Origin of the sequence: Nocardioides sp. CCNWLW239 (genome assembly GCF_037137035.1) — a bacterium.
Taxonomy (GTDB): Bacteria; Actinomycetota; Actinomycetes; order Propionibacteriales; family Nocardioidaceae; genus Nocardioides.
On sequence record NZ_JBBBNW010000006.1, the window covers coordinates 66,898 to 124,568 of the forward strand.

Genomic DNA, 57,671 nt, shown 5'->3' on the forward strand with positions numbered 1-57,671 from the left:
GAGCGACTCCATCCCGAAGATGCCCACCCACACGCAGCCGATGAACCCGGCGACGAGGTGGATGCCGACGACGTCGAGGGTGTCGTCGAAGCCGAGCTTGAACTTCAGCTCGACGGCAAGGGCGCAGATGGCACCGGCGACCAGGCCGAGGATGAGGGCCCAGACCGGGCTGACGAACGCGCACGCCGGCGTGATCGCGACCAGACCGGTGACGATGCCGGAGGCAGCGCCGACGGCGGTCGGCTTGCCGTCCTTGAACTGCTCGACGACGATCCAGCCGATCATGCCGGCGGCGGGGGTGAGCAGGGTGTTGAGGAAGATCAGCGAGGTCTGACCCTCGTCCGCACCGAAGACACCGGTGTTGAAGCCGAACCAGCCGAACCACAGGATCGCGGTGCCGATCAGCACGAGAGGTACGTTGTGCGCGACCGTCTCCTCCTTGGAGAAGCCGACCTTGCGCCGACCGAGCACGAGCGCCAGCGCCAGCGCCGCCGCACCAGCGGACTGGTGGATCACCGTACCGCCTGCCCAGTCGAGCGAGCCGCCGAGGCCGTAGACGTTGTTGGCGAGCCAGCCGTAGAAGTTGCCCTCGGCGTCCACGCCCCAGATCCACCGGAAGGTCGGGAAGACCACGAAGGTGGCGAAGAAGACCGCGAAGATCATCCAGGGCCAGAAGCGGGCACGGTCGGCGACCGCACCCGAGACCAGGGCGACGGTGATGATGCAGAAAGCGACCAGGAAGGCGTGCCCACCGAAGAGGTTGCCGGCGTCACCGCTGCCTGCGGAGGTGACCAGGTCGGTCATGCCGAAGTCCTCGAACGGGTTGCCGAAGAGCTTGGTGCCGCCGCTGGTGCCGTTGCCGGCGATACCGGTGCCGCCGTAGAGGACGTAGAGGATCGTGACGACGGCCATCGAGCCGAAGCTCAGCATCATCATCGAGACGACGGACTTGGCCTTCACCAGACCGCCATAGAAGAACGCGAGGCCGGGGGTCATGAAGATGACCAGGGCCGCGCACAGGAGTTGCCATGCTAGTTCGACAGACATTCAGTGCCTCATAGAAGTCTCGGGACCGGGCGGTGGCGTCACGCGAGCCACGTCGCTCGTCGTACGCATTGCCCGGAATCGTTGCGATGCTTCGTTTCAGAGACCGATGCCTGGTGTTACAGGAAAGTAACAGTGTGACGGGATGCCGATCGCGCTACCGTCGAGATCCTCGGTTCTTCGTCAGGATCACGGCACCCGGCGGGGCCTCGAGATCCCGGCGCAGGCGGAAGCCCGCCTTCTTGTAGATCCGCTGGTTGCGCTCGCTCTTGGCTCCGGTGAAGAGCTGATAGGTGCTGGCTCCTGCCGGGGCGACGGCCTGGATGTGGTCCAGCAGCTGGCGACCGATACCCCGACCCTGCATACCCGGAGCGGTCATCAGCCGTCCGATCTCCCAGACATCACCGATGAGCCGGGCACGGACCGAGCCGACCAGCCGCCCGGCGGAGCGGACGACGTAGACGTCGTGGGTCTCCAGTGCGCGCACCGTGTCGTCGAGGGACTCGTGCAGCGGAGGGATCGAGACACCGGGGTTGTCATGCATCTCCTGCACCCAGCAGGCGAGCTGCAGCGTGTGCAGCTCCGGGGCGTCGGCGCGTACGGCGGGAACGATCTCCCACGCCTCCCCCTCCGCGAGCCCGGCCGCCTGGGAGGCGTGGAGCAGGTCGGGGCGGCGTACGGAGGTTCTTTCGACCGCCTGCTGGTGGCGCCACTGCGCGATGCGCTTGTGGTCGCCGCTGAGCAGCACCTTCGGGACCTCGAGGTCACGCCAGGAGGCAGGCTTCGTGTAGACCGGGTATTCCAGCAGGCCGTCCTCGTGGGACTCCTCGACCAGCGACTCGGCGTTGCCCATGAACCCGGGGAGCAGGCGTACGACCGCCTCGGTGATCGCCATCGCTGCGACCTCTCCCCCGTTGAGCACATAGTCACCGAGAGAGATCTCGCGCACCTCGGCACGGGTGGCGGCGTGGTCGAGCACACGCTGGTCGATGCCCTCGTAGCGGCCCAGCAGGAAGACCAGCCGCTTCCGGCTGGAGAGCTCGCGGGCGAGGCTCTGGGTGAACGGCTCGCCGCTCGGGCTCGTCACGATGACGGTCGCACCGTCGATCGCCAGCTCGTCGAAGGCCTCACCGAACGGCTCCGGCTTCATCACCATCCCGGCGCCGCCGCCGTAAGGGGTGTCGTCGACGGTGCGATGCTTGTCATGCGCCCAGGCGCGCAGGTCGTGGACGTGCATGTCCAGCAGGCCGGACTCGATCGCCTTGCCCGGCAGGCTCAGCCGGAGCGGCGCAAGATAGTCGGGGAAGATGGTGAGGTAGTCGAGCCTCACTTCGTGCCGTCCTCGTCCCGGCCCTCGTCGTCGGCGAACGGCGTCACCAGTCCGGGCCGGTCAGCGATGACGACCTTCTTCTCCGCGAGGTCGACGACGGGGACCAGCGCCTTCACGAACGGCACCAGCGCGTCGCGGCGGTCCGGGGTGCGGATCGTCAGCAGGTCCTGGGCTCCCCCGTGGACCAGCGACTTCACCGTGCCCAGCTCGCGGCCCTCCTCGTCGAAGGCGGTCAGGCCGATGAGCTGGTGGTCGTAGTACTCGTCGGGGTCCTCGGGCGTCTCCTCGGCCGGCACGTCGGCGAAGAGCAGCGTCCCACGGGCGGCCTCGGCCTCGTTGCGGTCGGTGATCTCCTCGAAGGCGACCTGGAGCACCTGCCCGTGCCACCTGGCACCCTCCACGGTCAGCTGTTTGGCGGCGTACGCCGATCCCTTCGGTGGCTGCGCCCGCAGCACCGTGCCCTCGGCGAACCGCCGGTCAGGCTCGTCGGTGCGCACCTCGACGGTCACGAACCCTCGGATCCCGTGCGGCTTGCCGATCCGTCCGACCAGCACCTCGATCAACTCCACGAGGTGAGCCTAGAGGGTGGCGTACGTCGGGCTGAACTCCTCGGGGGCGGGCGGCCCAGCCAGCTGTAACACGCTGTTCGTAGCACTATCCGGTCGTTCACATAGGGCGAGTAGTACTACGAACGACGTGTTACACGGCGCTCGGCTCCCGAAATGAGCAACAGGCGCCACCCCCGCAACGGGGATGGCGCCTGTCGTGAGTTGGTGCAGCCGGTGCTCAGCGACCGCCGTCGACATCGACGAAGTCGATCCGCGCGCCGCCCTTGCCGGCCAGCGCGGAGATGACCGTGCGGAACGCGGTGGCGGTGCGGCCACCGCGGCCGATCACCTTGCCGAGATCGTCGGGGTGGACCCGGACCTCGAGGACGGAGCCGCGACGAAGCTGCTTGTCGCGCACGCTCACCTCGTCCGGGTTGTCGACGACTCCTCGGACGAGGTGCTCGAGAGCTTCGGCGAGCATGCTGCTCAGGCCTCGGCCTCAGCGGCGGCCGGAGTCTCCTCGGCCTTGGGCTCCTCGGCCGGAGCCTCAGCCTTGGGCTCCTCGGCCTTCTCTTCCTTCTTGGCCTTCTTGGTGACGGCCTCGGAACCAGCCGACGCGTGCGCCTCGGCCAGAGCCTTGTTGAAGAGCTCGAGCTTGTCGGGCTTCGGGGCGGCGTGACGCAGGGTGCCCTCGGCGCCCGGGAGGCCCTTGAACTTCTGCCAGTCGCCGGTCACCTTGAGGATCGCCTCGAGAGCCGGGGTCGGCTGGGCGCCGACGCCGAGCCAGTACTGGGCGCGCTCGGAGTCGACCTGGATGAAGCTCGGCTCCTCCTTGGGACGGTAGAGACCGATCTCCTCGATGACAGCGCCGTCGCGCTTCTTGCGCGAGTCGACGATGACGATGCGGTACTGCGGAACCCGGATCTTGCCCAGGCGCTTCAAGCGGATCTTGACAGCCACTGTTGGTGGTATTCCTTTGGAATCGAATATGGGTGAAGAGGCCCGTGTCGGTGTGGGGACACCCGTCAGGCAGCTTCGGCGGGCACTGTTGCGCTGGGTGAGAGGGTCCCTGCGCACAGGACACGCCCATCAGTTTGCCAGAGGTGGCCGGAAGCGGCGAAATCTCAGGCGTAGATCTTCCCACGGAGCACGACGGCCGCCGGACGACCGAGGACGGTGAGATCCTCGAGGGGGTTGGCGTCGTAGACGACGAAGTCGGCAGGGTCACCTTCGCCGAGGCCGGGGTTGTGACCGAGCCACTCCCGGGCACGCCAGGAGGCCGCCCCGAGGACGACCTCGGCGGGAAGCCCGAGCCGATGCATGGCGAGGACCTCCGTCGGGAGTACGCCGTGGAGCTGGTCGCCCGCGCCGTCGGAGCCGGCGTAGAGGGCGACGCCCGCCTCGTAGGCGTTCATGATCGTCTCGCGACGGCGCGCGTAGAGGTCCTCCATGGTGGCGGCGTACGTCGGGAACTTGGGTGCTGCGGCGGCGGCCAGGTCGGGGAAGATCTCCAGCTGGGCAACGGTCGGGACCAGCGCGGTGCCTCGCTCGGCCATCGCCTCGACGAGGTCGGGGGTCAGCCCGGTGCCGTGCTCGATGCAGTCGATCCCGGCCTCGATCAGGCCCGGCAGGACCTCCCGGCCGAAGCAGTGCGCGGTCACCCGGGCGTCGTTGTCGTGGGCGACCTTGATCGCCTCGGCGAACGACTCGGCCGGGAAGGACGGCTTCAGGTCTCCCTCGGCACGGTCGATCCAGTCGCCGACGAGCTTGACCCAGCCGTCGCCGGAGCGGGCCTGCCGCTCGACGGCTTCGGCCAGGCCGTCGGGCTCGACCTCGTCGGCGTAGTTGCGCATGTAGCGCTTCGTACGTCCGATGTGGCGTCCGGCGCGGATCAGCCGGGGCAGGTCGTCGCGGGACTGCACCCAGCGGGTGTCGGCAGCGGAACCGGCATCGCGCAGGAGCAGCGCACCGGCATCGCGGTCGGCGATCGCCTGGGCTTCGGCGGTCTCCTGGTCGACGGCGCCGTCGGGCCCGAGACCGATGTGACAGTGGGAGTCGACGAGGCCGGGGACGATCCAGCCCGAGGCGCCGGCCTCCGACCCCGACGGCCGCTCGTAGGTGATGCGGCCGTCGAGGACGTAGAGGTCCCGCACCTCTCCATCGGGAAGGACCGGACCGGAGAAGCGCAGAGCAGTCATGTGACGCAGGTTACCTAGTCGGCCCCGGAGCCCGAAGGCACCTTCACCCCGGCCGCCTCGAGGATCGGCACGTGCTGGGCGAGAGGGATCACCTGTCCGGTGACGACGTTGCTCTCGTCCCAACCGATCGAGGTCGGTACGCCGACGAGCTCGCCGTCGTCGTTGACCGCGGCGCCACCGGAGTTGCCGCTGGAGATCCGGGCGGTGACGTCGAAGACCGCCCGCTCCTCCCCCTCGAACGAGAGGATGGTCGCCACGTTGCCCTCGGCGACGGTCGGCGGCTGGAAGTAGACACCCTCCTTGTCGGCGAAGCTCTGCTTCGGCAGGGTCGGGAAGCCGATCGTGGCGATGAAGTCGCCGCGGTCGACCGCGTCGGAGTCGCCGAGCTTGATGGTCGGCAGGTCCAGCGACGAGGGGTCCACCGGGTCGCCGTTGCCGTCGGCGACGATCTGCACGACCGCGCTGTCGACCTCGCCGTCGGACTCGATGACCTTGGCGATGTAGTCGGGCTCGCCGACCTTGTAGCCCTCAGCAGGGTTGGTCATGTGGATGTTGACGGTCTCCGGCGAGACCTCGCCCTTGGCGGCGTACTCCGGGATCTTCGCCGGGTCGGCGACGTGGGCGTTGGTCAGGATCTTGCCGTCCTCGGAGACGATCGACCCCGACCCCATCGCGATGGTGTCCTCGGTCGGGAAGTAGGTGATCCAGACGGCGGCGCGCTGTGCGCTGTTGAGCTCGTCCTTGGTCAGGCCGGTGTCCTGGGCGGCAGGGTCGCTGCCGGGGACGACGAACATCGCCACCACCAGTCCGATGACCACCACTGAGGCGGCGGCCGCGATCCCGCCCCACAGCAGGAGCTTGTTGCGGCGCTTCGCGGCGGCCCGGGCGACCTCGACCTCGGCCGCGTAGATCGGGATGACCTTGAGGATCTCGCCGGCGACGGGGTGGCCGAGGCGGATCTCGGTCTCCTCGTCGATGTCTTCCCGGACCAGCGGCTTCCCCTTGAGGAACGAGCCGGTCTGGGAGGCGTTCTCGAAGGTCCAGCCGCCCGGCTTGGCGACCAGTCGGGCGTGCTGGCGGGAGACGCCCTGGTCCTCGAGCACGACCGAGTTGTCGGCGGCCCGGCCGATGGTCACCGTGACCGGGTGGCGGAAGCGGTGCTCCTTGCCCTCCGCCACCAGCAGCAGGTCGGGCCCGCTCGGCGGGGTCGGCGCCTGGCCGGGGGCGACCGGACGCGCCATGCCGGGCGCGATCGTCATCTCCGAGATGTCCTGGGTCGCCGACGACATCGGGGGCGGTGGCATGCTGCCGGCAGGTCGGGGTGGCGCGGCCGCTGCTCCCTGGGCCGGGAAGGTCCCGGTCGGTGGCGGAGGCGGCGCGGGTGCCTGAGCTCGCGGCGCATCGGCCGCCACCGCCGCATCGTCCAGGGTGACCTTGATCGTCGACCCGTCCGCCGCCGGGCCGAGCTGGACGTCGGTCGCACCGGTCAGCACCATCTCCGTGACCCGAGCTCCGGCCACGTAGGTCCCTCCGGCGGACCCCACGTCGACGAGCTTCCACCCGGACGGGTCCGGACGGAGCTCGGCATGAGCGCGGGAGACCGACGACGAGGAGAGCACCACGTCGGCGTCGATCGAGCGCCCGATCCGGACGATCTTGTCGGGCGGGAAGCTGAGCGCACGTCCCGATACGTCTACGCGAAGCGTCTGCATGGACGAATCATGCACTGAAATGGCCCGAACCACCTGTCGCGAATCGAAGATTCGCACAACTCGGCCGGACGATTCTCAGATCTGGTCGAGCAACCAGCTGGGACCCAGCGCGGTGGCGCCGCCGCAGCGCGCCTGCAGCATCCGGTCGGCGCTCACGAGCGTCACCCGGTCGCCCTTCTCCAGAGCCTCGCGGACGACATCGACGATCGCGGCGTCGCCGTCCTTGGGCGCGTGAACGGTGCGCACATGGGCGTCCTTCCCCGGACGTACGCCGCCCTTGGCCTGTCCTTCCAGGACCAGCACGATCCGGTCGTGCGGAAGGTCGGCGACCAGGAGCGCCTCGTGCAGGCGGCGCGCGGCACCGGCCCGGTCCTTCCACCAGCCGTCGGGGCGAGCCCCGACCACGTTGGCGCCGTCGACGACCAGGACCGTTGCCATGCAGCCCAGGATAAGGGGCCGTGTCGCCGCCAGGCGGCGCGGCTCAGCTCTCAGCGGCGATCCTGCTCAGCACCGTGGCGATGAACGGGGCCTTCCCAGCCCGGTACGCCACCCTGTCCTCGTCGTCCGTCGCCGCGAGCCGGCGCTTGATCGCCGCGTACGCCTCGCGATCCTCGGCATGCGTGCGCAGGTGGTCGCGGAAGGCCAGCCAGGTCGGCCAACCCGGCGAGGACTCCTCGACCACATGCAGATGGTGGGTGCGGTGAGCGACCGACGGCGAGCACCAGGACCACGTCCGTTGATCGACGTCGCCAGGCTCTGGAGCGGCGACCCAGCCGACCTCGGTCAGTCCCCGGAGGGAGCCCTGCACCGCCTCGTAGGAGTCCACCACCGCGAGCATGTCGATGATCGGCTTGGCAGGCAGGCCAGGCACCGACGTGCTTCCGATGTGCTCGACCGGGCGCGCCAGATGCTCGGTCAGCGGTGGCTCGACCAGCGACCGCGCCGACTCGAACGACCGTGCCCACTGTGGGGAGTGGTCGACGACAACGATGCGATCGCGGCGGGTCACTTCAAGAACTTGGAGAAGTCCGCCGGCAGGTTGAGGTCGGCGGCCGCCTTCTCGTAGTCGATCTGCTCGCCGCCCGGCATCCCGAACGGGTTGGCGGCGGCGGGCTTCTTCTCGGCCTCGGCCTTCGCCTGCTGAGCGGCCTTGGCGGGGTTGCCCGACTTGCGCGCGCCCTTGCCCTTCTTCTTCTGGGCCACCTGCTTGGCACCGGCCCGCTTGCCGAAGCCGGCACCGGGCGCGCCCGGCATCCCGGGCATACCGCCACCGGAGGCGAGCTGCTTCATCATCTTCGACGCCTCGGTGAAGCGCTGGATGAGCTGGTTGACGTCGGAGACCTGGCGGCCGGAGCCCTTCGCGATCCGGGCCCGTCGGGAGCCGTCGAGGATCTTCGGGTTGGCCCGCTCGGCCGGGGTCATCGACTGGATGATCGCCTGGATCCGGTCGATCTCGCGCTCGTCGAAGTTGTCGAGCTGGTCGCGGAACTGGCCCATCCCGGGCAGCATCCCCATCAGCTTCGACATCGAGCCGAGCTTGCGCAGCTGCTGCATCTGCTTGAGGAAGTCCTCGAGCGTGAACTCGCCGGTCGCGATCTTGGCCGCGTCCTGCTGGGCCTGCGCCTGGTCGAAGGTCTTCTCGGCCTGCTCGATCAGGGTGAGCATGTCACCCATGTCGAGGATGCGGCCGGCCATCCGGTCGGGGTGGAACAGGTCGAAGTCGGTCATCTTCTCGCCGTTGGAGGCGAACATGACCGGCTTGCCGGTGATCTGGACGATGGAGAGCGCCGCACCACCGCGGGCGTCACCGTCGAGCTTGGTGAGGACCACGCCGTCGTAGCCGACGCCGTCGAGGAATGCCTGCGCGGTGTTGACCGCGTCCTGACCGATCATTGCGTCGACGACGAAGAGGACCTCGTCGGGGTTGACCGCCGCCTTGATGTCGGCAGCCTGCTTCATCAGTTCCTCGTCGATGCCGAGGCGGCCGGCGGTGTCGACGATGACGACGTCGTGGAGCTTGCGCTTGGCCTCCTCGACAGCCTCGCGGGCGACCGCGACCGGGTCACCCACGCCGTTGCCCGGCTGCGGCGCGAAGACGGGGACGTTGACCCGCTCACCGTTGACCTGGAGCTGGTTGACCGCGTTGGGACGCTGCAGGTCGGCGGCCACCAGCAGCGGCGCCTTGCCCTGCTCCTTCAGCCACAGCGCGAGCTTCGCGGCCAGGGTGGTCTTACCGGCACCCTGCAGACCGGCGAGCATGATGACGGTCGGGCCGGTCTTCGCGTAGCGCAGCCGGCGGGTCTCGCCACCGAGGATCGTGACCAGCTCGTCGTTGACGATCTTGACGATCTGCTGGGCGGGGTTCAGCGCCTGGCTGACCTCCTCGCCGCGCGCCCGCTCCTTGACCCGGGCGACGAACTCGCGCACCACCGGCAGCGCGACGTCGGCCTCGAGCAGCGCGATCCGGATCTCGCGAGCGGTGGCGTCGATGTCGGCATCGGTGAGGCGGCCCTTGCCCCGGATGTTCTTGAACGTCGTGGCGAGCCGGTCGGAGAGCGTGGCGAACAAAGCGGTCCTTCAGCAGAGTGGTTGTCCTGCAAAGACTATCGAACGGTTGTCCGCGGGGCGCTATTCGAGGGCCGCGCGCACCGCATGAGCCGCCTCGGCCGCCCGCTGCTCGGCAAGGGCGCCGGCGGAGGCCTCCTGCAGGTAGAACACGTCGACGGCCTGCGGGCCGAGGGTGGAGATGTGGGCCGAGCGTACGGCGATCTCCATCCGGGCCAGCGCCGCGGCAACGGTGTAGACGACCCCGGGGCGGTCGACGGTGCGCACCTCGAGGACGGTGGCCGTGCTGGAAGCCTCCGGACGTACGACGACCGAGGGTGCGCTCCACCGCGCGGCCGCGCTCGCCGCCAGCCGCGTGGCCGGATCGAGGCGGCCCTCGGTGATCGCCGAGAAGCGGGTGCGCAGCACCGCGGCGTCCACGAAGGAGTCGTCGAGGTCCCACACACTGACCCCGAACCCCTCCTGCTGCCAGACCCGGCAGGCCCGCACCGGCAGTCGCGCCACCGCGAAGGTGGCGGCCAGGTCGGCGAGCAGCCCGAGCCGGTCGGGCGCGATCGCCCACACCCGGGCCCCGTCGGCGAGCGGCTCGGCACGGAAGGAGGCTGCCCCTGCACGTACGCTCTGGGGGATCTCCACCGCTGCCTGCGGCCGCTCCCCCGCGGCGATGCCGGTGTCGAGGACCCGGGTCGCCCGGTGGGCGAGGTCGAGGATGAGCCGGGCCCGCCAGCTGGTCCAGGCCTGGGTGCTGGTCGCCCGCGCGTCGGCCTCGGTGAGCGCGGTGAGCAGGGCCAGCGCCTCGGGGTCACCCATCGTGTCGACCACGAGATCGACGGTCGCGGGGTCGTCCGGGTCGCGGGTGGTCGCGGTCGTCGAGAGCAGCAGATGCCAGCGCACCAGCAGCGCGATCAGCTCTACCTCGTCGTCCGGGAAGCCCATCCGGGTGGCGATCCGGCGGGCGATCGGCTCCCCCGCGACGCTGTGCTCGGTCAGCGACCCCTTGCCGATGTCGTGGAGGAAGGCCGCGACGAGCAGCACGTCCGGGCGAGCGACGCGCGGCAGCAACGCGACCGCCTCGATGCAGGTCTCGATGGTGTGCCGGTCGACGGTGAAGCGATGGACGATCGAGGCGTGCGGGAGCAGCCGGATCCGCTCCCACTCGGGCAGGATCCTGGCGACCGCGCCGGTCTCCTCGAGGGTCTCCCACACCGCGAGGAGCCCGCGCCCGGCACCCAGCAGGCGTACGAAGAGCCGGCGTGCCTCCTCCGGCCACGGCTCGGCCAGAGCCGGGGTCTCCCGAGCCAGCCGCGCTGCGGTCGGCGGTGCCAGCGCGACCCCGTGCTCGGCAGCCAGCGCCGAGGCGCGCAGCAGCATCAGCGGATCCCGCGACGGGCGGGCGTTCGGCGCGAGCACCAGCTCGCCGGAGGCGAGCGCCAGACCGTGGCCCAGCGGCGTGAGCCGCGGCCGGCGCGGCGCTCCGGGGCGGGAGCGTTCGAGCACCCCGTCCACCCGCCGCCAGGCGAGCCGGGACAGGTGGGTGAGACGGCGGCCGATGGTGCGTACGTGGGCCTGGGCGGTGCGGGCGTCGGCCAGCTCGAGCCGCTCGGCGAGCTGGTCCCACATCTCCGGCACGATCCGGTCGGAGGCTCGGCCACCGATCTCCTGCACCAGGTCACGCACGTCGAGCATCGCCCGCCGTGACTTCTCGAGATCCACCGCGGGGACGTCGACCAGCCAGGTCGCCACGATCGCCTTGATCACCACCGCGTCGCGCAGCCCGCCGTACATCTCCTTCAGGTCCGGCACCGACGCGTGCGCGAGCTCACCGGCGCGACGGTGCCGCTCCACGCTCATCGTCCTCAGCTCGGGCAGCAGCGAGCGGGCGTGCTTGCGCCAGTGCGCCAGCATCGTCGTACGCAGCCGGAGCACGAGTCCGCGGTCGCCGGCGAGGTGGCGGATGTCGAGCAGCCCCAGGGCGACCCGGAGGTCACCGGTCGCCGCCGCGAGCATCTCCGAGAACGACCGCACCGAGTGGTCGAGCCGGGGCGCGGCGTCCCAGAGCGGATACCAGACCTGCTCGGCAACCTCTCCGACGACGACATCGTCGTCGTGCACCAGCACCAGGTCCCAGTCGGAGAAGGGCGCGAGCTCCCCGCGCCCGTATCCCCCGACCGCGACCAGGGCGACCCCGGTCTCGGGGCCGCCGGCCGCGGCGTACGCCTTGACGCACTGCTCATCGGCCTGGGCTGTGCGCTCCGCCCGCCCCTCAGCGGTCACGCCGCTCGCTGCCGCTCACTCATGCGCCAGCCCCGTCCATGGGTCAGATCGCGGCGTCGTCGCGGTCGCCGGTGCGGACCCGCACGATGGTCTCCAGCGGGGAGACCCAGACCTTGCCGTCACCGATGCGCTCGGTCTTGGCCGAGGACTCGATGGCAGTCACCACCGACTCGACCTCCTCGTCGGGAACGGCGATCTCGATGCGGATCTTCGGCACCAGGGCGACGTCGTACTCGGCGCCGCGGTAGACCTCGGTGTGGCCCTTCTGGCGACCGTAGCCGGAGACCTCGGAGACGGTCATGCCGGTGACACCGACAGCTTCGAGGGCGACGCGGACGTCCTCCCACTTGTGGGGTTTGATCACTGCGGTGACGAGCTTCATTTCTCTCCTCCGGTGGGGATTCGACGGACCGACACTCGGACGAATCCTAGTCAGAGCGCGTCCGCGTCGCGCGCACCCGTCCGTACGCGGACCACGGACTCGATCGGGCTGAGCCAGACCTTCCCGTCGCCGATCCGACCGGTCTGTGCGGACTTCACCACGAGCCCGACGACGTCGGTGGCGTCCTCGTCCTCCACGACGATCTCGATGCGGATCTTCGGCACCAGCGCGATGTCGTACTCGGCACCGCGGTAGACCTCGGTGTGGCCCTTCTGGCGACCGTAGCCGGAGACCTCCGAGACGGTCATGCCGGTCACCCCGAACGCCTCGAGGGCCTCGCGCACGTCCTCCCACTTGTGGGGTTTGATCACTGCGGTCACGAGCTTCACGAGAGGGTGCCTCCAGAGGTCCTTGATCCTGTCATCTTCGCCGCCACCTTCACCCGGCGACGTTTCGACACCCCGAGGCGCGTGTTTCCACTGTGTAACAGACCATTTCCCCGTACGTCGCCGAAGCGTCGAAACAGCCCGTGAATCACCCGCGCCGGACCCTCCCGGCGGCACCAAAGGTCGCTACCCTCGTCGCATGTCGCACTACGCCGTCGAGATCGACCTCGATCACGCCAACACCAGCCATGTGCAGGTCATCGACCTGGCTGAGTCGAACCCCACGGCGGGCGGTGGCAAGCGGGTCCTCGACGTCGGCTGCTGGACCGGCGAGATCGGCCGGGTCCTCACCGAGCGCGGCTGCACCGTCACCGGCATCGAGATCGACCCCGAGGCCGCGGGCCTGGCCGAGAAGGTCCTCGAGCGCGTGGTCGTCGCCGACCTCGACGCGACGCCACTGACCGAGCTCGTCGAGCCCGGCTCCTTCGACGTGGTGATCTTCGCCGACGTCCTCGAGCACCTCGTCGACCCACGGGCCGCCCTGGAGCAGACCCGTGACCTGCTCGCTCCCGGCGGCCGGGTGGTCATCTCCATCCCGAACATCACCCACGGGTCGGTGCGCCTCGCCCTGCTCCAGGGCCGCTGGCAGGCGACCGACACCGGTCTGCTGGACCGCACCCACATCAAGTTCTACTCGCGCGAGGGCCTGCTGGCGCTCCTGACCGAGGCCGGCTACGCGGTGGAGGACCTGCGCGGCACGACCGCCGACCCGTTGGCTGTCGAGGTCTCGGTCGACCCCGCGCTGCTCCCCGACGTGGCCGTGGAGTGGGTGCGGCAGCAGCCCGATGCGCTGGTCTACCAGTTCCAGCTCGCCGCTCGGCCGCTCGCCGACGGCGAGACCCCACCGGCCCCGCCCGAGCTCGTCGAGGCCGTCCCCGCCGACCAGGTCAAGCACCGTGATGTCCACACCACCCAGTTCGAGGAGGCCACCCGCTCCAGGCTCGCGACCCGCGACCACATCCTCGGCATCCAGGCCTCCGCGAACTCCGCCCAGTCCCGGGTCGGCACCCTGTCCAAGCAGCTGCGCGAGGCCCGCGAGGTCAACCGGCGCCGCCGCGAGCGCATCGAGCGGCTGCGCGGCAAGGTCGCCGGTCTCGAGGCCGATCTGGCCTACGCCAACCGCCACCCGGTGCGTAACTTCGTCCGCCGCATCGTCCGCCGCCTCCGGCGCGCCGCCCAAGGCTGACCGTCGAGTCGGCCCGTCGTGACGGGCCGACTCGACGGGAGATCACCTCACGCCGTTGGAGTAGCCCTCGCGTACGTGCTGGTAGTTGCCCCAGCGGTTGTTGATGAAGTCCTTCTCCCAGTCGTGGACCGCGTTGTCACGGCTGACGGACTCGAAGTGGAAGAGGACGACGTCGTGGAGCCAGACCAGCCGCAGCCCGAGTGAGCGGCGGACCTTGAGACACAGGTCGACGTCGTTGTAGTTGACGGGCAGGCGCTCGCTGAACCCACCGGCCTCGAAGAACACCTCACGCCGCATCGCGATGCAGGCGCCGGTGAGGGCGGAGGTCTCCCGGTTGATGTGCAGCTCGCCGTGGTTGCCCCGTTCCTCGAGGCGCGCGCGGTAGTAGGCGTGGGTGATGGTGCCGCTGCCGTAGACCAGGCCGGCGTGCTGGATGCGGAGGTCCTCGAAGAGGAGCTTGGGGCCGGTCATCCCGACTCCCGGCTCACGCAGCGGCGCGATCAGGTTCTCGATGACGCCCTCGGAGTAGGCCTCCATGTCGTCGTTGAGGAAGATCAGCACGTCCCCGGTCGCATGGGCGGCGCCGACGTTGCACTTGGCGCTGAAGCTGAACTTCTCGGTGAACTCGACGAGCTTGATGTCGGCGCCCTCGATCGCTCGCAGCGCTTCCAGCACCGGGGCCGGGGTGGGGGTGTCGTAGACGATCACGAACTCGACGTTGCGGTGCTTGGTGGTGGCGACCACGGAGCGAACGGTCTCGACGACCATGGCGCGCTTCTCGCCCCAGACGATCGCGCTGGTGCCGATGGTCGGGATGATCACGCTGACCGAGGTGTCCAGGTCGGGCTCCCGCTCGACCCGGTAGAGGCCGGGCGAGACCCCGTAGGTGGCCCGCGCCCGGATCCCGACCCGGTCCAGGTGCGCCTGCACCGCGCGTACGCCGGCGTCCCAGGCGTAGGGCTTGGCCTGGTTGTCCGCGGCGGCCGAGCCCGGCACCTGCCGCCAGTGGTAGAGCGCGCCGGGGACGTGGACGATGCGTCGCGCCCGCTCGCTGACCCGCAGCACGAGGTCGTGGTCCTGGGAGCCGTCGTAGCCCTCACGGAAGCCGCCGACCTCCTCGACGACGGATCGGCGGAAGACCGAGAAGTGGGTGCAGTAGTTGTGGTGGCGCAGCCGCTCCGGGGACCAGTCGGGCTTGTAGTAGGCGTCGCGGAGATCGCCCGCGTCGGACATCAGGTCCTGGTCGCTGTAGGCGTAGTCGAGGTCGTCGAACCGGTCGTAGGTGCCGACCATCTTCTCCAGCGCGTTGGCTTCGAGCACGTCGTCGTGGTCGAGCAGGGCCACCAGCTCACCGCTCGCCTCGGCCAGCGAGGAGTTCGACGCTGCGACGATCCCGCCGTTCTCCGGGCGCTCGACGATCCGCACGCGCGGCTCCTTCGCGGCCAGCTCGCGCAGCCGCGGCAGCACCCAGGGTTCCGGCGACCGGTCGTCGCTCAGGATCCACTCCCAGTCGTCGTACGTCTGGCCGAGGACCGATGCGATCGTGTCCTCGAAGGCATCGGCGGGCGGGTTGTAGACAGCGGTGATCAGCGATACCCGTGGGGATGGCATGTGCTTCAGCCTATGCCGCCCGTCAGCGGTTCCAGAGTCCCGACACGGGCGGGGCCAGGGTTGTGAAGCCGAGAGTGACCCAGGGGCCACTCTCGGCTTCACAACCTCTGCGCGGCGTGGATCAGTAGCGCAGGCGACGCAGGTAGGAGTACCCGACCTGCGCGGTCTGCACCGGGGTGACCTCCGGGGTGTCGTTCTCGACGATGTACTCCTCGACCGCGTGGGCGGCGAAGATCTTCGAGAAGTCGATGAACCCGGTGCCGAGGTCGCAGTGGTCGCCGGTGGCCGGGTTCCGGTCCTTGACGTGGTACTGCCGGACCGCCTGCGGCGAGGCATGGATGGTGTCGATGGCGAAGTCGATCGCCTCGTCGTTGGACATGCCGAGGTTCACCCCGCCGGTCACCGCCCAGTAGAGGTCGACCTCGAGGTGGACGTAGGACGGGTCGAGCTCGCTGGTGAAGACGTCCCACGGGGTGACGCCGCCGCCCAGGTCGGTCGTGAACTCGTGGGCGTGGTTGTGATAGCCGTAGGCGATCCCACGAGCCTTGGCTGCCTGCGCCTCGACGTTCATCTGCGCGGCCCAGCGCTGCCAGTCGGCCAGGGAGTTCGACGCCAGGTAGGGCACGTTCATGAAGCGCTGACCCAGGATCTCGGCGTTGTCGAGCTTGGCCTCGAGCTCCGCAGGCGACGCACTGATGCCGTCGTGGCTCGAGGACGACCGGATCCCGAGGGAGTCGAGGGTGCCCCGCATGTCGGCTGCCGTCCGGCCGTAGAGGCCGGCGAGCTCGACCCGCGGGTAGCCGAGGTCGGCCAGCGTCGCCAGCGTCTGGTCGACGCCGGCACCGTTCATCACGCTGCGCAGCGTGTAGAGCTGGATGCTGATCCGGCCCGGCGGCACCCGGCGTACACCGGCCTTGGCCGCCGCGGCCGGCGACAGCAGGCCGGGCGCGGCGGCCAGGGCCGCTCCACCGGCGACGGCGCCCAGGGCGCCCTTGAGCATCGAGCGGCGGCTCAGGCCTCGCTCGGCGAGTGATCGGCGCAGCGCGCCCTCACCGTCGAATCCGTAACACATGGGGTTCCTCTCGGTTGCAGTGACCGGCCGGGTGGCCGGGGGCAGGGGGTTCAGTCGTTGGTGCTGAACGCCGCGTCGAAGGCAGCGTCGGGGGCGTCGAAGGCGAGGCGGCGGACGAACTCGAGCGCCTCGGGCGCGCCGACGAGGCGGTCCATGCCGGCGTCCTCCCACTCGACGGAGATCGGTCCGTCGTAGCCGATGGAGTTGAGCATCCGGAAGCACTGCTCCCAGGGCACGTCGCCGTGGCCGGTCGAGACGAAGTCCCAGCCGCGCCGCGGGTCGGCCCAGGCCAGGTGCGAACCCATCCGTCCGTTGCGGCCGTTGCCGACCTGCTTCTTCGCGTCCTTGCAGTCCACGTGGTAGATCCGGTCACGGAAGTCCCACAGGAACCCGACCGGGTCCAGGTCCTGCCACACGAAGTGGGACGGGTCCCAGTTGAGCCCGAACGCCTCGCGGTGCCCGATCGCTTCCAGGGCGCGCACGGTGGTCCAGTAGTCGTAGGCGATCTCGGAGGGGTGCACCTCGTGGGCGAACCGGACGCCGCACTCGTCGAAGACGTCGAGGATCGGGTTCCAGCGGTCGGCGAAGTCCTGGTAACCCGCGTCGATGGCCTCCTGGGAGACGGGCGGGAACATCGCGACGTACTTCCAGATCGAGGAGCCGGTGAAGCCGACGACGGTCTTGACGCCGAGGTTCTTGGCCGCCCGGGCGGTCATCTTCATCTCCTCGGCGGCCCGCTGACGTACGCCCTCGGGGTCGCCGTCGCCCCAGATCCTGGCGGGCAGGATGTCCTGGTGGCGCTGGTCGATCGGGTCGTCGCAGACCGCCTGCCCCTTGAGGTGGTTGGAGATCGCGAAGACCTGCAGGTTGTGCTTCTCCAGCAGGTCCAGCTTCGCCCGGACGTACGACTCGTCCTCGGCTGCCTGCCAGGGGTCGAGGTGGTCGCCCCAGCAGGCGATCTCCAGGCCGTCATAGCCCCACCCGGAGGCGAGCCGGCAGACCTCCTCGAACGGCAGGTCGGCCCACTGGCCGGTGAAGAGCGTGATCGGACGGGTCATGATTGTCCTTCCTCGGGGGTTGGGATGAGCAGTGATGCGAGCAGGTCGCGGACCTCGGTGGCCTCGAACCGGTCGCGCTTGGCGGAGGCGTCCGAGCAGATGAGCACAGGGCCCTGCTCGGGGTCGTCCGGCAGCCGGCCATGGCTGCCGGAGACGGGGGCGGGGTCGAGCGGGACCACGCTCATGGCGTAGCGCAGCCCGGCGGTCTTGCGGGCCAACGTGGCGGCGGCACGCAGCTTGACCCAGCGGTCCTCGGGGTCGAGGAACAGCTCGGCCGGGTCGTACCCGGGCTTCTTGTGGATCTCGACGCCGCGGGCGAAGTCGGGGGCGTTCGCGTCGTCGAGCCAGTAGTAGTAGGTGAACCAGGCGTCCGGCTCGGCGACCAGGACGAGCTCGCCGGCGCGCTCGTGGTCCAGTCCGTACGCCGCCTGGCCGGCGCGGTCGAGGACCTCGGCGACCCCGTCCAGGCCGGTGAGCAGGTCCCGGACCCGTTCGACGTCGGCGGGATCCTTGATGTAGACGTGGGCGATCTGGTGGTCGGCGACCGCGAACGCACGCGAGGTCCACGGGTCGAGCAGCTCGCCGGTGGCGTTGTGGTGGACGTGCAGGAGGCCTTCACGGCGCAGCAGCCGGTTGACGTCGACCGGGCGGGAGGCCGTGGTGATGCCGTACTCGCTCAGCAGGACGACCCTCACCCCCGCGGCCTGGGCGTCGTCGAGCAGCGGCGCGAGGGTGGCGTCGACGTCGCGAGCGGCCTGGATCGCCTGCGGGCTGTCGGGGCCGAACCGCTGCAGGTCGTAGTCGAGGTGGGGGACGTAGACGAGGGTGAGGTCGTGGTCGGGCATGACCTTGCGGGCGGCCTCGACGATCCAGGCCGAGCTCTTGATCGAGGCGGTCGGGCCCCAGTAGGTGAACAGCGGGAACGGCCCCAGCTCTGAGGTGAGCGTGTCGTGGAGCGACGGCGGCCAGGTCCAGCAGTCCGGCGACTTCTTGCCGTCAGCGTGGTAGGCCGGACGCGGGGTGACGGTGGTGTCGACGTCGGCACCCATGGCATACCACCAGCAGATGTTGGCGACCTTCGCACCGGGACGGCTGCGGCGGACCACGTCCCAGAGCTTCTCGCCCTGCACCAGCGCGTTGTGCTGGCGCCACAGCAGCACCTCGCCGAGGTCGCGGAAGTACCAGCCGTTGCCGACGATGCCGTGGTCGCGCGGCAGCTTGCCGGTCAGGAAGGTCGACTGGACCGAGCAGGTGACCGCGGGCAGCACGGTGCCGAGCTCGGCGGTGAACCCCGACTCCCCCACCTGCCGCACCCGCGGCATGTGCCGGAGCAGGTCGGGCGTCATCCCGACCACGTCGATGACGAGCAGCTTCTCGTTCTCACTCATGCCGCCACCTCCGTGACAGAGCGGAAAGAATACGGACGCGGCGGCATGTTGCCCTGACTGTTCGCTCGCTTGCGCTCGCTCATGCGGAGGCCTCCTGCAGCTGTTCGAGTCCGGCCTCGAGGAGCCGGTCGCGTGTCCAGGCCAGCTCGGCCGCGATCCCCGCGACCAGGCCGGCACTTCCATCCGGGCGGACCTGCTCGGGCAGGACTCCCCAGGTATAGGTCTCGACCTCCAGGTGATCGGTGTGTGCCGCCGGGCCGCCGAGAAGCGCGTCGAGCGTGCCGGCGAGGTGGTCGCGGGTGCTGCGCAGCGGCGGCGCCGGGTCGGCGTGAAGAGGTACGTGGAAGTGGACCCGCCAGGGATGCTCGGCCGGCAGCGGACGATGGCCACCGAGCGCCTCGGGCAGGTCGTCGCGGCTGTCGACCCGAGCCCCGCGGGGCTCGCGGGTCTGGTGGAGGAAGCGGTCCTCGGCGTAGGAGGCCAGGGCCTCGCGGGTCGCCGGGTCACTCGGGTCGTCGGCGTGCAGGGCCGCGGAGACCTGGACCTTGACCACCGGCAGGTTCGCCACATGCAGCCGGTCGAGCGCCTCGGTGGCGTCCTCGAACTGGGTGGCGAGATGGCAGGTGTCGACGCAGATCCCGAGGTGGTCCGGGGCCAGTCCCGCGAGCCGGGTCACCGCGTCCTGGGTCGTCTCCACGACGCAACCGGGCTCCGGCTCGAACCCGACCCGCACCCGCCGGCCGTTCTCGGCCTCGATGGCGGCCAGGCCGTCGGCGAGCTCGCCGATCAGCTCCCGAGCCGCCCGGTCGCGGTCGGTGAACCACGGGGTGCGCCAGCCCAGCGGGAGCGTCGAGATGCTGCCACGGGCGGCATCGTCGGGCAGGAGCGCCGCCAGCACCCGGGCACAGTCGAGGGTGTAGTCGAGCCGGCGGTGGGTCGACCAGTCCGGCGAGTAGACGTCGCGCTTGACCACCGGAGCGTGGAAACCGGCGTACGGGAAGGCGTTGAGGGTGACCACCTCCAGGCCGTGCTGGTCCAGCCCGGCGCGCAGCCGGCCGAGGGTCGCCGGCGAGCCGGCGAGCTCGTGGGCGGTCGCCGCGGGCAGCCAGAGCCCGAGCCCGAGCCGCGCGACGCCGAGCCGGGCGCGCACCTCGCCGGCGTAGCGGCGGAGCTGGTCGAGGATGCCGTCGATGTCCTCGGCGGGGTGGACGTTGCTGCAGTAGCCGAGGTGGACGACGGTGCCGTCGCGGTGGCGGAACCTCATGCCCGCTCACCCCGCAGCAGCGAGTTACCGGCGAAGGTGGCACTCTGGTCGGCCGCAGGTACGTCGAGCAGCAGCCGCCCGCTCTGGCCGAAGAACTCCACCGGGTTGCGCCACAGCACCTTGTCGACGTCGTCGTCGGAGAACCCGGCGGCGAGCATCGCGTCGCCGGTCGCCCGCGTCCGGAGCGGGTCCGACCTGCCCCAGTCGGCGGCGGAGTTGACCAGCACCCGGTCCAGACCCCGACGCTGAAGAATCGCGACCATCCGGTCCGGGTCCATCTTGGTGTCGGGATAGATCGAGAAGCCCATCCAGGCGCCCGCCTCGTCGACGACGTCGACGGTCACCTCGTTGAGGTGGTCGACGACGACCATCCCGGGCGCCATCCCGGCCGCCTCGACGAGGTCGAGCGTGCGGCGGGTCCCGGCCAGCTTGTCGCGGTGGGGCGTGTGCACCATCGCCGGCAGCGCGAACTCGCGGGCCAGCTCCAGCTGCCGGCTGAATGCCTTCTCCTCGTCCTCCGTCATCGAGTCGAAGCCGATCTCGCCGACCGCGACGACCCCGTCCTTGGCGAGGTAGCGGGGCAGCAGGTCGAGCACCGGCGTGCAGCGCGGGTCGTTGGCCTCCTTCGGGTTGAGCGCGATCGTGCAGTGGTGGGCGATCCCGAACTGGGAGGCCCGGAACCGCTCCCAGCCGACCAGGGCGTCGAAGTAGTCGACGAACGAGTCGACGCTGGTCCGCGGCTGGCCGAGCCAGAAGGCCGGCTCGACGAGGGCGCGGACGCCCGCGGCGTACATCGCCTCGTAGTCGTCGGTCGTGCGTGAGGTCATGTGGATGTGCGGGTCGAAGATGCGCATCAGGACTCCCGAGAGGTCTGGGTGGGGGTGGGGAGGAAAGGCAGGGCGTCGGCAGGCACCTCGCGGCCGGCCGCGCGTCGCTCGGCGGCATAGTCGGTGACCATCCGGCACAGCTCGTCGTCGACGCGGGACTCCAGACCCGCCACCAGACGAAGGGGTACGCCGATGAAGAGACACTTGAGGACGGCCTGGCGCCACATCGCGTCGTCGAGACGAGCGGCGTACGTCCCCATCGCGGCGGCCACCAGGCGCGGGTCGTTGGTGCGCAGCGCGTCGTGGAGCAGGTCCACGGCCCGGTCACCCACCTCGTCGGACAGAAGGCCGAGGCCGAGCAGGACCGCGCGCCGCTCGTCGGCGTCGCCGAAGCGGTAGAGGTCGTGCACCTCGGCGCTCAGCGCGTCGGCGTCACCCGCCAGGCCACGGCCGAGCGCCACCAGCAGCCGCACGCGTACGTCGTCCTCGACCCGTTCCGCGCCCGGCTCGGGCGACGTGCCCGGCGTGCGGCCGATCTCGCGGGCCGCGGCCGGGAAGCGGGTCCGGATCCGGGTGGGGTCGGCCTCGATCTCGGTGCACCAGTCGGCGAGGAGCTCGGCGTCTGCTGACCGAGGCAACTCGGTCAGGTCGCGCTTACCTCGTGGAGTCCCACGAAGTGAGTGATCGCTGACCGAGTTACCTCGGTCAGCATTCTGCGGGCCACTCATGCGGACACCTCCTCGGGGAGCGAAGCCAACGTGTCGCGCAGGAACGCGAGCGAGCGTTCGGCGACGACCGGGGCGGCGTGGGACTGGCGGGGAAGCTCGAGCGCGGCGAGACCGGTGTAGCCGATCTCGACGAGCGCGCCGAGCGCTTCGGCGAAGTCGACCTGGCCGGTGCCGAGCTCGAGGTGCTCGTGGACGCCCTCGACCATGTCGTCGACCTGCACGTTGGCCAGCAGCGGACCGGCACGGCGGATGGTCTCGGCCATCCCCCGCGGCTCGTTGCACACCACATGACCGATGTCGAGGGTGACCCGCAGCAGGGCCGGGTCGTCGAGGCGCCGGCGCAGCTCGAGCACAGCATCGAGGGTGTCGACGAAGTGCCCGGGCTCGGGCTCGACGGCGCACACGACACCGCGGCGGGTGGCGAGGTCGAGGACCTGCCAGACTCCGTCGCACAGCCGGCCCCAGGCCCGGTCCTCGGCGACTCCGTCCGGCAGCGTGCCGGACCAGAACGAGACCGCCTCGGCACCCAGGTCGGCGGCGACGTCGATCGCCCGGTGCAGGTAGTCGACGCGCCGAGCCGCGTCGGGCCCCGGGTGGAGCAGAGTCGGGTAGTGCTTGCGGAGCGGGTCGAGAATGTAGCGGGCGCCGGTCTCGACCACGACCGACAGCCCGAGCTCGTCCAGGCGGCGACGCACCTGCGCGACCCGGCTGGAGAGGTTCGGCCGGTAGGGGTCGAGGTGGAGGTGATCGAGGGTCAGGGCGACGCCGTCGTAGCCCAGGTCCGCCAGGACGGCAAGGGCGTCCTCGAGACGATGGCTGTGCATACCGTTGGTGCCGTAGCCGAACTTCAGCGCGCTCATGTCGGCGACACCACCTTGGACGCGGCCTTGGCGATGGGGCCGGCGGCGAGGAGCGCCATCGCGACCAGCGGCGAGCGGCGAGCCACGAGCGCGGCCTGGAGAGGGATCATCCCGCGGATCCCCGCCCCGGTGGCCCGCCGGACGGTGCCTGCGTCCGGCGAGGAGGCCGCGGCGAGCTGCGCGGAGCCGACGCTGCGTGCGTACGTCGCGGCGAGCGCAACGGGAAGCGCGGCCCGCCCGTGGCCGGCCGCCGCGGCCGCGGTCGCGACCGTGACCCCGCCGGCGAGGACGGCGGTGACAGGCCGGGTGCCGTGGACCTCGCCCCGGCTGAGCAGGGTGACCCCGGCGGTGTGGGCGGCGAGCAGGCTCGCCGGCACCACGCCGGCACGCGTACGTCCGGCCGCGCTCGCCCCGAGAAGGACGTCGAGCCCACGGGTGGCCGCCATCGCGAACGGCCCGGCCGGGGTGTCCTTGAGGACGGTGTCGTAGGCCCACACCGCCCCGGCGAGGGCGGCAGCCGTCACCGCGGCGGGACGCCCACCGGCGAGCGCCGCCAGGCCGACACCCGCCGCGGTGAGGCCGGCAGCCACCCCCAGCGCCTGCCGCGGGCTGACCCGGCCCGACGGGATCGGCCGCTCGGGACGCTCGACGGCGTCGAGGTCGCGGTCAGCCCAGTCGTTGAGCGCCATCCCGGCCCAGTAGAGCGCCACCGAGGCGGCCGGCATCGCCGCCGACCGGGCCCGCAGCGGGCCGGCCGCGGCCGCCCCGGCCAGGGAGTCACCCGGCACGGTGAGGGCGGCCGGCAGCCGGACCAGCTCAGCGAAGGCTCGAGGCGTCATGCGCCCACCCGGCCGCACCACGCGACCAGTTCCTCCCACTGCGTACCCAGCCGGTGCTCGGTCGAGCCGGCCGGGTCCTTGAAGAAGAACCCGAACGGAAGCGGCCCGCTCTCCTCCGCCTGATGCGCCCGCAGCGTGAGCCGCGCCAGGTCCAGGACCAGCGGTGCGGCCAGCGCCGAGTCGCATCCGTTCCAGGTGAACTGCAGCGACATCCGCACCCCGAGGAAACCCTCGAAGGAGACGTGGTCGATGGCGGTCTTCCAGTCGCCGTGGTCGGGGACGTAGTCGATGTGCATCGGCCCGTCGACGGGGTGCCCGAGCATCGCCTCCAGACCTTGGGCCTTGGTGACGAGCTTGCTGCGCGCGTTGTCCGGATCGGCGAGGGTGGCGCCGTCACCGCCGCCGAGCATGTTGTAGGAGGCCCAGGCGTTGACCTGCAGCGCCCGGGTCGCGAACATCGGCGCCAGCGCCGACTTCAGCAGGGTCTCCCCGGTCTTGCCGTCGGAGCCCGCCCACGGCAGCCCGGCCCGCTCGGCGAGCGTGACGAGCACCGGCAGCCGCGGCCCCGGGCTGGGCGTGAACGAGACCACCGGGCATCCGGCCCGGTAGGCCGCCAGCACGTAGACGGAGCTGGCCGGCAGCGGGGACTCCCCCGCCGCCAGCGCCGCGTCGAGGGCATCGGGGTCGGTCAGCGGACCGCCCGTCACGACCTCCGCCGGAGGCTCGGTGCTGGCCACGTCGACCACGACCACCCGGTCGAGCCCGTGCTCCTCCCGGAAGGCCACCAGGTCGGCGGTCAACCGCTCGACGGCGGCGCCCTGAGGCTCGGAGCCAGCAGGGTCATAGCCCGTACGCAGCCGCGCGTCGACCTGCTCCAGCTCGCTCGCGATCGCCGGCAGGATCCCGGCCGGGACGACACCGCCCGCAGCGAGCCGCTCGGCTCGTTTGGCCAGCGGCTCCGAGCACAGATCGTGCCCGCCGATCACCAGGTCGTCGAGAGCGGGCAGCCCTGCCGCCGCGATCTCGGGCTGCTCGGAGACCAGCCCGACCCGCCCGGCGAGCCCCGCACGTACGGCCAGCGCGCCGACCGTCGTGGTGACGCCGACCGAACCGCAGGCTCCGACCAGCCACAGTCCCTGACGCTCGCTCATCAGCCCGCCTCGCAGCGGAACGGCGCGACGCCGGCGACCATCTGGATGCCGCCGAGCACGTGGGAGAGGAACTCCGGCTCGGTGAACGACTCGTTCGTGTGGCCCATGCCGGTGTAGAACGCCCGCCCGCCGTCGTACTCGTGGCACCAGGCGATCGGGTGCGGGTCACCCATGGCGAACCGGCCCGGGTCGTAGCTGCGCTCGTCGAGGTCGGCGAGGACCCGGATCGAGTCGGCCGGCTGGTCGCGGAAGCTGTACCACTCGTCCCAGCGGGTCCACCGCTTCGGCAGCTCGGCCGTCGCGGCGGTGTTGTGCGCGTGCACCTTCACCGTCGCGGTCTGCTGGGCGGGGTGACCGGCGAAGTAGGCGCCGACCAGGCCGCCGTACCAGGGCCAGTCGTACTCGGTGTCGGAGGCCGCGTGGACACCGACGTAGCCGCCACCGCCTTGGATGTAGCGCTCGAACGCAGCCTGCTGGCCGGCGTCGAGCACGTCACCGGTGGTGGAGAGCCACAGCACCGCCTCGTACGCCGCCAGGTCGGTGTCGTTGAACACCGCGGCGTCCTCGGTGGCGGTCACCGTGAAGCCGTTCTCGGCTCCCAGCTTCTTGATCGCCGCGATGCCGTCGGGGATGGAGCCGTGCCGGAAGCCGGCGGTCTTGGAGAACACCAGGACGTCGTACGGCCGCGCCTCCTCACCCCCGCCAGGGCGGTCGGCGCTCGCGGCCGGTGACAGGCCTGGGGCCATGGCGGCCACCGCCACCAGCCCGATCGCCGCGATGAGTGTCCGGAACCTTCGTGATCCGTGCTTCATGATGCGTATCCCTTCTGTGCTCAACGGTTTGAACAGGCTGGAATCGGCCGAGCGGCCCCGCGGTGGATCAGACGGGGATCTCCTGCCACGTCCTGGTGTCGGAGCTGGTCTCGATGGCGGCGAGCACGCGCTGCACCTGGAGGCCGTCGGCGAACGTCGGTGCCGGCTCCGTGCCCTCGCCGAGCGCCCGGACCAGGTCGACGACCTGATGGGTGAACCCGTGCTCGTAGCCCAGGCCGTGACCCGGCGGCCACCAGGCCCCCACCCACGGGTGGTCGGGCTCGGTGACGACGATCCGGCGGAAGCCGCCCTCGGCGTCCGGGAGCGTCGCGTCGTGGAAGTGCAGGACGTTCATGTCCTCGAAGTCGAACGCCAGGCTGCCCTTCGACCCGTTGATCTCGATCCGGATCGCGTTCTTGCGTCCGGTGGCGAAACGGGTCGCCTCGAAGGAGCCGACCGCTCCCCCGGCGAACCGGGCCAGGAACAGCGCGGTGTCGTCGACGGTGACCGGTCCACGACCGGTTCCGGCGGTGGCGGCGAGACCCGAGGAGGCCTCGGCGACCGGGCGCTCCTTCACGAACGTCTCCAGCATCCCGGAGACCTCCTGGATGCGGTCCCCGGTGATGTGCTGGGTCAGATCGATGACGTGGGCGCCGATGTCGCCCAGCGCGCCGGAGCCGGCCTTCGCCTTGTCCAGGCGCCAGCTCAGCGGTGCCTCGGGGTCGGCCAGCCAGTCCTGGAGATACTGCGCACGTACGTGGTGGAGCTCGCCGAGACGACCATCGGCGACCAGCTTCCGGGCCAGCGCGATCGCGGGCACGCGGCGGTAGGTGAACCCCACCATCGCCCGCACTCCACGCTCGGCGGCCACCGCAGCGGCCGCGGCCATCTGCTCGGCCTCGGCCACGGTGTTGGCCAGGGGCTTCTCGCACAGCACGTGCTTGCCGGCCTCGAGAGCGGCGATCGCGATCTCTGCGTGGGTGTCACCCGGCGTGCAGATGTCGACCAGGTCGACGTCGTCGCGGGCGATCACCTCGCGCCAGTCGGTGGCGCTCTCCTCCCAGCCGAACCGGGTCGCGGCCTCGGCGACGCGGGTCGCGTCGCGGCCGCAGACGACCTGCATCCGCGGGGTCAGGGGAAGGTCGAAGAAGCGGTGGGCGCTGCGCCAGGCGTGGGAGTGTACGGCGCCCATGAAGGCATAGCCGATCATCCCCACACCGAGCGTGGCTTTCTGCTCGGTCATCGGAACTCGATCCTGTGTTTCGGTGGTGCCGCTCCGCGCCCGAGCGCGGAGCGACCTTGCGGTGGTGCTTCAGGCCCGGGTCAGGACTCGAAGGCCGTGGGCAGGAACTCGTCCACGTTCTCCTTGGTGACGACCGGCGCGTCCAGCTGGATCGTGCGCGGCACGGTCACTTCGACCAGGTCGGACATCGCCTTGTCCTGCGCCAGGAGCCGGGCGAGCTTGATGCCGTCGGCGGCCTGGGTGGAGGGGTAGATGACCGTCGCCTTGAGGACGCCGTTGTCGGCCTGGATCTCGCGCATCGCGTTGGCCGAGCCGGCACCGCCGACCATGGTGAACTCGTCACGGCCGGCGTTCTTGATCGCGGCGAGCACGCCGACGCCCTGGTCGTCGTCGTGGTTCCACAGGAAGTCGATCTTCGGCGCGGCCTGGAGCAGGTTGGAGGCCGCCTTCTCGCCACCCTCGACGGTGAAGTCGGCAGCGACGCGGTTGTCGACGTCGAGGCCGCACTTGGCCAGCGCGTCCTTGAAGCCCTTGCTGCGGTCCTGGGTCAGCGGCAGCGAGTCGATGCCGGCGATCTCGGCGACGATGGCGTCCGTCTTGCCGTCGGCCTGCTCGCAGACGTACTCACCCGCGGAGACGCCCATGCCGTAGTTGTCGCCGAGCACGGTGACCCGGGCGGCGTTGGGGTCGTTGAACTCACGGTCGACGTTGATGACCGGGATCCCGGCCTCCATCGCCTTGAGAGCCACCGGGGTCAGCGCGGCGCCGTCGAACGGGAGCAGCACGATGGCGTCGACCTTGTCGTTGATGAAGGTCTCGACCTGGCTGATCTGCAGACCGACCTCGTTGGTGCCTTCCGCCAGGCGGAAGTCGACGTCCTCGTAGGCCTCGGCAGCGGACTTGGCCTGCTCGCTGATCGCACCCATCCAGCCGTGGTCGGCAGCGGGGGCCGAGAAGCCGATGACGACCGTGTCGCCCTTCTCGTCGTTGGAGCCCGCCTTGGCGTTGGAGGTGCCGCCGACGTTCTCGGACTTCTCGGGGGTGTTGCTGATGCAGGCCGAGAGGGCGAGCACCGAGAGGCCGGCGACGAGGCCGGTGCCAAGGCGTCTGACGACCGGGCCGGTGAGCTTTGCTGAGGTGAACTTCATGGGAGGTGCTCCTAGATCGTGCGGAGGTGGAGGGGAGATGAGTCCGAGACCCGAGGACGGCTGGTTGGAGGACGGCGCCGAGCGGCTATGACCCGGGCTGTCGTGAGAACCGCTTCTGCAGCAGCACGGCGGCGATGATGATCAAGCCCTTGGTGAAGGCCTGGGCGGAGATCGAGAGGTTGTTGAGAACGAACACGTTGGTGAGGGTCATGAAGATCAGCACCCCGAAGACGGTGCCGACGATGTTGCCTCGCCCGCCGCTGAGCAGGGTGCCGCCGATGACGACCGCCGCGATGGCGTCCAGCTCGTAGAGCTGGCCGTGAGTGGCGCTGCCGGTCGTGGTACGGCTGATCAGCATCACCGCTGCGATGCCGCAGCAGAGGCCGACGAGCACGTAGAGGAGCACGGTGTGGCGACGTACGTTGATGCCGGCCAGGCGCGAGGCCTCCGGGTTGCCGCCGATGGCAAGGGTGCGACGTCCGAAGGTGGTGCGGTTGAGCAGGATCCAGCCGATCACGGCCACGATGGCGAAGATCCAGATCAGCACGGAGATACCGAGGATGTCGCGGGAGAACGCGTCGGTGAAGCCCGGCACGCTGATGATCTGCGTCTTGCGCGCCGAGATGATCTCGGCCAGACCGCGAGCGCTGGCCATCATCGCCAGCGTGGCGATGAACGGCACCACCCCGCCGTATGCGATCAGCAACCCGTTGATCAGCCCGGCGCCGGCACCGACCAGGAGTGCGGTGGTGACGACGATGATCCAGTGGATGTCGTTCGCCATCGTCTGGGTGGCCACCGTGGTGCACCAGATCGAGGAGAGCGCGACCAGCGCGCCCACGGAGAGGTCGATGCCGCCGCCGGTGATGACGAACGTCATCCCGATGCTGACCACACCGATCACCGCGGCCAGTCGCAGGATGGTCATCACGTTGTCGACCGAGGCGAACCGCTCACCCGCCGTAGCGGTGCCGATGACGGCGAGCAGCGCCAGCGCCAGGACCAGGCCGAGGTTGTGACCCGCCCCGCTGCGCAGCAGCTGGCCGAGACCACCGGGCTCGGCCCGGCGGGCTGCTTCCTTCTCGACCCGAGCTGTGTCCTCCTGGGCCACAGCAGCGTTCGTTGGCGTGTCGCTCATGCGACCTCTCCTTCCATCACGAGGTCCAGGACCTTCGACTCGTCGATCTCGGTGGCGGGTCCCTCGTGGACGACGGCACCCTCGCTGATGACGAGGACCCGGTCGGCGAGACCGAGCACCTCCTCGACCTCGCTGGACACCACGACCACGGCGACACCTTCGTCGGCCAGGCGGCGGACGAGGTTGTAGATCTCGCTGCGTGCCCCGACGTCGACGCCCCGAGTCGGCTCGTCGAGGAGCAGCACCTTGCAGTCGCGCAGCAGCCAGCGGGCGAGCACGACCTTCTGCTGGTTCCCGCCGGACAGGTTGCGGACCGGTCGGTCCACGCCGGCGGGACGTACGTCGAGCGAGCGACTGAGCTCCTCGGCGGCGCGGCGCTCGGCGCCGCTGTCCAAGAAGCTGGCCTTGGAGAACTTGTTCAGCGACGAGACCGTCACGTTGCGGTAGACGGCCTGGTCGAGCAGCAGTCCCTGGCTCTTGCGCTCCTCGGGAGCCAGCCCCACCCCGGCTGCGACCGCTGCGCGGACGGAGCCCCGGCGCAGCCGGCGGCCGTTGATCGTGACCGTGCCCGCGCTGGAGCGGCGGGCGCCGTAGATGGTCTCCAGGATCTCCGATCGGCCGGAGCCGACCAGGCCCGCCAGACCGACGATCTCGCCGGCGTGGACGCGCAGGTCGATGTCGTGGAAACGGTCGCCGGACAGGCCGCTGGCCTCGAGCACCGGCGTGGCGTCCTCGCCGGGTCGCGTCGTGGGACGTTCAGGGAAGACGTACTCGATCTCGCGGCCGGTCATCAGCGTGATCAGCTCCCGCGTCGGGGTCTCTGCGACCGAGAGGCCGGTGGCGACGGTGCGGCCGTCCTTGAGCACGGTGATCCGGTCGCCGATCTGCCGGATCTCCTCCAGACGGTGGGAGATGTAGATGATCGCGACGCCCTCCGCGGTGAGGCCGCGGACCACTCGGAAGAGGTTGTCCACCTCCTCCTGGTCCAGGACCGCCGACGGCTCGTCGAGGATCAGCAGGCGGGTGTCGTGGGACAGCGCACGCGCCATCGAGACGATCTGCTGGCCGGCCGGCGAGAGGTCGCCGACCAAGCGGTTCGGGTCGACCTCGCTGTGGCCGAGCCGCTTCAGGATGGCACGAACCCGCTGGGCGGCCTCGGCACGACGGGTGAACCCGGCAGTGGCGAGCTCGTGACCGAGGAAGATGTTCTCGGTGACGGTGAGCCCCGGCACCAGGTCGAGCTCCTGGTAGATGGTCGAGATGCCGCGCTTCATGGCAGCGACCGGCGTCGTCAGCCGCACCGGCTCGCCCTCCCAGCGGATCTCCCCCTCGTCGGGCTGGTACGACGCGGAGAGCACCTTGATCAGGGTCGACTTGCCGGCACCGTTCTGCCCGAGCAGGCAGTGCACCTCGCCCGCGCGGACGTCGAGATCGACGCCGCCGAGGGCGAGCACGCCCGGGAACCGCTTCACGATCCCGGTCATCTCCAGCAGTACGTCACCCCCGTCTGTGCTGGCGGCGGGGCCGTCCGGCGACGGCTCAGGGGTCTGGGTCATCGGGTTCCTCCGTGCAGTTCGGCGAGAGCGGTGGGGTCGGAGAGCACCGGCTCGAGGGAGACCAGTGCACCGCCGCGGACCGCGGCGGTCGGGCCGTAGGCAGAGACGGAGACACGGGTTCCGCCGGCCCGCGGTGCGAGCACGTCGGCGGCGAGCCGCGACTCGACCGCCGGGCGCAGCCACTCGCCGAGCGCGGCGAAGTAACCGCTGAGCACGACGGTGCCGGGGTTGAGCGTGTTGACCAGGACGGCGGCGCCGGTGCCGAGCCAGGATCCGACCTCGTCCAGCGCGGCCAGGGTGCGGCCGTCGGCGAGCCGGGCCCGCTCGACCAGGGTGGCGAGCCGCTCCTCGAGGGTCAGGGCGGGGTCACGGATCGGGTCGTCGGGGTCCGTGGCCGACTCCAGAAGCGCCCGCAGGCCGACGACGGTCTCCCAGCAGCCGGTGCGGCCGCAGCCGCAGCGGCGACCGCGAGGGTCGAGCGGGAGGTGGCCGATCTCACCGGCCCAGCCGTGCCGGCCCGGTGCCACCCGACCGCCGCTGACGATCGCGCCACCCAGGCCGACCTCGCCGTAGAGCACCACCATGTCGGCGCGATCGGCGTCGGCAGGGTCGAGCTCGGCGGTCGCGGCGAGGGTGGCCTCGTTGGCCACCCGCACCGGCGGCACCGGCCCCACGACTCCAGGGGCGTCGGCCAGCCGGCGGCGTACGTCCGCGGTGACGTCGATGTCGCGCCAGCCGAGGTTGGGAGCGAGCGTGACCAGCTCGGTGGTGGCGTCGACGAGACCGGCGACCCCGACGGTGATCCCGGCGACGGTCGAGCCGGCGCCCCGAGCCTCAGCGAGGGCGTCGGCGACCAGGCCGGCGAGCTCGGCCAGCACCTCCTCCGCCGGCAGGCTGCGGCCGTCGATGCCACGACGAGCCTCGGCGATCACCGATCCGGCCAGGTCGACGGCGACGACGGCGAGGTGGTCGACGTTGATCTCCGCACCCACCCCGCAGACGGCGCGGCCGACGAGGCGGACCTGGACCCCGGGACGGCCGGCGCCACGGCGGTCGGCGTCCTCGCAGGAGACCAGCCCGAGCTCGACCAGCTCGTCGACGAGCCCGGTCGCCACCGAACGGGTGAGCCCGGTCTCCTCGGCCAGGCGGCCTCGTGACCGCGGGCCGCCGTCACGCAGCGAGCGGAGCAGCAGGCCCAGGCGTGCGGCCCGGACGGCGGCCGGGTCGGCGGTCGCGGAGACCCGCACGGTGATGTCTGCGTCGCGCATCGTGGGCCTCCTGTCCGGATCGTGCTCGGCGTCGTGGTGGGTTCGTTCGAGGGACACGGCAGCCTGTGATGGCAGTCACAGAATTCCGTGGCCGAGAGACAAACTAGTGACCTGGCCCACGTTCTACAAGACCTATTTGGCGGTTTCTGCAAAGTTTGTGTTGGACTTTGAAAAGTTGTTGGACAAAGTAACCGAAAGGGGCACCCGGCCACGGTTGGCCAGATGCCCCTTCCAGGTCGATCGTGATGGTCACTCGCTGGGGGTGATCACCACCTCGTCGGTGCCGGTGAGCGCCGGGATGTCGCCCTCGCCCGGGTCGGTGTACTCGGCCACGAAGACCGCGTTCAGGTCATCCTGCCCGGGGTCGTGACCGCCAGGGACGGTCGTCACGATCGAGCCGCTGCACCCGTTCGCGGTGGTCTGCGGGTGTCCGTGCTCGTCGTGACCCAGGACGTACGTCACCGAGACCCGGTCGCAGTCGACCGCCTGGTCGTCGGAGACCTCGACCTGGAAGTGCACGGTGTCACCGAAGTGGAAGGCCTCGCCCGGCGCCGGGGTGGTGGTCAGGGTGACCACCGGGACCTCGTTGCCCACGACGACGTCGACGTCGGCCGATGCGTGCTTGCCACGGCCGGCCTTGCCCTTGTCCGTGACCGTCAGGGTCGCCTTGTAGACACCCGGCTCGGCGTAGGTGTGGGTCGCGGTCTTCCCGGTGGCGTCGAACTGCCCGTCACCGTCGAAGTCCCACTGGTAGGTCAGCCGGTCACCGTCGGGGTCGGTCGTCCCCGCGCTGTCGAAGGCGACGGTCAGCGGCTGGTCGCCGGCAGTCCTGTCGGCGCTGATCACCGGCTTCGGGGAGTGGTTGCCGGTGCGGGCGATGTAGTCGATCCGGGAGACCTGGGCCTCCTCGTTCTCGCTGAAGAACCCGTCGCCGTACTCGAGCATGTAGAGCGAGCCGTTCTTACCGAACTCCAGGTCCATCACGTTGTCCGTGGCGAAGCTGGAGAGCAGGGACTCGATCCCGGTGAGCTCACCGTCGGCGTCAAGACGCATGCCCTTGATGTAGTCCCGGCCCCACTCCGCGAACAGCGGGACGCCGTCGTAGTACTCCGGCCAGGCCCCGGAGAGCGGGTTCTTGGTCGCCGACTTCTGGAAGTCGTACGCCGGGCCGGCCATCGGCGCGATGCCGCCGGTGCCGAGCTCGGGGAACTCCTGGGACTGGCCGTAGGTGTACCAGACGGTCGGCTGGGTGACCGGCGGGAGTTGGCTCAGACCCGTGTTGTGCCGCGAGTCGTTGACCGGGGCCTCACAGTCGAAGGCCGGTCCCGAGGTCCCGGTCGCGAAGTCGTAGTCGCGGTAGGGCAGCTCAGCGGTCGCGCACAACGGCCAGCCGTAGTTGGCCGGCTCGGTGACGACCGTCCACTTGCCCTGGCCCGCCGGACCGCGGTCGGGGTTCGCGGACGAGGCGTCGGGCGAGTAGTCCGCCACGAAGATGCGGTCGGTCTGCGGGTCGATCTCGATCCGGAACGGGTTGCGCAGACCCATCGCGTAGATCTCCGGACGGGTCTTGTCGGTGCCCGGCGCGAACAGGTTCCCGGCGGGGACGGTGTAGCCACCGCCGGCCTTCGGCGTGATCCGGAGGAGCTTGCCGCGCAGGTCGTTGGTGTTGGCCGCCGTACGCCGGGCGTCGAACGCCGGGCTGCGGTCCGCGCGGTCGTCGAGCGGGGCGTACCCGTCGGACTGGAACGGGTCGGTGTCGTCGCCGGTGGCGAGGATCAGGTTGCCCGCGGAGTCGAAGACGATGTCGCCGCCGACGTGGCAGCACCGACCCCGGTCCACCGGTACGTCGATGATCTGCTGCTCGGTGGAGAGGTCGATCTTCCCGCCGGAGTACTGGTAGCGCGAGAGTCGGATCGCGCCCTTGAACGGCTCGAAGTCGGCGGGCGTGCCGAACTCCGGCGCGTCACCCTCGTTGACGTCCGGCGTGGCTGGGTCGTCGACAGGGGTGTCCATCGGGGGCGAGTAGTAGACGTAGACCCACTTGTTGGTCCGGCCGTTGTATCCGGGGTCCAGAGCGATGCTCTGCAGACCCTCCTCGTCGTGCTGGTAGACGTCGAACTCGGCTGCGACGCTGTTGACGCCCGTGTCGGCGTCGTTGAGCCACACCTTCCCGGCTCGGGTGGTGTGGAGGACATCTCCGTTCGGCAGGACCGCGAGGTCCATCGGCTCGCCGGGACGGTCGTTGAGGGTCACCTTCTCGAAGTCGGAGTCCGGCGGTGGCTCGGCCGTGGGGGCCGCGTCCGCGGACGTCGTGAGGGGGAGAACCAGGAGGCCTGAGACCACGGTCGTGGCGACGCTCCAGAGGGTGAATCTGCGCACGGTCCATCTCCTTCTCTCGCTGTCGTGGAAGGGAGCGAGATCGTCCGCGAACGTAGCGATGTGACGCCAATCACGTCAAGAGACTTGCATACTTTCGCAAGAAGATTTCGAAAGATGGGACGGCAGTGCGCCTCCGGGCGGTGTGGAGCCGGGACCTACGCCTCTCCGCTGCTGGGCGCGTACACCGAGGCGCTGATCAGGTGAGCGGCGCCGATGACGCCGCCCTCGTCACCCAGCTCGCTGAGCACGATGGGGAGATTCCCGGTCGCCAGCGGCAGCGAGCGGCGGTAGGTCACACTGCGGATCTCCGCGAGCAGACCGTGACCCAGCTTGCTGACCCGCCCGCCGATGACGATGAGGCCGGGGTTGAAGAACGACACCAGGCTGGCGAGCACCTGGCCGATGCGGTGGCCGCTGTCGCGAATGAGCTGGACCGCCTGGGCGTCGCCGCGGGCCACCGCGACCGCGATGTCCTCAGCGCTCAGCTCCCCCTTCTCGGCGAGCAGCTCGGCCAGCACCGGGGAGCGCCCCGAACGGGCCGCGGCCAGCGCCTCGCGAGCGAGCGCCGCTCCCCCGGAGAACGCCTCCAGGCAACCGGTGTTGCCGCAGGCGCAGGTGGGTCCGAAGTCCTCGACCCGGATGTGGCCGATGTCGCCGGCACAGCCGTCGACTCCGCGGTAGAGCTCCCCGTCGACGACGATCCCGCAGCCGATGCCGGTGCCGATCTTCACGTAGAGGAAGTCCCGCGCGGTGCGGGCGACGCCGCCGTGCTGCTCCCCCGCGGCGAGCACGTTCACGTCGTTGTCGAGCACGACCGGACAGCCCAGCTCGCGGGCGACCGCGTCCCGCACCGGGTAGCCGTCCCAGCCCGGCATGATCGGCGGAGACACCGAGACACCACGGTGGAAGTCGACCGGCCCGGGCACGCCGATGCCCGCGCCCATCGGCTGGGAGACGCCGTGCTCGTCCAGGAGCGCTCGGACCTCGTCGAGCGCGGTGGCCAGCACCGTCTCCGGTCCGGTGCGGATGTCGCAGGCTCGGGTGCGCGTGCCGATCACCGACAGCCGGCCATCGGTGAGGCCGACCGACATGCTGGTGGCACCGATCGAGATGCCGACGAACCGGATGTCCGGCGCGAGGTCGACCAGGGTCGAGCGACGCCCGCCCCGGGAGGCCGCCGGCCCCACCTCGTGGGCCATACCCAGCTCGGTGAGCCGGCCGACCTCAGCAGCGATCGTGGTGCGGGAGACGTTCAGCCGGTCGGCGAGCTGCACCCGCGAGAGCGGGCCCTCGTCGCGGAGCTGGGCGAGCAGCCGGGCCTGCATGGACGTCTCGGCCCGGCCGGCGAGTGAATGGCGCATACCGGGATCCTGCCATGCGTCGCCGGAACTCAGCCGAGGAGCGCGTCGACGAAGGCCTCGGGGGTGAACGGGGCCAGGTCGTCGGGACCCTCACCGAGGCCGACGAGCTTCACCGGAACGCCGAGCTCGCGCTGCACGGCGACGACGATGCCGCCCTTGGCGGAGCCGTCGAGCTTGGTGAGGACGATGCCGCTGACGGCCACGGCCTCGCTGAAGACGCGGGCCTGGATGAGGCCGTTCTGACCGGTGGTGGCGTCGAGGACGAGCAGGACCTCGGTGACCGGGGTCTGCTTCTCGATGACTCGCTTGACCTTCCCGAGCTCGTCCATCAGACCGGCCTTGTTCTGCAGGCGGCCGGCGGTGTCGACGATGACGGTGTCGACGTTCGTGTCGAGGCCCTGCTTGACCGAGTCGAAGGCGACGCTGGCCGGGTCGGTGCCTTCCGGGCCGCGTACGACCTCGACGCCGACCCGCTCGCCCCAAGTGGTGAGCTGCTCGGCGGCCGCGGCGCGGAAGGTGTCGGCGGCACCGAGGACGACCTTGCGGTCCTCGGAGACCAGGATGCGGGCGAGCTTGCCGGTCGTGGTGGTCTTGCCGGTCCCGTTGACCCCGACCATCAGCACCACGCCGGGAGCGCCGTCGGCTCCGCTGACCTGGAGCCGACGGTCCATGCTCGGGTCGACCAGCTTGATCAGCTCCTCGCGCAGGGCCGCCTTCGGGTCGGCCGTGGCGCCCTCGACGCGCAGCCGCGTACGCAGCCCCTCGACCAGCTCCTGGGTCGGTGCCACGCCGATGTCGGCGGTGAGGAGCAGGTCCTCGATCGACTCCCAGGTGTCCTCGTCGAGGCGGTCGGTCGAGAGCAGGTTGAGCAGGCCGCGCCCCAGCGCGTTGGAGCCGGCCAGGCGCTGGCGCAGCCGCACCAGGCGGGACGCGGTGCTCTCCGGCTTCTCGATGACCGGCGCCGCGGGCTCCGCCGGCGCCGTCTCCGCCTCGGGCTCGGCGACGACCGTCGACTCCCCGGCCGCCTCGTCGGGCCGGGTGATGACATCGGTCCCCGCCTCGGGCGGCAGCGAACGATCCTTGCGGCGTCGGGTGCTGGTGACCAGACCGACGATGCCGCCGCCGATGATCGCGACAGCCGCGAGCGCGATGATGACGATGAGGGTGACCGTTTCCATGGCCCTCATCCAATCAAACTAGCGCGGATTTTCCGTAGTTCCTGGCTTGCGCTCACCGAGCAGCTCGGTGAGATGGTCCTCACGGCGCTCCTGCAGACGGGTCGCCGGACCGAGCGTGGGAGCCGTGTCGACGGCTCGCTCCATCGCCTCACCGAGCTTGGTGGCGTACGGCATCTTCTGTCCGCGGTGCGGGAAGACCGTGTAGACGATCACCAGTCCGGCCAGCGCGACGATGAGGAGCATCGCCACGAAGATGACAAGGATGGTCAACACTGGCTCGGCCAGCCCCCTTCTGGATACGCACGGACGATGTCCACCCTTGCACACCGCGCGCCCGGACCCGACACCGCCACGCGGCCACCGGCTCCGGCCGGGCGTCCCGTCGTACGGCGCGGGATCTCCACAACGTCCACCTGGCCGGTAGTGTTTCGCGGCATGAGGATCATCGGGACAATGATGGTCCGGGACGAGGTCGACATCGTCGCCGCGATGATCGAGCACCACCTGGACCAAGGTGTCGACACCCTGATCGTCACGGACAACGCGTCGGTCGACGGGACCACCGAGGTGCTCGAGCGCTACGCCGCGACGGGGCGGGTCGAGCTCCATCACGACCCCGTCCACCAGAAGCAGCAGGGCAAGGTCGTCACCGCGATGGCCCGGCGGGCGCGCACCCATTTCCGCGCCGACTGGGTCCTCAACCTCGACGCCGACGAGTTCCTGGTGCCGAAGGACAAGGGCCTGACCGTACGCCAGGCGCTCGAGGCCACCCCGCTGTCCCTGAACGCGTTCACCGTCGACGTGGAGAACCTCGTCGGACCGCCCGCCTGGAAGGGCGGCGGGATCAACCGGCTCCAGTGGCGCGACCGGCGCTCCGACGAGCGCCTCGAAGAGGTGGGCCTGCACGCCCACCCGACACCCAACGCGATCCACCGCGGCGAGTCCGACATCGAGGTCGTCCAGGGCAACCACTTCGTCTCGCTGCACAGCAACGGCCAGCCTGCCGACGAGATCGCCATGGAGGTGCTCCACCTCCCCTGGCGGTCCTGGTCCCAGGTGGAGCGCAAGGTGATCAACGCGGGCAAGGGCTACGAGGCCAACCCGGACCTCCGGCCGAGCCCTCGCCACCACGGCATGCGCGACTACCAGCGCTATCTGAACGGCACCCTCCAGGACGCCTATCTCTCTCGTACGCCCACGCGTGCCGAGCTCGCCGCGGGTGCCTTCTCGGGCGACTACGTCTTCGACGACTGGCTGACCAACCACCTGCACATCGTGCTCAGCCGCGCGCTGATCCCCGACCTCCTGCGTGACGTGCTCGACCCCGAGACCGACAAGGCAGTGCCCGACGACGAGCACGCCCTCGGTGCCGAGCGCGGCCGGGCCGCACTGGCCGCCGAGCCCTACATCCCACCCCGCACCCGCTGAACTCTCATCACCAGGAGGACCTGTCTTGCCCACCTTCAGGGGCGCCGTACGCCGCGGCCTCGCTGCCGCGGGTCTGCAGACCGTCCGTGCCGCCGATGCCGAGGCCGCGCGCCTGCACCACCGGATCGACGAGCTCAAGCAGCGCAACCAGAAGCTGCGTACGAAGGTGGACCGGTTGCAGGGCGACCGCAACCGCACCACCGCGGTGCCGGCCATCCCGGGCATGGACCGGCTGGAGCTGCGCCGCGAGCAGGTGCTCGCCGGGGTCAAGCCCGACGCCCTGATCCTGGAGATCGGGCCCGCCCACAACGCGATCCTGCCCAAGCGCGACGGCTACGACGTACGCATCGTCGACTATCTCGACCGCGCTGGCCTGGTGGAGCGCTATGCCGGGTTCTCGCAGTACGACCCCGACGACATCGAGGAGGTCGACTATGTCTTCCGACCGGGAACCCCCTGGTCAGAGGTGATTCCGGAGCGTTTCGACCTCGTGGTCGCCTCCCATGTCATCGAGCACACCACCTCGATGATCGACTTCCTCAACGAGTGCGAGAAGCTGCTGCGCCCTGACGGAGTGCTGGCGCTGGTCATCCCCGACCACCGCTACTGCTTCGACCGGTTCCGCGAGCGCGCCTCGCTGTCACGAGTCATCGACGCCTCGCTCTACCCGTCCTCGGTCCACACCATGGGCGCGGTCATCGAGGAGCGGCTCAACGCCGCCAAGCACGGCGGCATCACCGCCTGGGGGCCGCGCCACAAGGGTGACTACACCTTCGCCCATGAGCTGGAGTCGGTGAAGGCCAGCGGCGAGGAGGCCCGTCGCGGGGAGCGCTACATCGACACCCACAACTGGGTCTGCACCCCCCACCACCTGCGCCTGCTGCTCCAGGACCTCGCCGACCTCGACCTCATCTCGATGCGGGAGACGTCGTTCCACGACACCGTCAAGCACGAGTTCTTCATCAACCTCTCCCCCACCGGCGAAGGCACCGGCCTGGCCCGCGAAGACCTCCTCGTCCTCGCTGACGACGAGCGCCGCGTCCTGGACCAGGCGGTCTTCGAGAAGTAGCCGCCGATCGGCGTACGGCCGGCTCGGCTGGAGCTCCTCGACGTCAACCAGCAGCCCGTCGAAGCCGAACCTCACGGAGCGCCAGGGCAGCAGCAAGCCCCACGACGACCCCGAGAAGAGTCTCGACGAAGCGCGACCACAGCAGGGCGTCGACCGCCTGCGGGTGGCCGAGCTGCACCATCAGCAGCGAGAGCGGAGTGATGGCGACCAGCGCCAGCCCGTAGTGGCGGCCGACGAGAAGCTCGGTGACTGCCTGCAGCGCGGCGACGACGACCGCGACGACGAGCGCCGGCAGGGAGACCGAGAGCAGCACGGCCGCCAGAGCGAGCCCGACCACGGTGCCGACGACGCGCTGTAGCCCGCGGGTCGTCTGCGCCAGCAGCCCGGTGACACCGAACGGCACAGCCGCGGCCACCATCGCCCAGTACGTGTGGCTCAGCCCGAGCGCGGTCGAGATCGTACCGGCGACGACGACCGCGGCCACGACGGCCACCGCATGGTCGATCCGGATCTCGCCGCGGCTGGTCTCGACCGGCTTTCCGCTGCCGACCATGCGCTCTTCGAACAGCCCGAGGAGCACCGCGATCGTGGCGGCGGCCGCCGCCACCCCGACCGCCACCAGGACCCCGGACAGGGTCACCGGAAGCGCCGCACAGGTCGCCACCGCGAACACCGGGAACATCGGTCCCGGCGGCCGGAGCACGAACCGGTCGGACAGCATCGACCCGGCCACCGCCCACACGGCCGCGACGGGGATGACGAGCCACGCACGGTACGCCGAGGTCGCGACGAGCGCGCCGCACAGGACCGCCGCGCACATGAGCGCTCCGGCCGCGGCCTGCGTACGCCACCGGCCGCGCAGCGGCTGACGGCCACCGTAGATCGAGGCGAAGGTGCCGAAGCACGCGTACGCCGCGAGCTCGATGTGGCCGACGCCGGCCAGGGCCACCAGCGCGACGAGCAGCGTCACGCTCGCACGCCAGGCAGGCGAGCGGCTGCCCGGCGCCGGCGAGACCCGGACGGACTCCCGCATCAACCGTTCGAGCCGGCCCCCGTCGCTGCCCAACCCGTCTCCTCCGTGCTGTGGTGCCGTCATCGCCATCCGACACCTTACGGTCACCTGTACGAACCGGTTCGGCCGGCATGCGCTGCCGGCATGCTCGACCGGCGCGATCAGCCCAGCCGGTGCCTCAGTTCGGCGACGCCGTCGCCCTTCAGGTCATCGAGCACCTCGCCTCGACCCGCCATCGCCATGACCAGGTCGAGCAGGCGGCCGCTGACCTCCGGACCGTCGCCGGTCACGAACTCCGCGTCGAGCGCTCGGAGCCGAAGCCCTGCGACCAGCGACTTGCTGTTGACCGCGAAGTCCTTGGTGGCGAAGAACCTGGCGACCGCCAGCAGACCCTCGGCATCAGGATCGTGCTGGATGCCGAGCGGACGCCGGATGTCCTCGCCGTGCACGATCATCTCCCCCAACCACGCGGGGTTCTCCGCGCTCGGCACCGCGATGGGCCCGCTGACCGCGAACCGCTGCAGCGTCTCCTCGGCCGAGGCCCCGCGGAACTCCTCGAGCCGCCTGCGGTTGTGTACGTCGGGATCGAACCGAGCGCCGATCATGCTGCGCAACCAGCCCAGGAACGAGAGCCGCGAGGCCGCGCCGAGGTGCGCCACGACCTCCTCGACGTCCCAGTCGCCGCAGAGGGTGGCGGATCGCCACTGCTCGGGCGAGAGCGACCTCAGATCATCGACCAGGGCGTCCCGCTCGCGCAGCTGGATCATCGATAGCTTCGTCATGCGGACACTCTGGCAGGTTCGTGATCGGGAGGAGTGACCCCTCCGTGCGTCTCTGTCAGTGACGGTCCCGGTTGGCCCGCTCCTCGAGCGCGATGTCGAGCAGCGTACGGGCACGGGCGTCGAAGCCGTGGTCGCGGTGGATGCGGGCGGCCTCGGCGCGGATGTGCTCGTCGGTGCCGAAGACGACCGACGGATCCGGCATCGAGGACCACTTCACCAGGTCCTCGGGGCTCTCGTAGACCTGCACCGTGTCACCGAAGACGTCGCGGAGGCCGACGACGTCGTCGGAGATCACGCGGGCACCGGAGGCGACGGCGTCGAAGAGGCGGTTGGAGATGAAGCCGTAGTCGCGCATGTCGGCCCAGTGGTCGTTGAGCACGACGCCGGCCGCCCGGTATTCCGCACCGAGCTGCACGTTGGGCATGTGCTGGGCCTTGACAAAGCGCCGCGGGATGTAGGGCTCCCAGCCGTGGCCGTAGACCGACAGCGGCAGCCCGGCAGAGACCGCGTCGTGGATGATGGGGCGCTCGACGTCGCGCGACGTGCCGACGAAGAGCACCGCGTGCCCGCTGTCGGGCAGCGCTCGGTCGGGGTTGAAGAGCTCGGGGTCGGTGGCCTGCAGCAACGGGTCGATGCGGAGGCCCCACCGTTCCGCCATCCGCTCGGCCCAGGCGGGTCCGGCTGCGACCAGCCGGTCGAAGCCGGCCGCCTCGGCGCGGGTGACCGTGTCGGGGTGCGAGATCACCCAGCCGATGTTGATCCGGCCATCGGGCGCGGGGAAGTAGCGCGAGAGGCCGCGCAGGGTGAGCACGACATCGTCGTCGAGCGAGCTCGGCCGTTCCCACTCGTAGTGATGGTCGACCACCGCCGACTGGCCCAGCTTGCGCAGCGAGCGCGCCAGCGCACGCGCGAAGTGGGTGTCCCCCCACCGCTCGCCCTCCGGCGCCCCGGGCGCGGAGATCTTGATCGACCAGCGCAGCTGGGGAACCCCCTCGACCACCGAGGGACGCGGCAGCGGCGCGATGACCGGACGGGTGGCGGCGTACGTCTTCGCCGGGCCGGTCGGGTCACCGGCTGCCACCCGGCCGACGACCTGGTAGCCACAGGCCGCCCAGGCGGCCACGTCGTCACGAGGCTCCGTACGCCCGACCCACCGGTCGAGGTAGATCAGCCGGTTGCGCGGAGCACGCGCGAAGCGGCCCTTCGACTTCGACTCGTGGTGGACGACCTTGGACGTGGTCACGACCCGGAACGACCCCGACCGCAGCGACGCGAGCCGGTGGCACAGGTCGACGTCCTCCATGCCGTTGGTGAAGATCGGGTCGAACCCCTGGAGCGCGACGACGTCGCGGGAGCGCATCACCAGCGCGGCGCCGGTGAGAGCCGAGAACCGGTGCTCTTCGAGCCCTGCGGCGTCCTCGGGCGGGTATTCGGCGAGCATGTTGTAGGGCAGACCGCCATAGGGCGGGAAGACCACCCCGGCCGACTGCACCGATCCGCTCGGGTAGAGCAGCAGCGGCTGCACCGCGAGCACCTCGGGGTCGGCGAGCGCGTCCACCAGGGGCTCCAGCCAGCCGGCCAGCACCGTGGTGTCGTTGTTGAGGAAGACCACGGTCTCCCCCGAGACGTGCGGGAAGGCGAAGTTGTTGCCGAGGGCGAAGTTGTGGTTGACGGTGCTGTGCACCACCTTCACCTCGGGGAACCGCAGGGGCAGCGAGTCGAGCACCGTCGCGACGCGGGCCGAGGAGCCGTTGTCCCAGACCACGATCTCGAGCCGCTTCTCCCCCGCCCCGTGCTCGATCACGGCCTCCACGGCACCCACGGTGAGCAGCGAGTCGTCGTAGGTCGGGATCACCACGGAGACCACATCGGGGTCAGGAGTGCGTGCGGCGAGCGCGGCCCAGTCGACGAACGCCCGGTTGCGTACGACGTCCTCCCACGACTCCAGGTCGAAGGGATCGAGCGGGAGCCGGTCCTGGCGCGGGCGGCGCGGGTTGATGCCCTGGCGCCGCTCCACGCCGACCTCGGGGACGACCGTGACGTCCGACCGCGAGGTCAGTCGCAGCGCGAGGTCGTAGGCCCAGCCGAAGCCGATGTCAGCGCGGGGCCCACCGACCTCTGTGAGCAGCGGCGCCGAGATCAGCAGTCGCGAGAGCAGGACCCGCATCAGGGCCCCGGGGACGTCGGGCCCGGGCGAGGCCGGCGGTGCGTCGACCGCGAACCGCTGCTCCGGTTGCCACGGTCGCTCCAGCACGTCTGCGACCAGCGGTCTCCCGGTCGACTCGGCCACCGAGACCAGCCGCGCGAGCCGACCGGGCGTCCAGACGTCTCCCCCGGCGACGTACGCGACGAAGTCGCCGCTGACCTGGGCGAAAGCCGCAACCACCCCGGGCTCACCGCGGTCCGGGTCGCCCGGCACGACGCGGGCGCCGGGGAACACGTCCGCAACCGACTCGGCGACGGCCGGTGTCAGGCCGCGATCGATGACGACGACCTCGGTCCTCACTCCGGCCTGTGCGGCGACGCTGTCCAGCGTCGCCCGGGCGAGCTCGTCGGAGGCACCGAGATCGACGACGACGCTGACGGTGCCGGCAGGCTCACGCCCGGCCGGCACCGCGGCGACGTGGCCGAAGTCCGGTCGCCAGGTCTGCGGGCCGCCCTGGCGAGCCCGCCACTCCGCGCGCCGGTCCCGGATCCAGTCACGCAGGTCGGGAAACTTGCCGTCGACCTGCGCCATCCAGTCGTTGGCCCGCCGGCCGTTGCGGGCACCCCTGTCGACGTAGTGCCCGATCGCCCCGCCGTAGAAGTTCTCGGTCTTGCGCCGCTCGGTGTAGCCGTCGGTGTCGAAGAGCTGGTGGGTCGGCTGGAGCCACAGCTCGGCACGCAGCCAGTAGAGGAACGGGTCCTGGTCGCCCATCTGCTTGCGCAGCCGCGGGGTCAGCCGCGCGACGAAGAACTCCGGGTCGAACAGCGGGCTGGGCTGCGCCAGCTGCTTGGTGCGGTCCTGCTCCAGATAGTGGCGGGCGGCCCGTTTGCGGTCGAGGCGCTCTCCGACCTGCTCGGCGTACCACTCGTGGTCGAACAGCGGGCAGTCGACGAGCAGCCGGACGTCGTCGGCCCTGCTGTAGAGGGGCGAGTCGTTGTAGACCTTGCGAGCCAGGTCTCGTCCCCTACGCAGTCCGCCACGTGCGATGCGCTTCAACTCTTCGTCCACAGAGGTCCCCCAAGACGCTCTCGATCGTGCTTCGGCAGTGGATCAGACTGTCACAGTGCCAAACGGCGATGAACGGCGCCACGCAACGTTCACCCAACCGTCGAGGTCAATTCTGCCGCCACAAGGGCAGAACGGCCTCCCGGATCTCATCGGGCATCGGCGTCACCGGACGTGACGGGTCCCGGTTGTCGACGTAGACGTGCACGAACCGGCCCTCGGCCGCGGCCTCCTCGCCCGGTCCCTGGAAGAGCCCGATCCGGTAGATGACCGACGAGCTCCCGACCTTGTCGACGACCAGCCCGGCCTCGACCGGCTCGGGGAACCCGATCTCGCGCAGGTAGCGGCACGAGGTCTCCGCGACGATCCCGATCTTCGGCAGCTTCCGCACGTTCACGCCGGTCGCCTCGAACAGATAGGCGTTGACGGCGGTGTCGAAGTATTCGTAGTAGGTCGCGTTGTTGAGGTGACCGTACGCATCGTCGTCACGCCAGCGGGTGGTGATCGTGCGCCAGTGGACATAGTCGGCGCGGGTCGGGGCCTTGCGATCAGGAGTGCTCATCGGGGCTGATCTTAGGTCCTACAGCTCGTCCTCGACCGCCCGGACCAGATAGGGCGCCAGCGTCATCGAGAAGGTCGCGGTGATGTGGCTCCGGTCGCGATAGGCCTGCACGTGGCCGACCACCAGGGGACACCGGTCCTCGTCGCAGTAGGCCGCCGAGAGATCGATCAGCGAAGCGCCCGGCCCTGCCAGGCGAACCGCCTCGGCGAGCGGGTCAGAGGTGGCGTACGCCTCCCGGCGGGTCATCTCGCACGCGCTTGCGTCCGCGAGCGTCTCGATCTCGTCGAGGCAGGTCGCCGCCTCGGAGGTGAGGTACGGGTTGTCGGCGATCGCGACGATCTTCGTGCCCCGCTCGAGGAGCGGCTTCCAGGCCTGCGCGAGCTGCTCGGCGGCCGGGTCCGGCTCGCCGGCCGGGAGGTTCGGATTGCGGCGCTGGGTGACCAGCACGACGTCGTACGCCTCCTGGTCGAGCTGCTCGATCAACGCCTCGCGGTAGGCGCGGCGCGGGTCACCCGCGGTGGCCGGGAGCAGCCCGCCGCCGTTGGCGACCAGCGTGTCGACCGACCATCCTGAGCTCTCGGCGACCCGGGTCAGTCCGGGGATCAGCGACGCGCCGTGCGAGTCGCCGACCAGCGCGACCCGGAGCGCATCCGGGTCGTCGGAGCCGAGGTGGCAGACCTCGGGACGGGCGTCGGCGGCGTACGTCTCGATCTCGGGGAGATAGCACCGGTAGGCCCCGCCGGTGTCGTCCTTGCGGGCGATCGGCGCAGGGAGAAGGAGGCCGTCGAGCTCCGGGTTCCGGCACCCCTCCATCAGGGCGGCGGCGCCGAAGCACTCGGTGTCTCCCGATGCGAGCGCCTCAGCCTGGGCGCGACTCTCCTCGACCAGGTTGCGTCCATGCAGGATCCCGGGGACCGCGACGGCGGCGACCAAGGCCGCTCCGAGCACCGCGAAGAGGAAGGCCCGCGGGGTGGTCCCCAGGATCGGTCCGGTGCGGAAGGGCGTCTCCACGAACCGGTGGGTCAGGGCCGCGAGGCCGATGGTGACCAGGAGGATCAGCGGCTCGCGCAACCAGGTGCCGAGCGCGGGGCCGGTCTCGGGGAGCACGACCACGAGCGGCCAGTGCCACAGATAGAGCGAGTAGGAGACCGTCCCGATCCACTGCACGGCCGGATGGCCGACGACCCGACGCCCGAGGCCGCCGGGCGCGCCCGCCCAGATGACCAGCGCGGTGCCGACGACCGGCAGCAGCGCCACCCATCCCGGGAACGGCAGCGAGTCGTTGAAGAGCACCAGCGTGCCGAGCACCCCGAGCCAGCCGACCACCGCTGCGTACGGCGCCCAGCGCCCGGGCACGCGCTCGAGGGAGAGCGGCAGCACAGCGATGAGACCGCCGACCGCGAACTCCCAGGCGCGAGCGTAGGTGACGAAGTAGGAGTCGGCGCCGTCCGTCGCGGTGACATAGACCGAGGCCGCGAAACTCACCACGAAGACGACGAGGAAAACCGCCCGGATCGCCGTCAGCCGCATCTTCGGCCGACGCCGGGTCAGGAGCGCCGCGGCGACGATCAGCAGCGGCCAGATGAAGTAGAACTGCTCCTCGACCGAGAGGGACCAGTAGTGCTGCACCGGCGACGGCGGGTCCTCGGCGGCGAGATAGTCGACGGCGGCCCAGGACAGTTGCCAGTTCTCCACATAGAACGCGGCCGCGACCGTCTCTCGCAGGAACTGCTGCCACAGTGCCTCAGGCACCAGGAGGTACGTCGCGCCGGCACTGCACACGAGCACCAGCAGCGCCGCCGGCAGCAGCCGCCGGATCCGGCGGGCCCAGAAGGCACCCAACCGCACTCCGCCGGGCTTGCCGGCCTCGCGGACCAGGTGGGAGGTGATCAGGAAGCCCGAGATCACGAAGAAGACGTCGACCCCGGCGTATCCGCCCCGGATCGCGCCCGGCCACAGGTGGAAGAGCACGACGCCGAGCACCGCCGCCGTACGCAGCGCCTGGATCTCCAGCCGCTTGTCCCGGACCGGTGTGGGCTGCTCCGTCGTGGCGGGGGCGACCGCGAGAGCGGTCACCGGCGCCCCCGTCGGACGATCCGGCCCGCCACCCGGCGGGCCTTGCGGACACCGCGCTCGCCGAAGCTCAACGGGATCTCGATCCCGTGGCGCGGGCGACCGTCGAGCTCGACGATCTGCGCTCTTTCTCCGATCCGCTCGCCGATGACGTCCTCGTGGATGATCACCGGCCCGTCGAACTCGCCGAGCGCGTCACGGCCCTCGAACCACACCCGCCAGCGCCCGCCCGAGAGCGCAGTGGTCGGCAGCGCGACCTCGAGACTGCCGGAGGCGAGTTCGCTCGCGTCGTAGTCCAGCGTCAGTCGCCGGCGGTCGTGGCGAAGCTCGACGCGGAGCGTAGCGGAATCGACCATCGTGTGAGCCAGGTGGAGGTGGACGCGGCCGTCGACGAGCGAGAGTGCGGTCGCGGTCACCGGATCGGTGGCACCCGAGACCACCCGGCGCAGCAGCTCGGGACCGTCTTCGAACGCTGCCAAGATCCGGTTCAGACGCCAACCCGGGTCGTCGGCGGCCTCGGCGACAGCCGTGAAGAGGTCGCGATGCTTGAGCACGAGGTCGGCGAGGTCGTCGCCGACAAGCATCTCGTCGGTGAGCGAGAGGGTCGCGACAGAGTCCACGAGCGGCCGGTGGAGGGTACGCAGCGGCACGACGCCGCTGTCGGCGACCAGGCGCAGCGTCTCGAGGATGTCGGCCACGGTCCGGTCGTCCCAGCGGACATCGTCACCGATCAGCCGGGCCACGGTCGCCCAGTTGCCCGACTCCACCAAGCGCCATCCCCACCGCTTCACGATGTCCAGGTCGTCGATGACCTCATCCCCGATGAGGCCGACCAGCTCACCGACCAGCAGCCGCGCAGGCTCCAACGCTGCCGCGTCGATCACCGGCATGCCGCTCAACGCGCGGGCGATCGCTGTCCAGCCGTCGGCGTCGAAGATCAGCGAGGCATACTCCGCGAGCACCGTCGGGTCGCCGAGCTCGATGATCCGGCGCGCACAGCGCAGCTCCTGCTCCAGGTAGCTGATCACCCCCTCGGGCGAGTGCGACCTGGCCGTCATCGACCCCGGCCCCGGCCGGTCCCGATAGACGTAGACCGTCTCGGTGACCATGTCGAAGCGAGCGGTGGTCAGCGCGTGCACCATCGGCTCGATGTCGTTGGACCGGGTCGCGTCCGGGAACGAGATCTGCGCCGAGTCCCAGAAACGGCGCCGAAAGACACGGTTCCAGCAGGCCCGGTTGCGCAGGGCGGACGGAGCCTCGGCCAGCGTCAGCAGCGTGCGCTCCTCGTCGAAGGCCGGCCACGCCCGCACCGGCCACCAGACCCTGTCGCTGAAGAGCTTGAAGAACCGGCCGACCACCATGTCCGAGCCCGTCTCGCGCGTCTTGCGCAGCATCGCGGCGTACGCGCCACGGGGGACGAGGTCATCGCCGTCGGCGAAGGCAAGGAACTCGCCACGCGCCAGCGCGACACCATGGTTGCGCGCCTGTCCCCCGCCCGTGCCGGGTGAACGGACCACCTTCAGCCGCGGGTCGCGGGCTGCGTACGCCTGGGCGGTCTCGAATGTGCCGTCGGTGGAGGCGTCGTCGACGACGATGACCTCCAGGTCCAGCGGGGTCTGCTCGGTCGACTGGTCCTCGAGGATCGAGGAGAGCAGCTCCCCGATCCAGGGACCCAGATCGCGGGTCGGGACGACGACGGAGAGCTCGGGCGTCGCCATCAGGCCGCCAGCTCGACAGCGCCGGCCAGGCCCTCGAGCAGTCGTAGGTAGTCCCGTGACATGTCATAGGGCGTGTAGGCGCGGCTGAACTCGTTGGCTGCGCGGTGCCGCTCCTCCTGCCCCTCGAGCGCCTCCACGATCGCCGCCGCCAGCGCCGTCGGCTCGTCCGGCTCCGAGGCATAGGTCACCACCCACGGCTGCTCTGCGAACTGGCGCGCGATCGGGGTGTCCTCGGGGATGAGCGCGGTTCTCCCGAAGGTGCCTGCCGCAAGCAGCGAGCCGGAGTTGAGGATCCGCCGGTAGGGCAGCGCGACGACGTCGCTGGCACGCAGCCAGTCGGAGAAGTCGGCAGTCTCGACGAACTCCAGTCGCTTCACGACGTTGGACGCGGACAGCATGTCCTCGACCGTCTCGTGATCCTCGGCCGGCACCACCTTGCCGGCCACGACGAAGGTCAGGTCCGGGACTGTCCGGGTGGCGATCTCGACTGCCCGGCAGAGCACGTCGAGCCCTTTGTAGGCCCGGATCTGACCGATGAAACCGACCGTCGGAACCCCCTGGGGGACCCCGATGCGCTCCCGGGAGGCGGCGTCGTCACCGCCGTCGGGATAGATGCCCAGGTAGGACGAGTGCGGCAGATCGACGACCTTCTCGGGCGGGAGGGTGTAGTAGGCCGCGGTCTCCTCGATGGTGGCCGGGTTGAGTCGGATGATCCGGGTCGCGTGCCGCGCCAGCGCCTTGGCGACCGCGATCTCGACGTCCACGTAGTCGGCCTCGTGGGCGATCGAGTTGTGGACGGTCCAGAGCACATCGGCTCCACGACCACGTGCGCTGGTGAGCACGTCCTCGAAGCGGGCGGCCTTGGCCCACGCCTCCTCGGCGCTCTGGCAGCCACTCGTAACCGGCGAGGTCCAGTGCACGTGGAGCACGTCTCCCGGGCCGAGATGGGCGGCCCGCAGCTCCAATCCGCGCAATGCCCGGACGCCGTCCACCACGTCCCACCCGGCGGCTCGCGGTGCCACGGTGAGCATCGTGAGGTAGGGGTTCAGCGCATAGTGGGGAAACGACAGCAGCGTCGAAGGCATGTGGGGGGTCCTCGATGTTTCATTGGCCGTGACGATCCCCCGAGCGCCGAGACCAGGTCTCGCCGGATGTCCCGGCTGGCCGGTAACCGGAGAATTCTAGTCAGGTGCGGGAACCCCCTCCGACCACTCAGGCCGAATCCCCCGGGTCGTAGACCGATTGTTCACCAAACGTTCACGGAAACAGCATCTCGAAGACTCAGCTGCTTCCCGGTTGTTCACGCCGGCTGCGCGTCGCGCAGCCGCTGCGAGATGACGGTGGTGACACCGTCGCCGCGCATGGTGACGCCGTAGAGCGCGTCGCCGACCTCCATCGTGCGCTTCTGGTGGGTGATGACGAGCAGCTGCGAGGACTCGCGCAGCTCCTCGTAGATCTCCAGGAGCCGGCCGAGGTTGGTGTCATCGAGCGCGGCCTCGACCTCGTCGAGGATGTAGAACGGTGAAGGGCGCGCCTTGAAGAGCGAGACCAGGAAGGCGACCGCGACCAGCGACCGTTCGCCGCCGGAGAGCAGCGAGAGCCGCTTGACCTTCTTGCCCGGCGGGCGGGCCTCGACCTCGATGCCCGTGGTGAGCATGTTCTCCGGGTCGGTGAGGACCAGACGGCCCTCGCCGCCCGGGAAGAGCCGCGAGAAGACGTGGTCGAAGGCGACACGTACGTCCTCCCAGGCCTCGGTGAAGACCTGCTCGACGCGGTTGTCGACCTCCTTGACGATGTCGAGGAGGTCCTTGCGGGTTTGCTTGAGGTCCTCGAGCTGCTCGGTGAGGAACTTGTGGCGCTCCTCCATCGCCGCGAACTCCTCCAGGGCGAGCGGGTTGACCTTGCCCAGCGCCCGCAGGTTCTTCTCGGCGATCTTGAGGCGCTTGGCCTGCTCGGCGCGGACGTACGGGATCGGCTCCCGCTCGTTGCCGTCCTCGTCGGGGTGCTGCGGCACCAGCTGGTCCGGGCCGTAGTCCTTGACGATCGCCTCGGCGTCGAGACCGAGCTCCTCGAGGATCCGCTCCTCGAGCTGCTCGATCCGCATCCGCTGCTGGGCCCGCGCCATCTCGTCGCGGTGGACCGAATTGACCAGCTCCTCGAGCTCCTTGCCGAGGTTGCGCAGCAGCGAGCGGCACTCGCGCAGCGCCTGCTCCCGGCCGGCGCGGGACTCCTCGATCTCGGTGCGCGCTCTCGCGGCCTGCTGCACCGAGACCTCCAAGCGGTCCAGTGCGTAGGCCACCGCGGTCCCGACCGCCCTCGCAGCCTCGCCCTCCCGACGCATCTGCTCACGGCGGGCGGCCGCCTTGGCGCGCTGCTCTCGCTCCTGCTGGGCCGCACGTAGCAGGCCGTCAGCACGGCCGGCCAGTGCGCGGGCGCGCTCCTCGGAGGTGCGCAGCGCCAACCGCGCGTCCATCTCCCGCTGACGAGCAGCCCGGGCCGCTTCGGCCAGCTCTTCCCGCGCGCTCACGTCGGGCTCGTCCTCGGGCTCCTCCTCCGCCATCGCGAGCCGCTCCTCGAGCTCGGCGAGCCCGGCGACGGCGTTCTCGCGCGCCTCCTGCGCCTGCTCGACGGCGGCCAGCAGCCGCTCCGCCTCGCCACGCGCCGCGCGGGCCTGGGCACCGAACTGGCCGAGCTCCTCGGCCACCGCGGCCAGGGTGGCGTCGGACTCGTGCAGCTTGGCCAGCGCGACGTCGACCCGCTTCTGCGCGGCGAGCCGCTCGGCCTCCAGCCGGGAGGTCTCGAAGGTGGCCCGCTCGGAGACCGCGTGGGCCTCGGCGAGCTGGGCGGCGGCCTCGTCGACGGCGGCCTGCACCTCGATCAGACTGGGTACGCTGGAGGAGCCGCCGGCAGCGAAGTGGGCGCCGATCAGGTCACCCTCGCGGGTCACGGCAGTGACCTGGGGCTCCGCGGCCACGAGCGCCTGAGCCGCGGCGAGGTCCTCGACCACGGCGATCTTGTCGAGCAGCCGTGCCACCGCGGGCCGCAGCACGGGCTGGCACTCCACCACGTCGAGCGCATACGACGCACCGGCGGGCAGCGTCGGCCAGCCGCCGGTCTCCTCGGGCGAGCCGCCCAGGAGCAGGCCGGCGCGGCCGAGGTCCTCGGTCTTGAGATGCTCGATCGCCCCGACGGCCTCCTCGGCAGAGGAGACGACGACCGCGTCCGACGCGGTGCCGAGCGCCGCCGCCACCGCGGCCTCGTAGCCGGAGCGCACCGCGAGCAGCGAGGCGACCGAGCCGAGCACACCCGGAAGGTCGGAACCGAGCAGGGCTCCGGCGCCGTCCTTGCGGTTGAGGCCCATCTCCAGCGCGTCCTTGCGAGCGGCCAGGGTCGAGCGGTCCCGATCAGCCTGTGACGCCTCGGCCTGCAGCTTGCTCAGCCGCTCCTCGATGTCCTCGAGCGCGGCGGCAGCGGCCTCGTGCTCGGCGTCGAGACCCTCCTCCCCTGCGTCCAGTCCGGCGACCTTGGTCTCCAGGGCGGTGAAGTCCCGCTGGGCCCGCTCCGCGCGCGCCAGCGCCTCCTCGCGGGCCGCCGTCAACCGCCCGACCTCGTCGTCGGCGGCAGCAGCCCGCGACTTGAGCGCGTTGACCTGCCCGGTCAGCCGGGCCAGCCCCTCACGACGGTCGGCGGCGGCACGCTCGAGCCCCTTGACCCGGCGCTCCTCCTCGGCCGCGGCGTCCTCGGCTTCCTTGCGGGCCTCGACAGCCTCCTCGAGGGAGTAGCGCAGCTCCTCGACCTCGGCATCGGCGGCCTCCTCCTGCTCGCGCGCGACCTCGGCCTGCGCCTCGAGCTCCTCGGGGTCGCGCCCCTGGCGCACCTCGAGATCCTCCGAGCCGGCCGCGTTGCGCACCCGCTCGGAGGCCAGCGACTGGGTGCCGCGCAGCCGCTCTCTCAGCGAGTTCAGCGCGAACCAGGTCTCCTGCGCGGCGGCCAGCGCCGGCAGGTCCTCGCGCAGCGCGGCCTCGAGCACGGCTTCCTGCTCACGCCCCTCCGCGATGGTCTCCTCGACCTCGGCGCGGCGGGCCAGCAGCGCGCCCTCGTCGGCGAGCTCCTTGTCGAGCTCGGTCTTCGCGGTGACCAGGTCGTCGGCGTAGATGCGGGCCTTGGCGTCGCGTACGTCCATCTGCACCGTCTGCGCCTGCCGGGCGACCTCCGCCTGGCGGCCGAGCGGCTTGAGCTGGCGGCGGATCTCGACGAGCAGGTCCTGGAGCCGGTCCAGGTTGACCTGCGTGGAGTCGAGCTTGCGCAGCGCCTTCTCCTTGCGCTTGCGGTGCTTGAGGACGCCGGCGGCCTCCTCGATGAAACCGCGGCGGTCCTCGGGGGTCGCGCGCAGAATGGTGTCGAGCTGGCCCTGGCCGACGATGACGTGCATCTCGCGGCCGATGCCGGAGTCCGACAGCAGGTCCTGGACGTCGAGCAGTCGGCACGGGCTGCCGTTGATCGCATACTCCGAACCGCCGTTGCGGAACATCGTGCGCGAGATCGTGACCTCGGCGTATTCGATCGGCAGCGCGCCATCGGTGTTGTCGATGGTCAGTGAGACCTCGGCCCGACCCAGCGGCGCCCGCCCCGCCGTACCGGCGAAGATGACGTCCTCCATCTTGCCGCCGCGCAGGCTCTTGGCGCCCTGCTCACCCATGACCCAGGCGAGCGCGTCGACGACGTTGGACTTGCCCGAGCCGTTGGGGCCGACGATGCAGGTGATCCCCGGTTCGAGCTCGAGGGTCGTCGCGGACGCGAAGGACTTGAACCCCTTCAAGGTCAATCTCTTCAGGTACAACGCGCTCCCCCTGGTCCCCGGTCCGATGCTCCCGGGTCGTCGATCCTTCACACCATCGTGCACGACACGGCGTCAGCAGGCGGGTAAATGTAGGCCGTGCCGTGTCGGGGGAAGCCAACGGGGCCGATACTACCGTGCCTGAGCTCACCCGAAGATCACCATGGTCACAACTCTGTGAAGGGCTGCCCATGTCGTGTCGACACCAGATCGACCGGATAGGCTGACGCTCTCCGGGCGGACAGTCTCGACCATCGAGCGACCCCTCCCCACTGCGGTTCGGGCGCAACAGCATTGACTTCGAGGTAGGAAAGAGAGAGTTGCCAGTGGGCATGCCCGCCGAGGTGCGTACGGCATCTGCTTCAGGTCCTGGAGCAAACCCCGATGACGGCCTTCTCCGGTCCAGGGAAGCAGTCGCCCAATACCTGGCTCAACTGCCGGCCAGGTCCACGAGGGTGGCCGTACGTCTCGAGGACCTCGACCTGCTTCGCGATCTCGCCCTCGCCGACGAGTCGGTGACTGTGGATCGGTTCACACTGACGGTTCGCCACTGGGAGCTGCCTGAGCTCCGATGGAGCGGCCGGATGGGGTGGCTTCCTGGCGTGCGGAGCCTGAAGACGAGCTTCCCGAGCGGGAACAGCGGCCGTGCCGTCGTCGACCTCGAGCTGCGCAGCCCCGCTCCGCTGGCCATGGTCGCCCGTGCTGTCTATCCCTTGCTCGGCGTCGAGCGAGGGCTCCACGGTCATGGCCATCTTCAGCTCGGCACGGCCGGGGACCTGCCGGGCAACGGGCTCGCGCTGCTTCCGTCACGGCTTGCGCCCGGTGTGCCGGACACGATCTCGACCCATCTTGCGGGCGTCGGGCTCAGCCGGGCAGACGTCGGGCTCGTCGGATCCGAGACGACCAAAGCACGGTTCGACAAGGACGCAGACGACCCGCAGTCGACCGTCTTCCGCAGCTCGCTCGTGGTCGATCCCTCCGGTCACCTCGCCGTCGCTGAGCGAAGCGAGTTCCCGCTGGTCGACCTGAACGTCCACAACCCGATCGGCCGGGTGCAGGACTTCCATGAGTCCAAGGGCGGTGTGTCCCTCACCCTCGTAGGCGATGAGCTGGTCTTCGAGCCGGTCGATTCCAGCCCCATCGACCCGTGGAGCGTGCCGGCGCGGTCGACGTTGACGGCACGCGCGGTCAAGAGGCTCCGCCACGTGGAGTGCATCGATCTGAGCCGGCTCGTGCCGCTCGACGCCGAGACCGAGCTGCTGCTGTATCGGCGGCTCGCCGAGCTGGCAGCGACGGGCGCCGTCCTGCACTCGCTTCCGGACACCTACCTCCGAGCCGATGACATCCTGGGCCCGACGCTGGCGGCGTCGATGCGTCTCGCCTACCGACCCGCGACCGGTCTGGTGCGCGAGCTGCGAAGCGTTCCGCAGCGGCGCGAGGCGATGGAGCGGTTCGGTGGGTTCTACGAGCTGGCCGACGTCGTCGAGAAGAGTGGGCACCGGATGCTCCCGAAGGTCAGCGCGGTTCTCTCCACCATGCGCCCGGACCGGGTCAGTGCCGTCCTCCGAGCCCTGGCAGCACAGCACTACCCTCATCTCGAGGTCATCGTGGCCATCCATGGCGCCGACGGACCGCTTCCGGCCGACTTCGAGAGCGCGGCGCGGGCCTGTGACGCCATCCTGATGCTGCAGGACCGTTCCGTCCCCTTCGGCACCGTCCTGGCGGAGGCGGCCGGCCGGGCGAGCGGTGACCTGATCGTGAAGATCGACGATGACGACTTCTACGGTCCGCGGGTCATCAGCGACCTCGTCCTGGCCTATCTGTACTCGAACGCGGACGTCGTCGGAAAGACCACGGAGTACCTCTACCTGGAGGCCGTCGACCAGACCGTCCACCGCACGTTCGCGACCGAGACCTACCACTCTCAGGTGGCTGGTGGCGTGATGATGCTCTCTACTGCGGCTCTCAACGAGATCGGCGGTTGGCGGCCGACCCCGAACTCGACCGACCGTTCGATCCTCCTTCGCATCGGCAATCTCGGTGGCATCGCCTACCGCACGCAGAGCCTGGGCTACGTCTACGTCCGCCACGACGACGGACACACCTGGAAGCGGAATGATTCCCATCTCGTGACCGGCTCCTTCGAACAGTGGCCTCGATTCATGGACGAGATCGTCACCAGCTGACCCGACGCACGATCGCTGAGCGATCCTCCGGCCCATACCGGGTCGCTTCCCCCATCTCCGAACAGGTGCACTGACCATGTCGAACTACCTCATCGCTGCGCTCTCCCCCGATACCCGCCCGGCCATCGAGGCCTGGGTCGCTCTGCATGCCTCTGACGACTCCGAGCACCGTTTCGTGCCCGTGCCCGGCGGCGAGCTGCTCATCATGAGTCGCCGGGTGTCTCGATCCGTCGCTGGAAACCACTTCGTTCGCGGAACCGTCGTCTCTGAGAACGGCGACAAGATCGGCTACGGGCTGTCCGCCTGGCCGATCATCAGCCATGGACCTGCCAGCATCACCGGCGGTGAATATGTGGCGGCCGCCTGGTCGTTCCGTGATGTTGCCGTCTGGACCGACACGTACCGGGCAGTGCCGCTTCTCTACACCTCCGGTCCCGGCATCGTGGCGACCAGCGACTCGATGCTGCTGCTGGCCGACCTTCGACGACACCTCGGCCTGGCCGTCAGCGCGAACGACGAGGCAGTCATCGCCCGGAGTCGGACGCTCGCGCTCCACTCCCAGCAGCTCAGCAGCGACACCTTCGTGCAGGAGATCTCGTGGTGCCCCGCCGGCCGGCATCTGCGGATCGCTTTCGACCACGGTGAGCCGACAGTTCGGGTGCACGGAACCAGCGCCTACGAGAAGTTCTCGTCAACCGACATGAGCTACCAGGAGATGGTCAGAGCGGCCTGCGGTGCCGTGGCTGGACAGATGCGGGCCATCACCTCTCTCGACGGTGCCGTCCCGATGCTCGGACTCACCGGAGGACGCGACTCTCGGGTGCTCCTGGCCGGCGCCATTCGGGCCGGCGACGTGGGACGCATGCTCGTTCACGTGCACAAAGCCACCTCCGAGAACGATGTCGACTACGAGCGCGCCGTCGAGATCGCTCGGGTTCGGGGATTCAGGATCAACAACCCGAAGGACTTCGACTTCGGCGAGACCGTCAGCTACGGCGCGTCCACTCCGACGGCGATCTGGGCGACAGCCTTCATGGGCACCTACGACCGACTCGTCCCGAACCACACCTCGCATGGTCGCCCGCTGTCGATTCCCATGACCGGTCTCGGAGCCGAGCTCTCGAAGGGCAACTACGGCTGGCGGTCGTTGGAGGGCGTCCTCGACTACTTCACCTCGGAGCGGGCGGACAGTTCAGTGCACCGCGTCGAACGCGCTGAGGCGTTCGAAGCACAGTTCCGTAAGGGCCTGTCCGATCTCGGTGTCCCCGACGATCACCCGTGGGCCTCGGAGTGGCACTACCTCGGCTATCGCAACGGGTTGCACAGCGGTGCCCATCTGGCGATGACCATGATCGGGCTCCGCCCGCTCAACCAAAGCGTCATGGCGCGGTTCGCCCTGAACCCGGAAGCGCGAAAGTCGGTGGATACCGGCACTCAGCTGATCCCCGACATGCTGTCGGTGATGCACAAGGAGGTCGCATCGCTTCCCTACGACCGGCCTGAGCGCGAGATCACGCTGGAAGAGGCTTCACGGCGACGCTCAGCGCTCGGCGGTGCGCTCCAGGAATCCGAGATCCCCGAGGTCCAGATTCTCGGACATCCCACGGAGGTGCCTCTGGGACCTTTGAGTCACGGCCTTCGGATCGCTGAGCAGGCGGGTCTGGACCTGGATCACGGTGATCCCGACGGCATGCTCGCCGCGGCTCGAGACTGGCTCGATGGGATCGCGCACCCGACGACGAAGGCGATCTATGAAGACCTCTTCACGCTCACCAGGAACCAGTTCGCTAGGCTCAAGCCTTCTCATGCAGGCCCAGGTCCTGCCAAGCTGCTCGCGGCGCGGCTCTTCGTCTGACGTACAGCCAACAACCCCACTCCCTGGCGACCCTGTCGCCCCGACGATGTGAGTGCCGATGTCAAACTATCTTGTCGTCGCCATGGCCCGCCATCTTCGTCCTCGCATAGATGACTGGCTGCGCACCAACAAGGTCACGCGGACCGAGTATCGGTTCGTCCCGGTCGAGACCGGATTCATCTTGCTCATGGGGCGGGACGTCGCGCGTAGCGTAGGTCCCCGGAACTTCCTGCGCGGCACGGTGGTCTCCGAGGATGGGACTGCGATCGGCTACGGCCTGCCGGCCTGGTCGTTGGCACGCACCGGCCGGACTCGTATCACCGGCGGCGAGTATGTGGCTGCCACCTGGTCGCTCCGCGAGGCGGAGGTGTG

Annotated in this window: 47 protein-coding genes and 1 pseudogene (2 of these 48 only partly in view); 6 read left to right on the plus strand and 42 right to left on the minus strand. The window is 70.2% G+C overall.

Annotation, left to right across the window (positions count from 1 at the left end; all coding sequences use genetic code 11):
• From WBG06_RS21085 to WBG06_RS21150, 14 genes and pseudogenes are all read right to left on the minus strand, one after another.
• Window positions 1-1,047, minus strand: partial view of an ammonium transporter gene (locus WBG06_RS21085; protein ID WP_336738963.1) — the 5' portion only. It extends 210 nt beyond the left edge of the window; only the first 1,047 of its 1,257 coding nucleotides appear in the window; its start codon is at window positions 1,045-1,047; its stop codon lies beyond the left edge, outside the window.
• Window positions 1,048-1,201: 154 nt separating this feature from the next.
• On the minus strand, window positions 1,202-1,588 hold the full coding sequence (locus WBG06_RS21090) for a GNAT family N-acetyltransferase (protein ID WP_336739350.1): 387 nt from the start codon (window positions 1,586-1,588) through the stop codon (window positions 1,202-1,204).
• 117 nt (window positions 1,589-1,705) lie between these two features.
• Window positions 1,706-2,374, minus strand: a pseudogene (trmD, locus tag WBG06_RS21095) (tRNA (guanosine(37)-N1)-methyltransferase TrmD); the annotation flags it as partial.
• Entirely contained in the window at window positions 2,371-2,943 is a 573-nt protein-coding gene (gene rimM, locus WBG06_RS21100) for a ribosome maturation factor RimM (protein ID WP_336738965.1), read from the minus strand. The gene rimM and the pseudogene trmD, both read right to left, overlap by 4 nt.
• 217 nt (window positions 2,944-3,160) lie before the next feature.
• Window positions 3,161-3,403 carry an RNA-binding protein gene (locus WBG06_RS21105; RefSeq protein ID WP_008363327.1) on the minus strand — a complete coding sequence of 81 codons (243 nt, stop codon included), beginning with the start codon at window positions 3,401-3,403 and terminating at the stop codon, window positions 3,161-3,163.
• Between the two features lie 5 nt (window positions 3,404-3,408).
• Window positions 3,409-3,882 (minus strand): 30S ribosomal protein S16, encoded by a 474-nt coding sequence (gene rpsP, locus WBG06_RS21110; RefSeq protein WP_336738968.1) that lies wholly within the window; start codon window positions 3,880-3,882, stop codon window positions 3,409-3,411.
• A gap of 164 nt (window positions 3,883-4,046) precedes the next feature.
• Entirely contained in the window at window positions 4,047-5,120 is a 1,074-nt protein-coding gene (locus tag WBG06_RS21115; RefSeq protein WP_336738969.1) for an amidohydrolase family protein, read from the minus strand.
• A 14-nt stretch (window positions 5,121-5,134) separates the two neighbouring features.
• Window positions 5,135-6,832: an FHA domain-containing protein gene (locus WBG06_RS21120; protein WP_336738970.1), complete on the minus strand. Its 1,698-nt coding sequence runs from the start codon at window positions 6,830-6,832 to the stop codon at window positions 5,135-5,137.
• A 75-nt stretch (window positions 6,833-6,907) separates the two neighbouring features.
• Window positions 6,908-7,270 (minus strand): hypothetical protein, encoded by a 363-nt coding sequence (locus WBG06_RS21125; RefSeq protein WP_336738971.1) that lies wholly within the window; start codon window positions 7,268-7,270, stop codon window positions 6,908-6,910.
• A 43-nt stretch (window positions 7,271-7,313) separates the two neighbouring features.
• A complete protein-coding gene (locus tag WBG06_RS21130) occupies window positions 7,314-7,841 on the minus strand; it encodes a GrpB family protein (protein ID WP_336738973.1) in 528 nt (175 codons plus the stop codon).
• A complete protein-coding gene (ffh, locus tag WBG06_RS21135) occupies window positions 7,838-9,400 on the minus strand; it encodes a signal recognition particle protein (RefSeq protein WP_336738975.1) in 1,563 nt (520 codons plus the stop codon). The genes WBG06_RS21130 and ffh overlap by 4 nt, the downstream gene beginning before the upstream one ends.
• A gap of 60 nt (window positions 9,401-9,460) precedes the next feature.
• Complete coding sequence (locus tag WBG06_RS21140) at window positions 9,461-11,671, minus strand: [protein-PII] uridylyltransferase (protein ID WP_336738977.1); 2,211 nt, start codon at window positions 11,669-11,671, stop codon at window positions 9,461-9,463.
• 43 nt (window positions 11,672-11,714) lie between these two features.
• On the minus strand, window positions 11,715-12,053 hold the full coding sequence (locus WBG06_RS21145; RefSeq protein ID WP_336738979.1) for a P-II family nitrogen regulator: 339 nt from the start codon (window positions 12,051-12,053) through the stop codon (window positions 11,715-11,717).
• A gap of 50 nt (window positions 12,054-12,103) precedes the next feature.
• Complete coding sequence (locus WBG06_RS21150; RefSeq protein WP_336738981.1) at window positions 12,104-12,442, minus strand: P-II family nitrogen regulator; 339 nt, start codon at window positions 12,440-12,442, stop codon at window positions 12,104-12,106.
• A 196-nt stretch (window positions 12,443-12,638) separates the two neighbouring features.
• Between WBG06_RS21150 and WBG06_RS21155 the strand changes: the two genes are divergently transcribed.
• Window positions 12,639-13,685 carry a class I SAM-dependent methyltransferase gene (locus WBG06_RS21155; RefSeq protein ID WP_336738983.1) on the plus strand — a complete coding sequence of 349 codons (1,047 nt, stop codon included), beginning with the start codon at window positions 12,639-12,641 and terminating at the stop codon, window positions 13,683-13,685.
• Between the two features lie 42 nt (window positions 13,686-13,727).
• On the opposite strand, the gene WBG06_RS21160 is transcribed toward WBG06_RS21155, so the two are convergent.
• From WBG06_RS21160 to WBG06_RS21255, 20 genes are all read right to left on the minus strand, one after another.
• A complete protein-coding gene (locus WBG06_RS21160; protein WP_336738984.1) occupies window positions 13,728-15,296 on the minus strand; it encodes a glycosyltransferase in 1,569 nt (522 codons plus the stop codon).
• A gap of 121 nt (window positions 15,297-15,417) precedes the next feature.
• The gene (locus WBG06_RS21165; protein WP_336738986.1) at window positions 15,418-16,368 is read right to left on the minus strand and encodes a sugar phosphate isomerase/epimerase family protein; all 951 of its coding nucleotides are present in this window, start codon (window positions 16,366-16,368) and stop codon (window positions 15,418-15,420) included.
• A gap of 50 nt (window positions 16,369-16,418) precedes the next feature.
• Window positions 16,419-17,426, minus strand: a complete 1,008-nt coding sequence (locus WBG06_RS21170; protein ID WP_336738987.1) for a sugar phosphate isomerase/epimerase family protein — start codon at window positions 17,424-17,426, stop codon at window positions 16,419-16,421.
• Window positions 17,423-18,814 carry an alkaline phosphatase family protein gene (locus WBG06_RS21175; protein ID WP_336738988.1) on the minus strand — a complete coding sequence of 464 codons (1,392 nt, stop codon included), beginning with the start codon at window positions 18,812-18,814 and terminating at the stop codon, window positions 17,423-17,425. Before WBG06_RS21175 ends, WBG06_RS21170 begins: the two co-directional genes overlap by 4 nt.
• Before the next feature lie 79 nt (window positions 18,815-18,893).
• Window positions 18,894-20,078, minus strand: coding sequence for a metabolite traffic protein EboE (gene eboE, locus WBG06_RS21180; RefSeq protein WP_336738989.1), 1,185 nt, complete (start codon window positions 20,076-20,078; stop codon window positions 18,894-18,896).
• Window positions 20,075-20,932 (minus strand): TatD family hydrolase, encoded by an 858-nt coding sequence (locus WBG06_RS21185; protein ID WP_336738990.1) that lies wholly within the window; start codon window positions 20,930-20,932, stop codon window positions 20,075-20,077. The genes eboE and WBG06_RS21185 overlap by 4 nt, the downstream gene beginning before the upstream one ends.
• A complete protein-coding gene (locus WBG06_RS21190) occupies window positions 20,932-21,543 on the minus strand; it encodes an EboA domain-containing protein (protein WP_336738991.1) in 612 nt (203 codons plus the stop codon). Before WBG06_RS21190 ends, WBG06_RS21185 begins: the two co-directional genes overlap by 1 nt.
• An 86-nt stretch (window positions 21,544-21,629) precedes the next feature.
• Entirely contained in the window at window positions 21,630-22,493 is an 864-nt protein-coding gene (locus tag WBG06_RS21195; protein WP_336738993.1) for a sugar phosphate isomerase/epimerase family protein, read from the minus strand.
• Window positions 22,490-23,332: an SCO3242 family prenyltransferase gene (locus WBG06_RS21200; RefSeq protein ID WP_336738994.1), complete on the minus strand. Its 843-nt coding sequence runs from the start codon at window positions 23,330-23,332 to the stop codon at window positions 22,490-22,492. The genes WBG06_RS21195 and WBG06_RS21200 overlap by 4 nt, the downstream gene beginning before the upstream one ends.
• Window positions 23,329-24,483, minus strand: a complete 1,155-nt coding sequence (locus WBG06_RS21205; protein ID WP_336738995.1) for an inositol-3-phosphate synthase — start codon at window positions 24,481-24,483, stop codon at window positions 23,329-23,331. Before WBG06_RS21205 ends, WBG06_RS21200 begins: the two co-directional genes overlap by 4 nt.
• On the minus strand, window positions 24,483-25,295 hold the full coding sequence (locus WBG06_RS21210; RefSeq protein ID WP_336738996.1) for a ThuA domain-containing protein: 813 nt from the start codon (window positions 25,293-25,295) through the stop codon (window positions 24,483-24,485). The genes WBG06_RS21205 and WBG06_RS21210 overlap by 1 nt, the downstream gene beginning before the upstream one ends.
• Window positions 25,296-25,362: 67 nt before the next feature.
• Entirely contained in the window at window positions 25,363-26,538 is a 1,176-nt protein-coding gene (locus WBG06_RS21215; protein WP_336738998.1) for a Gfo/Idh/MocA family protein, read from the minus strand.
• A gap of 80 nt (window positions 26,539-26,618) precedes the next feature.
• Window positions 26,619-27,686 (minus strand): substrate-binding domain-containing protein, encoded by a 1,068-nt coding sequence (locus tag WBG06_RS21220; protein ID WP_336739000.1) that lies wholly within the window; start codon window positions 27,684-27,686, stop codon window positions 26,619-26,621.
• A gap of 85 nt (window positions 27,687-27,771) precedes the next feature.
• The gene (locus WBG06_RS21225; RefSeq protein WP_336739002.1) at window positions 27,772-28,824 is read right to left on the minus strand and encodes an ABC transporter permease; all 1,053 of its coding nucleotides are present in this window, start codon (window positions 28,822-28,824) and stop codon (window positions 27,772-27,774) included.
• Complete coding sequence (locus tag WBG06_RS21230) at window positions 28,821-30,380, minus strand: sugar ABC transporter ATP-binding protein (protein ID WP_336739004.1); 1,560 nt, start codon at window positions 30,378-30,380, stop codon at window positions 28,821-28,823. The genes WBG06_RS21225 and WBG06_RS21230 overlap by 4 nt, the downstream gene beginning before the upstream one ends.
• Window positions 30,377-31,648, minus strand: coding sequence for an ROK family transcriptional regulator (locus tag WBG06_RS21235; RefSeq protein WP_336739006.1), 1,272 nt, complete (start codon window positions 31,646-31,648; stop codon window positions 30,377-30,379). The genes WBG06_RS21230 and WBG06_RS21235 overlap by 4 nt, the downstream gene beginning before the upstream one ends.
• Before the next feature lie 249 nt (window positions 31,649-31,897).
• Entirely contained in the window at window positions 31,898-34,027 is a 2,130-nt protein-coding gene (locus WBG06_RS21240; RefSeq protein ID WP_336739008.1) for a PQQ-dependent sugar dehydrogenase, read from the minus strand.
• A 155-nt stretch (window positions 34,028-34,182) separates the two neighbouring features.
• On the minus strand, window positions 34,183-35,388 hold the full coding sequence (locus tag WBG06_RS21245) for an ROK family transcriptional regulator (protein WP_336739009.1): 1,206 nt from the start codon (window positions 35,386-35,388) through the stop codon (window positions 34,183-34,185).
• A 29-nt stretch (window positions 35,389-35,417) separates the two neighbouring features.
• Window positions 35,418-36,566: a signal recognition particle-docking protein FtsY gene (gene ftsY / locus WBG06_RS21250; RefSeq protein ID WP_336739352.1), complete on the minus strand. Its 1,149-nt coding sequence runs from the start codon at window positions 36,564-36,566 to the stop codon at window positions 35,418-35,420.
• 18 nt (window positions 36,567-36,584) lie between these two features.
• Window positions 36,585-36,836, minus strand: coding sequence for a hypothetical protein (locus WBG06_RS21255; RefSeq protein WP_336739011.1), 252 nt, complete (start codon window positions 36,834-36,836; stop codon window positions 36,585-36,587).
• A gap of 165 nt (window positions 36,837-37,001) precedes the next feature.
• Between WBG06_RS21255 and WBG06_RS21260 the strand changes: the two genes are divergently transcribed.
• On the plus strand, window positions 37,002-37,994 hold the full coding sequence (locus WBG06_RS21260; RefSeq protein ID WP_336739013.1) for a glycosyltransferase family 2 protein: 993 nt from the start codon (window positions 37,002-37,004) through the stop codon (window positions 37,992-37,994).
• A 25-nt stretch (window positions 37,995-38,019) separates the two neighbouring features.
• A complete protein-coding gene (locus WBG06_RS21265) occupies window positions 38,020-39,063 on the plus strand; it encodes a methyltransferase domain-containing protein (protein ID WP_336739015.1) in 1,044 nt (347 codons plus the stop codon).
• A gap of 43 nt (window positions 39,064-39,106) precedes the next feature.
• On the opposite strand, the gene WBG06_RS21270 is transcribed toward WBG06_RS21265, so the two are convergent.
• From WBG06_RS21270 to smc, 8 genes are all read right to left on the minus strand, one after another.
• On the minus strand, window positions 39,107-40,159 hold the full coding sequence (locus WBG06_RS21270; RefSeq protein WP_336739017.1) for an FUSC family protein: 1,053 nt from the start codon (window positions 40,157-40,159) through the stop codon (window positions 39,107-39,109).
• Between the two features lie 77 nt (window positions 40,160-40,236).
• Complete coding sequence (locus WBG06_RS21275) at window positions 40,237-40,857, minus strand: maleylpyruvate isomerase family mycothiol-dependent enzyme (protein WP_336739019.1); 621 nt, start codon at window positions 40,855-40,857, stop codon at window positions 40,237-40,239.
• 55 nt (window positions 40,858-40,912) lie between these two features.
• Entirely contained in the window at window positions 40,913-44,071 is a 3,159-nt protein-coding gene (locus WBG06_RS21280) for a glycosyltransferase (protein WP_336739021.1), read from the minus strand.
• A 106-nt stretch (window positions 44,072-44,177) separates the two neighbouring features.
• Window positions 44,178-44,630 (minus strand): acyl-CoA thioesterase, encoded by a 453-nt coding sequence (locus WBG06_RS21285; protein ID WP_336739023.1) that lies wholly within the window; start codon window positions 44,628-44,630, stop codon window positions 44,178-44,180.
• Window positions 44,631-44,648: 18 nt separating this feature from the next.
• Window positions 44,649-46,706 (minus strand): acyltransferase family protein, encoded by a 2,058-nt coding sequence (locus tag WBG06_RS21290; protein WP_336739025.1) that lies wholly within the window; start codon window positions 46,704-46,706, stop codon window positions 44,649-44,651.
• Complete coding sequence (locus WBG06_RS21295; RefSeq protein WP_336739028.1) at window positions 46,703-48,421, minus strand: glycosyltransferase family 2 protein; 1,719 nt, start codon at window positions 48,419-48,421, stop codon at window positions 46,703-46,705. The genes WBG06_RS21290 and WBG06_RS21295 overlap by 4 nt, the downstream gene beginning before the upstream one ends.
• Window positions 48,421-49,506 carry a glycosyltransferase gene (locus WBG06_RS21300; protein WP_336739030.1) on the minus strand — a complete coding sequence of 362 codons (1,086 nt, stop codon included), beginning with the start codon at window positions 49,504-49,506 and terminating at the stop codon, window positions 48,421-48,423. The genes WBG06_RS21295 and WBG06_RS21300 overlap by 1 nt, the downstream gene beginning before the upstream one ends.
• Before the next feature lie 215 nt (window positions 49,507-49,721).
• On the minus strand, window positions 49,722-53,261 hold the full coding sequence (gene smc / locus WBG06_RS21305; protein ID WP_336739032.1) for a chromosome segregation protein SMC: 3,540 nt from the start codon (window positions 53,259-53,261) through the stop codon (window positions 49,722-49,724).
• 452 nt (window positions 53,262-53,713) lie between these two features.
• Between smc and WBG06_RS21310 the strand changes: the two genes are divergently transcribed.
• The 3 genes from WBG06_RS21310 to WBG06_RS21320 all read left to right on the plus strand — a co-directional run.
• Window positions 53,714-55,444 carry a glycosyltransferase gene (locus WBG06_RS21310; RefSeq protein ID WP_336739034.1) on the plus strand — a complete coding sequence of 577 codons (1,731 nt, stop codon included), beginning with the start codon at window positions 53,714-53,716 and terminating at the stop codon, window positions 55,442-55,444.
• A gap of 76 nt (window positions 55,445-55,520) precedes the next feature.
• Entirely contained in the window at window positions 55,521-57,299 is a 1,779-nt protein-coding gene (locus tag WBG06_RS21315) for a hypothetical protein (protein ID WP_336739035.1), read from the plus strand.
• Window positions 57,300-57,357: 58 nt separating this feature from the next.
• Window positions 57,358-57,671, plus strand: the 5' end (the start) of a protein-coding gene (locus WBG06_RS21320) for a hypothetical protein (protein WP_336739036.1). It continues 1,465 nt past the right edge of the window; 314 of the gene's 1,779 nt are visible here — the first part of the coding sequence; it begins with the start codon at window positions 57,358-57,360; its stop codon lies off the right edge, out of view.

Bases quoted from the DNA above. Each gene is read 5' to 3' on its own strand.
- WBG06_RS21160 (WP_336738984.1), bottom strand. From the start codon at position 15,296: ATGCCATCCCCACGGGTATCGCTGATCACCGCTGTCTACAACCCGCCC.
- WBG06_RS21115 (WP_336738969.1), bottom strand. From the start codon at position 5,120: ATGACTGCTCTGCGCTTCTCCGGTCCGGTCCTTCCCGATGGAGAGGTG.
- WBG06_RS21235 (WP_336739006.1), bottom strand. From the start codon at position 31,648: ATGCGCGACGCAGACATCACCGTGCGGGTCTCCGCGACCGCCGACCCG.
- WBG06_RS21125 (WP_336738971.1), bottom strand. From the start codon at position 7,270: ATGGCAACGGTCCTGGTCGTCGACGGCGCCAACGTGGTCGGGGCTCGC.
- WBG06_RS21165 (WP_336738986.1), bottom strand. From the start codon at position 16,368: ATGTGTTACGGATTCGACGGTGAGGGCGCGCTGCGCCGATCACTCGCC.
- WBG06_RS21220 (WP_336739000.1), bottom strand. From the start codon at position 27,686: ATGAAGTTCACCTCAGCAAAGCTCACCGGCCCGGTCGTCAGACGCCTT.
- WBG06_RS21225 (WP_336739002.1), bottom strand. From the start codon at position 28,824: ATGAGCGACACGCCAACGAACGCTGCTGTGGCCCAGGAGGACACAGCT.
- WBG06_RS21170 (WP_336738987.1), bottom strand. From the start codon at position 17,426: ATGACCCGTCCGATCACGCTCTTCACCGGCCAGTGGGCCGACCTGCCG.
- WBG06_RS21285 (WP_336739023.1), bottom strand. From the start codon at position 44,630: ATGAGCACTCCTGATCGCAAGGCCCCGACCCGCGCCGACTATGTCCAC.
- WBG06_RS21270 (WP_336739017.1), bottom strand. From the start codon at position 40,159: ATGACGGCACCACAGCACGGAGGAGACGGGTTGGGCAGCGACGGGGGC.
- WBG06_RS21195 (WP_336738993.1), bottom strand. From the start codon at position 22,493: ATGAGCGCGCTGAAGTTCGGCTACGGCACCAACGGTATGCACAGCCAT.
- WBG06_RS21105 (WP_008363327.1), bottom strand. From the start codon at position 3,403: ATGCTCGCCGAAGCTCTCGAGCACCTCGTCCGAGGAGTCGTCGACAAC.
- WBG06_RS21205 (WP_336738995.1), bottom strand. From the start codon at position 24,483: ATGAGCGAGCGTCAGGGACTGTGGCTGGTCGGAGCCTGCGGTTCGGTC.
- WBG06_RS21215 (WP_336738998.1), bottom strand. From the start codon at position 26,538: ATGACCGAGCAGAAAGCCACGCTCGGTGTGGGGATGATCGGCTATGCC.
- WBG06_RS21245 (WP_336739009.1), bottom strand. From the start codon at position 35,388: ATGCGCCATTCACTCGCCGGCCGGGCCGAGACGTCCATGCAGGCCCGG.
- ftsY (WP_336739352.1), bottom strand. From the start codon at position 36,566: ATGGAAACGGTCACCCTCATCGTCATCATCGCGCTCGCGGCTGTCGCG.
- WBG06_RS21315 (WP_336739035.1), top strand. From the start codon at position 55,521: ATGTCGAACTACCTCATCGCTGCGCTCTCCCCCGATACCCGCCCGGCC.
- WBG06_RS21295 (WP_336739028.1), bottom strand. From the start codon at position 48,421: ATGGCGACGCCCGAGCTCTCCGTCGTCGTCCCGACCCGCGATCTGGGT.
- WBG06_RS21155 (WP_336738983.1), top strand. From the start codon at position 12,639: ATGTCGCACTACGCCGTCGAGATCGACCTCGATCACGCCAACACCAGC.
- WBG06_RS21300 (WP_336739030.1), bottom strand. From the start codon at position 49,506: ATGCCTTCGACGCTGCTGTCGTTTCCCCACTATGCGCTGAACCCCTAC.
- WBG06_RS21120 (WP_336738970.1), bottom strand. From the start codon at position 6,832: ATGCAGACGCTTCGCGTAGACGTATCGGGACGTGCGCTCAGCTTCCCG.
- WBG06_RS21210 (WP_336738996.1), bottom strand. From the start codon at position 25,295: ATGAAGCACGGATCACGAAGGTTCCGGACACTCATCGCGGCGATCGGG.
- WBG06_RS21090 (WP_336739350.1), bottom strand. From the start codon at position 1,588: ATGCATGACAACCCCGGTGTCTCGATCCCTCCGCTGCACGAGTCCCTC.
- WBG06_RS21260 (WP_336739013.1), top strand. From the start codon at position 37,002: ATGAGGATCATCGGGACAATGATGGTCCGGGACGAGGTCGACATCGTC.
- eboE (WP_336738989.1), bottom strand. From the start codon at position 20,078: ATGAGGTTCCGCCACCGCGACGGCACCGTCGTCCACCTCGGCTACTGC.
- WBG06_RS21185 (WP_336738990.1), bottom strand. From the start codon at position 20,932: ATGCGCATCTTCGACCCGCACATCCACATGACCTCACGCACGACCGAC.
- WBG06_RS21145 (WP_336738979.1), bottom strand. From the start codon at position 12,053: ATGAAGCTCGTCACCGCAGTGATCAAACCCCACAAGTGGGAGGACGTC.
- WBG06_RS21175 (WP_336738988.1), bottom strand. From the start codon at position 18,814: ATGAGTGAGAACGAGAAGCTGCTCGTCATCGACGTGGTCGGGATGACG.
- WBG06_RS21230 (WP_336739004.1), bottom strand. From the start codon at position 30,380: ATGACCCAGACCCCTGAGCCGTCGCCGGACGGCCCCGCCGCCAGCACA.
- WBG06_RS21200 (WP_336738994.1), bottom strand. From the start codon at position 23,332: ATGACGCCTCGAGCCTTCGCTGAGCTGGTCCGGCTGCCGGCCGCCCTC.
- WBG06_RS21275 (WP_336739019.1), bottom strand. From the start codon at position 40,857: ATGACGAAGCTATCGATGATCCAGCTGCGCGAGCGGGACGCCCTGGTC.